Origin of the sequence: Mesobacterium hydrothermale (genome assembly GCF_035818635.1) — a bacterium.
Lineage (GTDB): Bacteria > Pseudomonadota > Alphaproteobacteria > Rhodobacterales > Rhodobacteraceae > Mesobacterium_A > Mesobacterium_A hydrothermale.
The window spans coordinates 171832-228866 of the sequence record NZ_JAYLLH010000004.1 but is presented as its reverse complement, the minus strand read 5'-3'; the positions used below and the strand labels follow the sequence as shown (position 1 = coordinate 228866).

The 57035-nt window shown below is 63.8% G+C and carries 52 protein-coding genes and 1 tRNA gene (2 of these 53 only partly in view); 25 read left to right on the top strand and 28 right to left on the bottom strand.

Annotation, left to right across the window (positions count from 1 at the left end; genetic code table 11):
* Positions 1–449, bottom strand: partial view of a DUF932 domain-containing protein gene (locus VK792_RS05055; RefSeq protein ID WP_326296261.1) — the 5' end (the start) only. Its footprint begins 745 nt before the window's first position; 449 of the gene's 1194 nt are visible here — the first part of the coding sequence; its start codon is at positions 447–449; its stop codon lies beyond the left edge, outside the window.
* A gap of 620 nt (positions 450–1069) precedes the next feature.
* Here VK792_RS05055 and VK792_RS05050 point away from each other — a divergent pair.
* Positions 1070–2719: a recombinase family protein gene (locus VK792_RS05050; protein ID WP_326296269.1), complete on the top strand. Its 1650-nt coding sequence runs from the start codon at positions 1070–1072 to the stop codon at positions 2717–2719.
* Here the strand turns inward: VK792_RS05050 and VK792_RS05045 are convergent.
* From VK792_RS05045 to VK792_RS05035, 3 genes are all read right to left on the bottom strand, one after another.
* A tRNA-Met gene (locus VK792_RS05045) sits at positions 2676–2752 on the bottom strand. The genes VK792_RS05050 and VK792_RS05045 overlap by 44 nt on opposite strands.
* A 98-nt stretch (positions 2753–2850) precedes the next feature.
* Positions 2851–3327: a DNA polymerase III subunit chi gene (locus tag VK792_RS05040; RefSeq protein ID WP_326296260.1), complete on the bottom strand. Its 477-nt coding sequence runs from the start codon at positions 3325–3327 to the stop codon at positions 2851–2853.
* A 4-nt stretch (positions 3328–3331) separates the two neighbouring features.
* Positions 3332–4798 carry a leucyl aminopeptidase gene (locus VK792_RS05035; protein ID WP_326296259.1) on the bottom strand — a complete coding sequence of 489 codons (1467 nt, stop codon included), beginning with the start codon at positions 4796–4798 and terminating at the stop codon, positions 3332–3334.
* Between the two features lie 142 nt (positions 4799–4940).
* Here VK792_RS05035 and lptF point away from each other — a divergent pair, with 142 nt between their 5' ends.
* From lptF to rsmA, 6 genes are all read left to right on the top strand, one after another.
* A complete protein-coding gene (lptF, locus tag VK792_RS05030; RefSeq protein WP_326296258.1) occupies positions 4941–6068 on the top strand; it encodes an LPS export ABC transporter permease LptF in 1128 nt (375 codons plus the stop codon).
* A complete protein-coding gene (gene lptG, locus VK792_RS05025; protein WP_326296257.1) occupies positions 6065–7159 on the top strand; it encodes an LPS export ABC transporter permease LptG in 1095 nt (364 codons plus the stop codon). Before lptF ends, lptG begins: the two co-directional genes overlap by 4 nt.
* On the top strand, positions 7159–9300 hold the full coding sequence (locus VK792_RS05020; protein WP_326296256.1) for an LPS-assembly protein LptD: 2142 nt from the start codon (positions 7159–7161) through the stop codon (positions 9298–9300). The genes lptG and VK792_RS05020 overlap by 1 nt, the downstream gene beginning before the upstream one ends.
* A gap of 11 nt (positions 9301–9311) precedes the next feature.
* Complete coding sequence (locus tag VK792_RS05015; protein ID WP_326296255.1) at positions 9312–10535, top strand: peptidylprolyl isomerase; 1224 nt, start codon at positions 9312–9314, stop codon at positions 10533–10535.
* Entirely contained in the window at positions 10532–11497 is a 966-nt protein-coding gene (gene pdxA / locus VK792_RS05010) for a 4-hydroxythreonine-4-phosphate dehydrogenase PdxA (protein WP_326296254.1), read from the top strand. The genes VK792_RS05015 and pdxA overlap by 4 nt, the downstream gene beginning before the upstream one ends.
* Positions 11498–11584: 87 nt before the next feature.
* Complete coding sequence (gene rsmA, locus VK792_RS05005; RefSeq protein ID WP_326296268.1) at positions 11585–12427, top strand: 16S rRNA (adenine(1518)-N(6)/adenine(1519)-N(6))-dimethyltransferase RsmA; 843 nt, start codon at positions 11585–11587, stop codon at positions 12425–12427.
* Positions 12428–12434: 7 nt separating this feature from the next.
* Here the strand turns inward: rsmA and VK792_RS05000 are convergent, their stop codons facing one another.
* The 3 genes from VK792_RS05000 to prfA all read right to left on the bottom strand — a co-directional run bounded on the left by VK792_RS05000 (position 12435) and on the right by prfA (position 15294).
* Entirely contained in the window at positions 12435–13040 is a 606-nt protein-coding gene (locus tag VK792_RS05000; RefSeq protein ID WP_326296253.1) for a DUF4167 domain-containing protein, read from the bottom strand.
* Between the two features lie 219 nt (positions 13041–13259).
* Complete coding sequence (gene prmC, locus VK792_RS04995; RefSeq protein WP_326296252.1) at positions 13260–14096, bottom strand: peptide chain release factor N(5)-glutamine methyltransferase; 837 nt, start codon at positions 14094–14096, stop codon at positions 13260–13262.
* A 136-nt stretch (positions 14097–14232) separates the two neighbouring features.
* Complete coding sequence (gene prfA, locus VK792_RS04990) at positions 14233–15294, bottom strand: peptide chain release factor 1 (protein WP_326296251.1); 1062 nt, start codon at positions 15292–15294, stop codon at positions 14233–14235.
* A gap of 109 nt (positions 15295–15403) precedes the next feature.
* Between prfA and VK792_RS04985 the strand changes: the two genes are divergently transcribed.
* Positions 15404–17035, top strand: a complete 1632-nt coding sequence (locus VK792_RS04985) for a hypothetical protein (protein ID WP_326296250.1) — start codon at positions 15404–15406, stop codon at positions 17033–17035.
* A 2-nt stretch (positions 17036–17037) separates the two neighbouring features.
* Here VK792_RS04985 and VK792_RS04980 read toward each other — a convergent pair whose 3' ends face one another.
* Genes VK792_RS04980 through VK792_RS04965 form a run of 4 tightly spaced genes read right to left on the bottom strand, consistent with a single transcriptional unit; the run spans position 17038 to position 20817 of the window.
* Positions 17038–17469 carry a DUF1499 domain-containing protein gene (locus VK792_RS04980; RefSeq protein WP_326296249.1) on the bottom strand — a complete coding sequence of 144 codons (432 nt, stop codon included), beginning with the start codon at positions 17467–17469 and terminating at the stop codon, positions 17038–17040.
* A 37-nt stretch (positions 17470–17506) separates the two neighbouring features.
* On the bottom strand, positions 17507–18475 hold the full coding sequence (gene speB / locus VK792_RS04975; RefSeq protein WP_326296248.1) for an agmatinase: 969 nt from the start codon (positions 18473–18475) through the stop codon (positions 17507–17509).
* Between the two features lie 9 nt (positions 18476–18484).
* On the bottom strand, positions 18485–19648 hold the full coding sequence (locus VK792_RS04970) for a M20 aminoacylase family protein (protein ID WP_326296247.1): 1164 nt from the start codon (positions 19646–19648) through the stop codon (positions 18485–18487).
* On the bottom strand, positions 19648–20817 hold the full coding sequence (locus tag VK792_RS04965; protein ID WP_326296246.1) for a M20 aminoacylase family protein: 1170 nt from the start codon (positions 20815–20817) through the stop codon (positions 19648–19650). The genes VK792_RS04970 and VK792_RS04965 overlap by 1 nt, the downstream gene beginning before the upstream one ends.
* A gap of 63 nt (positions 20818–20880) precedes the next feature.
* On the opposite strand from VK792_RS04965, the gene mazG reads away from it, so the two are divergent.
* From mazG to grxD, 3 genes are all read left to right on the top strand, one after another.
* Entirely contained in the window at positions 20881–21684 is an 804-nt protein-coding gene (gene mazG, locus VK792_RS04960; protein ID WP_326296245.1) for a nucleoside triphosphate pyrophosphohydrolase, read from the top strand.
* Between the two features lie 97 nt (positions 21685–21781).
* Complete coding sequence (locus VK792_RS04955) at positions 21782–22018, top strand: BolA/IbaG family iron-sulfur metabolism protein (protein WP_326296244.1); 237 nt, start codon at positions 21782–21784, stop codon at positions 22016–22018.
* 57 nt (positions 22019–22075) lie between these two features.
* Positions 22076–22438 carry a Grx4 family monothiol glutaredoxin gene (gene grxD / locus VK792_RS04950; protein ID WP_326296243.1) on the top strand — a complete coding sequence of 121 codons (363 nt, stop codon included), beginning with the start codon at positions 22076–22078 and terminating at the stop codon, positions 22436–22438.
* A gap of 87 nt (positions 22439–22525) precedes the next feature.
* Here grxD and VK792_RS04945 read toward each other — a convergent pair whose 3' ends face one another.
* A complete protein-coding gene (locus VK792_RS04945; protein WP_326296242.1) occupies positions 22526–22933 on the bottom strand; it encodes a cell division protein ZapA in 408 nt (135 codons plus the stop codon).
* Positions 22933–23472 carry a hypothetical protein gene (locus tag VK792_RS04940; protein WP_326296241.1) on the bottom strand — a complete coding sequence of 180 codons (540 nt, stop codon included), beginning with the start codon at positions 23470–23472 and terminating at the stop codon, positions 22933–22935. The genes VK792_RS04945 and VK792_RS04940 overlap by 1 nt, the downstream gene beginning before the upstream one ends.
* 201 nt (positions 23473–23673) lie before the next feature.
* On the opposite strand from VK792_RS04940, the gene tkt reads away from it, so the two are divergent.
* The 3 genes from tkt (at position 23674) to VK792_RS04925 (ending at position 28530) form a co-directional block, all read left to right on the top strand.
* Positions 23674–25716 (top strand): transketolase, encoded by a 2043-nt coding sequence (gene tkt, locus VK792_RS04935; protein ID WP_326296240.1) that lies wholly within the window; start codon positions 23674–23676, stop codon positions 25714–25716.
* Between the two features lie 128 nt (positions 25717–25844).
* The gene (gene aroQ, locus VK792_RS04930; RefSeq protein WP_326296239.1) at positions 25845–26282 is read left to right on the top strand and encodes a type II 3-dehydroquinate dehydratase; all 438 of its coding nucleotides are present in this window, start codon (positions 25845–25847) and stop codon (positions 26280–26282) included.
* 211 nt (positions 26283–26493) lie between these two features.
* Positions 26494–28530 carry an ASKHA domain-containing protein gene (locus VK792_RS04925; RefSeq protein ID WP_326296238.1) on the top strand — a complete coding sequence of 679 codons (2037 nt, stop codon included), beginning with the start codon at positions 26494–26496 and terminating at the stop codon, positions 28528–28530.
* A gap of 97 nt (positions 28531–28627) precedes the next feature.
* Here VK792_RS04925 and VK792_RS04920 read toward each other — a convergent pair whose 3' ends face one another.
* On the bottom strand, positions 28628–32011 hold the full coding sequence (locus tag VK792_RS04920; RefSeq protein WP_326296237.1) for a translocation/assembly module TamB domain-containing protein: 3384 nt from the start codon (positions 32009–32011) through the stop codon (positions 28628–28630).
* Positions 32011–33798, bottom strand: a complete 1788-nt coding sequence (locus VK792_RS04915; protein ID WP_326296236.1) for an autotransporter assembly complex protein TamA — start codon at positions 33796–33798, stop codon at positions 32011–32013. The genes VK792_RS04920 and VK792_RS04915 overlap by 1 nt, the downstream gene beginning before the upstream one ends.
* A 163-nt stretch (positions 33799–33961) precedes the next feature.
* Here VK792_RS04915 and VK792_RS04910 point away from each other — a divergent pair, with 163 nt between their 5' ends.
* Positions 33962–35053, top strand: coding sequence for a 2'-deoxycytidine 5'-triphosphate deaminase (locus VK792_RS04910; protein ID WP_326296235.1), 1092 nt, complete (start codon positions 33962–33964; stop codon positions 35051–35053).
* A gap of 18 nt (positions 35054–35071) precedes the next feature.
* Here VK792_RS04910 and scpB read toward each other — a convergent pair whose 3' ends face one another.
* The 7 genes from scpB to VK792_RS04875 all read right to left on the bottom strand — a co-directional run bounded on the left by scpB (position 35072) and on the right by VK792_RS04875 (position 43441).
* Complete coding sequence (gene scpB, locus VK792_RS04905; protein ID WP_326296267.1) at positions 35072–35665, bottom strand: SMC-Scp complex subunit ScpB; 594 nt, start codon at positions 35663–35665, stop codon at positions 35072–35074.
* A 43-nt stretch (positions 35666–35708) separates the two neighbouring features.
* Complete coding sequence (locus VK792_RS04900) at positions 35709–36506, bottom strand: segregation and condensation protein A (RefSeq protein WP_326296234.1); 798 nt, start codon at positions 36504–36506, stop codon at positions 35709–35711.
* The gene (locus VK792_RS04895; RefSeq protein ID WP_326296233.1) at positions 36499–37524 is read right to left on the bottom strand and encodes a glycoside hydrolase family 3 N-terminal domain-containing protein; all 1026 of its coding nucleotides are present in this window, start codon (positions 37522–37524) and stop codon (positions 36499–36501) included. The genes VK792_RS04900 and VK792_RS04895 overlap by 8 nt, the downstream gene beginning before the upstream one ends.
* Positions 37500–38426 (bottom strand): SPOR domain-containing protein, encoded by a 927-nt coding sequence (locus VK792_RS04890; protein WP_326296232.1) that lies wholly within the window; start codon positions 38424–38426, stop codon positions 37500–37502. The genes VK792_RS04895 and VK792_RS04890 overlap by 25 nt, the downstream gene beginning before the upstream one ends.
* A 77-nt stretch (positions 38427–38503) precedes the next feature.
* Entirely contained in the window at positions 38504–40231 is a 1728-nt protein-coding gene (gene argS, locus VK792_RS04885; RefSeq protein ID WP_326296231.1) for an arginine--tRNA ligase, read from the bottom strand.
* A gap of 68 nt (positions 40232–40299) precedes the next feature.
* A complete protein-coding gene (locus VK792_RS04880) occupies positions 40300–42117 on the bottom strand; it encodes a cation:proton antiporter (RefSeq protein ID WP_326296230.1) in 1818 nt (605 codons plus the stop codon).
* A gap of 124 nt (positions 42118–42241) precedes the next feature.
* Positions 42242–43441 (bottom strand): deoxyguanosinetriphosphate triphosphohydrolase, encoded by a 1200-nt coding sequence (locus VK792_RS04875; protein WP_326296229.1) that lies wholly within the window; start codon positions 43439–43441, stop codon positions 42242–42244.
* Between the two features lie 83 nt (positions 43442–43524).
* Between VK792_RS04875 and VK792_RS04870 the strand changes: the two genes are divergently transcribed.
* Positions 43525–43848, top strand: coding sequence for a HesB/IscA family protein (locus VK792_RS04870; RefSeq protein WP_326296228.1), 324 nt, complete (start codon positions 43525–43527; stop codon positions 43846–43848).
* 6 nt (positions 43849–43854) lie between these two features.
* Here the strand turns inward: VK792_RS04870 and VK792_RS04865 are convergent, their stop codons facing one another.
* Positions 43855–44946: a DUF6902 family protein gene (locus tag VK792_RS04865; protein WP_326296227.1), complete on the bottom strand. Its 1092-nt coding sequence runs from the start codon at positions 44944–44946 to the stop codon at positions 43855–43857.
* Between the two features lie 92 nt (positions 44947–45038).
* Positions 45039–45713, bottom strand: a complete 675-nt coding sequence (locus VK792_RS04860; RefSeq protein WP_326296226.1) for a hypothetical protein — start codon at positions 45711–45713, stop codon at positions 45039–45041.
* Between VK792_RS04860 and xth the strand changes: the two genes are divergently transcribed.
* Positions 45691–46473, top strand: a complete 783-nt coding sequence (gene xth, locus VK792_RS04855; protein ID WP_326296225.1) for an exodeoxyribonuclease III — start codon at positions 45691–45693, stop codon at positions 46471–46473. The genes VK792_RS04860 and xth overlap by 23 nt on opposite strands.
* Before the next feature lie 39 nt (positions 46474–46512).
* Here xth and VK792_RS04850 read toward each other — a convergent pair whose 3' ends face one another.
* Together VK792_RS04850 and dksA are read right to left on the bottom strand one after the other, a co-directional pair.
* Positions 46513–47679 (bottom strand): FAD-dependent oxidoreductase, encoded by a 1167-nt coding sequence (locus tag VK792_RS04850; RefSeq protein WP_326296224.1) that lies wholly within the window; start codon positions 47677–47679, stop codon positions 46513–46515.
* 86 nt (positions 47680–47765) lie between these two features.
* Positions 47766–48188, bottom strand: a complete 423-nt coding sequence (gene dksA, locus VK792_RS04845) for an RNA polymerase-binding protein DksA (protein WP_326296223.1) — start codon at positions 48186–48188, stop codon at positions 47766–47768.
* 286 nt (positions 48189–48474) lie between these two features.
* On the opposite strand from dksA, the gene VK792_RS04840 reads away from it, so the two are divergent.
* The 8 genes from VK792_RS04840 to VK792_RS04805 all read left to right on the top strand — a co-directional run bounded on the left by VK792_RS04840 (position 48475) and on the right by VK792_RS04805 (position 55829).
* Positions 48475–49266 carry a hypothetical protein gene (locus VK792_RS04840; RefSeq protein ID WP_326296222.1) on the top strand — a complete coding sequence of 264 codons (792 nt, stop codon included), beginning with the start codon at positions 48475–48477 and terminating at the stop codon, positions 49264–49266.
* A 146-nt stretch (positions 49267–49412) separates the two neighbouring features.
* On the top strand, positions 49413–50252 hold the full coding sequence (locus tag VK792_RS04835; protein ID WP_326296221.1) for an AAA family ATPase: 840 nt from the start codon (positions 49413–49415) through the stop codon (positions 50250–50252).
* A gap of 123 nt (positions 50253–50375) precedes the next feature.
* Positions 50376–51281: an AEC family transporter gene (locus VK792_RS04830; protein WP_326296220.1), complete on the top strand. Its 906-nt coding sequence runs from the start codon at positions 50376–50378 to the stop codon at positions 51279–51281.
* Between the two features lie 120 nt (positions 51282–51401).
* On the top strand, positions 51402–51857 hold the full coding sequence (locus VK792_RS04825) for a GNAT family N-acetyltransferase (protein ID WP_326296219.1): 456 nt from the start codon (positions 51402–51404) through the stop codon (positions 51855–51857).
* The gene (locus tag VK792_RS04820; RefSeq protein WP_326296218.1) at positions 51857–53221 is read left to right on the top strand and encodes a DUF2927 domain-containing protein; all 1365 of its coding nucleotides are present in this window, start codon (positions 51857–51859) and stop codon (positions 53219–53221) included. Before VK792_RS04825 ends, VK792_RS04820 begins: the two co-directional genes overlap by 1 nt.
* Before the next feature lie 8 nt (positions 53222–53229).
* Positions 53230–53394, top strand: a complete 165-nt coding sequence (locus tag VK792_RS04815; protein ID WP_326296217.1) for an apolipoprotein acyltransferase — start codon at positions 53230–53232, stop codon at positions 53392–53394.
* Between the two features lie 12 nt (positions 53395–53406).
* Positions 53407–54594 (top strand): vWA domain-containing protein, encoded by a 1188-nt coding sequence (locus VK792_RS04810; protein ID WP_326296216.1) that lies wholly within the window; start codon positions 53407–53409, stop codon positions 54592–54594.
* Entirely contained in the window at positions 54591–55829 is a 1239-nt protein-coding gene (locus VK792_RS04805; protein ID WP_326296215.1) for an NAD(P)/FAD-dependent oxidoreductase, read from the top strand. Before VK792_RS04810 ends, VK792_RS04805 begins: the two co-directional genes overlap by 4 nt.
* A gap of 82 nt (positions 55830–55911) precedes the next feature.
* Here VK792_RS04805 and VK792_RS04800 read toward each other — a convergent pair whose 3' ends face one another.
* Positions 55912–56697, bottom strand: coding sequence for a carnitinyl-CoA dehydratase (locus VK792_RS04800; protein ID WP_326296214.1), 786 nt, complete (start codon positions 56695–56697; stop codon positions 55912–55914).
* Positions 56694–57035, bottom strand: partial view of an acetate--CoA ligase family protein gene (locus tag VK792_RS04795; RefSeq protein WP_326296266.1) — the 3' portion only. 1713 nt of this gene lie beyond the right edge of the window; 342 of the gene's 2055 nt are visible here — the last part of the coding sequence; its start codon lies beyond the right edge, outside the window — the gene reads right to left on this strand; its stop codon occupies positions 56694–56696. Before VK792_RS04795 ends, VK792_RS04800 begins: the two co-directional genes overlap by 4 nt.

The window sequence follows — 57035 nt, the reverse complement described above, 5'->3', positions numbered from 1 at the left end:
CGCAGTTCGGTACGGCCATCTGCGACTTCCATCGTCTTGATCTGCTCGGCCCGGTGGTTCGTCAGCCCGTATTGCAGGTTGATCCCGGCCAGCGGCGCGGGAAGTTGCCGCAAGTATGCTGCGGGCGCGCCCACGAGGCTCGAGAGCTGGCCGAAAGACCAATGCGTCGGCGCGATGGGCTCATCCGTGCCCGGCAGAACAAGGCTCAGTTTCTCCGGGTCGTCGCGATGCGCTTCGACCTGGATCGCTGCGCTCTCCACCGTGCGCGTCCGGCTCCGCTCCGCCCGGCCCTTGACCGAGGCGAAAAGGTCGTCGAGCGACAGATACCGCTCGTCATCCGGCCGCGAGAACCACTCGGACGACACGCGGTCCACGTTCTCGCCGCGCGACACATCCACCCTGTAGCCGCCGCTCATATGACGCCCGGCATCGATGATTTCGGTATTCATGGGGAAACCTCCGCGACGGGCGCCGGAGGCCTCTCCTCCAGCCCTCAACCCGTCACGGCACCCCCTCCAGTCTCTTGCTCTTTCGCCGGTCCAGTGGCGGCTTCCCGCGCCTCAAGCACACCCGCGTTGCGCGATCCGGGCAGCCTATGGCAGACTTCTTTCAGGCAACGGTCTTCGGACCCCGCCACAGCTAAGGACCCCGAAATGGTGAGAAATCGCATAGAACAGCGCAGTATCTCCGGTTTCCGGGCCGCCGATTTGCGCGACGCTAAAGCAGCCATTTATACGCCATGCTACGAAAATGCGCGCTCAACCCACCTTCAACCCTCTATTCTGCATCGGCTTTTTCCTTCGTACGCGCGCCACCCTCTGGCAGGCTGGCGACTATGGAATGGGACCGCAAACATAGGCCGGGGGCTGACGCCTCAGAAGTCGCCCAAGAACCATCTCGGGATGGCGGAGCGACTGAGAACAACATCGCACGCCTCTCTTCTGCTGGCGATGATCCGCGGCTGGTCAACCTTGTTCGCCTGTTGGCACGGCAGGCGGCGAGAGATTTCGTTGAGACAGAGAACAGGCGGCATGCACAGGCTCGCCTCCGCGATTAAGGGGGCTATCGCATGAAGGCAGCGCTTTACGCTCGGTATTCATCTGACAACCAACGTGATGCGTCGATCGAGGACCAGCTACGCATCTGCCGTGCACGTGCCGAGCGGGAAGGCTGGACGATCATCGACAGCTATACGGATCGCGCGATTTCCGGGGCGTCCCTGCTTCGCCCCGGCGTTCAGGAACTGATCTCGGATGCGCTGAAGGGTCGCTTTCAGGTCATCCTCGCGGAGTCGCTGGATCGTCTCTCCCGGGACCAGGAGGACATCGCCGGGCTCTACAAGCGGATGCGCTTTGCAGGGGTGAGTATCGTGACGCTGTCCGAAGGCGAGGTCAGCGAATTGCACATCGGTCTCAAGGGAACGATGGGCGCACTCTTCCTCAAGGATCTAGCCGAAAAGACCCGCCGCGGTCTCCGCGGGCGCGTCGAGAAGGGTCGCTCCGGTGGTGGGCTTTGTTATGGGTATGACGTCATTCGCACGGCCGATCCGGACGATCGGGGCGAGCGGGAGATCAACCCAGCCGAAGCAAACGTCGTTCGGCGCATCTTCAGGGATTACTTGTCCGGACAATCATCGCGGACGATCGCAATGACCTTGAACCGGGAGGGCATTTCCGGACCGCAGGGCAAGGAATGGGGGCCTTCGACGATCCACGGGAATCCGAAACGAGGGACGGGCATTCTCAACAACGAACTCTACATTGGTAGGCTCGTCTGGAACCGTCTGCGATACATGAAGGATCCTGACACTGGTAAGCGCGTCTCCCGCCCGAACCCGGAAAGTGAATGGGTTGTCCAGGAGGTCCCGGACCTTCGGATTGTGGACCAGGATCTCTGGGACGCGGTGAAGAAAAGGCAAAAGAGCCTTTCGTTTGATACGACGGCGACAGGCAGCAATCCGATGAACGATAGACGGCGGCCGAAGCACCTTTTCGCCGGCCTCATCAAGTGCGGGTGCTGTGGTGGCGGGTACTCCCTGATTTCGAAAGACCTGCTTGGCTGCGCAGCGTCGCGGAACAAGGGCACATGCGATAACCGCCTGAACATTCGTCGGGATGCCTTGGAGGCGTCGATCTTGAATGGTCTTCGGAAGCATCTCATGTCGCCGGAGCTCTTCAATGAATTCTGCGCCGAGTTCACGCGCGAGGTAAATCGGCTTCGGATCGAGCGCGGCGCCGACCTGGCCGGCTGGAGAAGCGAACTCGAGAAGGTTGACCGAGAGCTCGACAAGATGGTCGATGCTATTCTTCAGGGCTTCCCGCCCGCAAAGCTCAAAGAGAAGGCCGAGAAGCTGGAGGCGAGGAAGGCGGAGTTGACTGAGCTTCTGGACAATGCCGATGAGCCGCCGCCATTGCTGCACCCGAACATGGCACGGATGTATCAGGATCGGATCGCGAAGCTCTGCGAGAACCTGCAATCCGAGGAAGATCGAGGCGCCGCCGTCGACGTCCTTCGGTCACTCGTTGATGAAATCACCCTCGTGCCAGAGAACGGCGAACTCTCCATCGTCCTTCGGGGCGACCTGGGAGCGATCCTGCGCTTTGCAGCCGGAAAGCAAAACCCCGAATTCCTTTCGGAGGCCGAGGCTTTGGACAACCTGCTTTCGCAGAAATCGTTGGTTGCGGGAGTAGGATTTGAACCTACGACCTTCAGGTTATGAGCCTGACGAGCTACCGGGCTGCTCCATCCCGCGTCACTTGGTAGGGGGTGATTTACGCTTCTGTTACACGGAGCGCAACCCCTTTCGGAAGATTTTTTTGTTTTAATTTCAAGGGCCCGCGCGAAACTTCCTTACGTGTCGTCGCTTGCGGGGCGTTCGGCGCGGCATTCCCAGCGTCCGCCGTCTTCGGCCCAGTATTGCGCCGCGCATCCTGCGCTGGTCAGCGCCTTCCACTGCACCCGCGCAGCCTGCACCGCGTCGCCGTTTGTGCCGTCGAACAGGATGCAGACCCGTTGCAATGACTTGACCTCTGCCGCGTCGATCGGGGCGCCGTCGATTGTCATCACGCACTGCGGTATGTTGGCCGCGTCGCGCGCCGTCGTCAGCAGGATCGGCTGATGGGCGTCATGCGCGCCCCCGGCACAGCCATGCGGCAAAAACCCCTCTTCAGGTCCAAGCCAAAGCTTTTCGTCCAGCCAGCCTATCCGCCCCGGATCCGTGCCGCGCACCGCCACCCGCCAGCCTGCGGCAAGGGCGCGGTCCAGCAGTTGCGGCAGCGCGACCTCCAGCGGGCGATGCGTCAGGTGATAGAAATAGGCCGCGCCCACGGCATCACCCCTCGTAGCTATCCCGAACAAGCCGGTTCAGCGCCATGACGCCCCACCCCGTCGCCCCACGCGGACCAAGGTCGTGTTCGCCCGCGCGATGTGCAACGCCGGCAATGTCGATATGGGCCCATGGGGTACCGTCCTGCACGAAACGCTTCAGGAACTGTGCGGCGGTGATCGACCCGGCGGGACGACCGCCGACGTTCTTCATGTCAGCGATCGGGGATTTCAGCATGTCGTCATAGGCTTGACCAAGCGGCATTCGCCACGCACCCTCGCCTTCGACCTCTGCTGCCGACAAAAGGTTTTTCGCCAGCGGATCGTCGTTGACATAAACGGCCGCGTTTTCATGCCCCAGCGCGATGATACAGGCCCCTGTCAGGGTGGCGAGATCGATCATTGCGGCAGGTTTGAAGGTTTCCTGCGCGTACCACATCACGTCACACAGCACCAACCGGCCTTCGGCATCGGTGTTGATCACCTCGATCGTATCGCCCTTCATTGAGGTCACCACGTCCCCCGGACGCGTTGCAGCGCCTGAGGGCATGTTTTCCACAAGTCCGACCAGCCCCACGACATTGGCTTGGGCCTTGCGTTTGGCCAGCGCCATCATCGTGCCGGCAACGACGCCCGCGCCACCCATGTCCATCGTCATGTCTTCCATGCCGCCAGCGGGTTTCAACGAGATCCCTCCGGTGTCGAAAACCACCCCCTTCCCGACCAGTGCCAGCGGGGCTGCTTCGCCACCACCGGTCCAGCGCATGACCACAACCTTGGACGGGCTGGCAGAGCCCTGCCCCACCGCCAGCAGTGCACCCATTTTCAGTTCGGCCAGCCTGTCTTCCTCCAAAACCTCGACCTCCAGCCCCAACGCGGCCATCGCGTCCAGCCGGTTGGCGAATTCGGTGGTGGTCAGCACGTTGGCCGGTTCGTTCACCAGATCGCGGGTAAAGAAAATGCCCTCGGCCACTGCGGCAAGCGGGGCAAAGGCGGCCTCGGCCGCGGCGGGGTCGTTGACCTGAACGGTCGCGGCTGCCGGCGCTTCGCCCTTGTCGGACTTGTGGTCGGTGAAGTCATAGCTGCGCAGCGCCAGACCCATCGCAAGATCCTCTGCCCGTTTCAGCGTACCGCAGAGCAGCGTCAGCGCGGATTTTCCGGCGGCCTTGGCCAGCATCGCCCCGGCCTTGCGCGCCTCGATCACCGTGGGGCGACGTGGCAGGCAGATAATATGCAGCGCATCTGCCGCCAACCCGGCGGGATAGCTCAGCGTTTGCACCTGACCGGGTTTCTTGCCGTCCCAACCGGCCCCTTCCACCACGCGTTTCACCGCGCCACGGGTCAGCGTATTCACCTTGCGCGCCAACGCATCCAGTTTGCCATCTGCATCCACGAAGATCGCTACGTGGCCATTGGCCTCGGCAATGGTCTCCTGATCGGGCGCAGAAAAGGAAATGGAACGGAGATCGGTCATGTGGGGTTCCTTTTTTTGTGTTGTTGGCGAGGCTTTGCCCATGGGTAGCGCGCGACCGGGGCATTGACCAGAGCGTGGTTTTCCCCCAAGCCCTGTTCCGGTAAAGTCTGCGTCAGTCAGGACGACAGGGGGATTTTGGTCTTTGGCACGATTCGACAGATACGTCCTGTCGCAGTTGATGGTTCTGTTCGGGTTCTTCGCGCTGGTCCTGGTGTCGGTCTACTGGGTCAATCGCGCGGTGATCCTGTTCGACCGGCTGATTGCCGATGGCCATTCCGCGGGCGTGTTCCTTGAATTTACGGCCTTGTCCCTGCCCAAGGTGATCGGGCTTGTGCTGCCGATGGCGGCTTTTGCCGCGGCCGTCTATGTGACCAACCGGCTGTCCAACGACAGCGAACTGACCGTGGTGCAGGCCACCGGTTTCAGCCCGTGGCGGCTTTCGCGGCCGGTCTTTGCCTTCGGGGTGATCCTGATGGTGATGATGTCGATCCTGACCCATCTGCTGATCCCGGCATCGTCATCGCAACTGGCCCGGCGAGAGGCCGAGATCTCGGGCTCGCTTTCCGCGCGACTTTTGCGAGAAGGTATGTTCCTGCATCCGACCGAAGGGGTGACCTTTTACATTCGCGACATCACTGACGACGGCGAATTGCTGGATGTCTACCTGTCGGACCGCCGGCAAGAGGACCGCTCGGTCACCTATACCGCGAACAAGGCCTATTTGCTGCGCGGTGATACCGCGCCACGGCTGGTGATGCTGGAAGGTATGGCGCAAAGCTATTTCGCGGAAACCGAACGGCTGGCGACGACGCATTTTTCGGAATTCACCTATGATGTCAGCGGCTTTCTGACAACAGATGACGTTTCCCGCACCCGTTTGGATCACTTGTCCACGGTGCTACTGCTGACCGATCCGCAAAAGGCGGCGCGGTTGACCGACGAATCCCTGCCGAGGGTGATGGAACAACTGCACAGCCGGTTCCAGCAACCGCTGCTGTGCCTTGTGGCGGCATTGATCGGTTTTTCCACGCTGCTGCTGGGCGGTTTCAGCCGATTTGGCGTCGGGCGCCAGATCGTTGGCGCAATCTTCCTGCTGGTGGTCGTCAAGCTTGCGGAAAGTGCGGTGACAGACCCGGTGCGCAGCGATGCCAACCTTTGGCCGCTCATCTACCTGCCCAGTGTTGTGGGGCTGGTGCTGGCGGCCGGCATGCTGCAATGGACGTCGAAACCGTTCCGCAGGCACCGCCCTGCGAAAGAGGTGACGGCATGACCTTGCATCTTTACGTCGCCCGCCGGTTTCTGCTCACCTTCGCGACGATCTTCGCGGTGTTTTTTGCCTTTCTGACGCTGCTTGATCTTGTCGAACAGATGCGTCGGTTCGATGCCTACGTCGGCTTTGGCGACATTTTCAAACTGACGCTGCTGAATACGCCTGAAGGCATCTATCAGATCCTGCCGCTGATCATGATCCTGTCTGCGATTGCGCTCTTTCTTGGGTTGGCACGGTCGTCGGAACTGGTGGTGATCCGCGCAGCCGGCCGGTCGGGCACCGTTGCGATTCTGTCGCCTGCGCTGACCGCGCTGCTGCTGGGGTGTCTTGCGGTGGCAATGCTCAACCCGATCGTTGCCGCCACGTCCAAGCGCTACAGCGACCTGAAGGAACTTTACCGAAACGGTGGCGTCAACACCTTTTCCATTGGGTCCGAAGGGCTGTGGCTGCGGCAGGGCGATGCCAACGGGCAGACCGTGATCCGGGCCTCGCGCGCCAACGCCGATGCCAGTGTGCTGTATGACGTGACCTTTGTCGGCTATGCCCCCGGCGTTGGCCCCGACAAGCGGGTCGAAGCCAACTCGGCCCGGTTGCAGGACGGGGCCTGGGTGCTGCGCAACGCCAAGGTCTGGCCCTTGGTCGGCAACCAGAACGCCGAGGCCAATTCCGAAACCTTCAAGGAACTGCGCCTGCCATCGACCCTGACCCAAGAAGGCATCCGCGACAGTTTCGGAACGCCCTCGGCGGTGCCGATCTGGGATCTGCCCACCTATATCCGCCAGCTTGAGGTCGCGGGTTTCTCTGCCCGCCGGCATCTTGTCTGGTTGCAAATGGAACTTGCCAAGCCGCTGTTTCTTTTGGCCATGGTGCTGGTCGGGGCCGCGTTCACCATGCGCCATGCCCGGATGGGGCGCACCGGCACATCCGTGCTGGCGGCAGTGCTGCTGGGGTTTGGCTTGTATTATGTTCGCAACTTTGCCCAGATCCTGGGAGAAAACGGACAGGTGAACCCGATCCTTGCCGCCTGGGCGCCGCCGGTGGCGTCGATCCTTCTGGCCCTGGGTCTGATCCTGCAAAGAGAGGAAGGTTGATGCGCTGGCTTCCTCTTGCCGTGTTCATGGCAACCGCGTCGCTTGCGGCGGCGCAGACTGCGGCCAACGATCCGGCGCTTTTGCTGGCCGATCAGGTCTATGTGGAAAATGACAACCGGCTGATCGCGACCGGCAATGTCGAGGCGCTGCACAACGGTCAGCGCCTGACCGCGAGCCGGATCGTCTATGACAAGGCCAGCGACAGCGTCAGCGTGGAAGGCCCGGTACGGATCACGGACGAGACCGGCAATGTTCTGATCGCCGACGCGGCAGAACTGGACACGGGGTTCGAGAACGGACTGTTGCGCGGTGCGCGCATGGTGCTGGACGAACAGTTGCAGTTCGCAGCAGTCGAGGCGCGCCGCGTCGGTGGGCGCTATACGTCAATGTCCAAGGTGGCAGTCACCTCTTGCCAGATCTGCGGGCCGAACGACGTGCCGCTGTGGCAATTGCGCGCCGCGCGAGTGATCCACGATCAGCAGGAACGCCAGATCTATTTTGACCAGGCGCAGTTGCGCGTGCTGGATGTGCCTGTGTTCTACATGCCGCGCCTGCGCCTTCCCGACCCGACGCTCAAACGCGCGCGCGGCTTCCTGATCCCTGAGTTCCGGTCCAGCACGCTTTTGGGTTTCGGCGTGCGTGCGCCCTATTTCATCCCGATCGGGGATCACACCGATCTGACGTTGACGCCCTACATCTCGCCCGTGACGCGCACCTTGGAAGCGCGCATGCGCCGCGCCTTTGCCAATGGCGACATCGAGATCAACGCCGCGCTGAGCCAGGACACGCTGGTACGCGACACCGCGCGCGGCAGGTTGTTTGCCGATGGCGCCTTCGATCTGCCCCACGACTTCAAACTGCGGTTTTCGATCGAAACCGTCAGCGATCCGTCCTACCTGTCAGATTACAACTATTCCGACCAGGACAGGTTGGAATCCAACCTGACGGTCGAAAAGGTCCGGCGCGACGGCATCCTGACTGCGCAGGCGTATCACTTCGAATCCCTGCGCACCAACGAAGACAACGCCACCCAGCCCACGATCGTCGGCGATGTGCGGATGGAAAAACGGTTTTTCCCCAAAATTCTTGGCGGCGAATTCCGCACTGCGCTGACGGCCCACGGCCACTACCGCTATTCCGACCTGGACATCGACAGCGCCGATGCCGACACCATTATCGACGGGCGCGACGTGGCGCGGCTGAACGCGTCCTTCACGTATCTCAATCGCTGGACCTTGCCTGCGGGGATCCGTGCCGGGATCACAGCGACGGTCTGGGCCGATCGGTTTCGCATCCGCCAGGACAGCACAATGGCGTCGGACGTGTCGCAACTGACCTCGGCTACGTCGCTGGAATTGCGCTGGCCTTGGGTCAAAACCACCGCTGGCGGTGCGCGGGTGATAGTCGAACCGATCATGCAGACGGGCTGGGTCAGTGGCATGCGCCATGCCCTGCCCAATGACGAAAGCACCCGCGTCGAATTCGACGAAGGCAACCTTTTGTCGCTGTCGCGCTTTCCGTCCGCCGACCGGCGCGAGCGCGGTGCTGTTTCAGCCATGGGTCTGCGCTGGCGCCGCGACGACCCCGGCGGCTGGAGCGCGGGGCTGACAATCGGGCGGATCTGGCGCGATGCCGCCGATGCGAGCTTTACCGCGTCGTCGGGGCTGACCGGCACGATGTCGGACTGGCTGATCGCCGGACAGTTTTCCAACCAGTGGGGGCTGTCACTGACGGCGCGGGGGCTGATGAACGACAGCTTGAACGTCGGCAAGGCCGAGGCCCGCGCCGGGCTGAGCCGTGGGCGTTATGACCTTGGGGCGACCTATGTGCTGCTGCCCGCCGACGCGGCAGAAGGCCGTACCCGCAGCTTGTCGGAATGGAATTTCGACGGCAGTTATGACCTTAACCGCTATTGGACAGCCACCGCCAACTGGCGCTATGACCTGTCATCAGACGACCTTGCAAAAACCAGCCTGCGGCTGGATTACCGTAACGAATGCGTAGAGGTGGGCTTTTCGGTCTCGCGCCGCTATGCCAGTTCCACTAACGTCGAGCCATCGACGGACTTCGGCCTGACCGTGTCGCTGAAAGGGTTCAGCACCGGCGGCAGCGCCAAGGATTTCCGTCGGACCTGTAGCTGAGAGGACAAAGAATGACACCCGCTCTGCCCCGTCTTGCCACGCTGGTCTGCGCCGCGATGCTGGCCCTTGCCGCGCCCCTGGCGCAGGCACAGGGGCTGTTTTCGCCGGTGATCCGCGTCAATGACATGGTGATCACAGGCTACGAGATCGAACAGCGTGCCCAGATGCTGCGCGTCCTGCGTGCGCCCGGCGATCCGATCGAGGTCGCCCGCGATCAGTTGATCGACGACCGCCTGCGCGTCGAAGCGGCCCGGACCGCCGGTGTTGAACCGACCCCGGAAGAAGTCCAGCAGGGGATGGAAGAATTCGCGCAACGCGCAAATCTCAGCCGCGAGGAATTCGTCAAGGCGCTGGCCCAGCAGGGGGTCGCTGAACAGACGTTTCGCGATTTCGTCAAGGCTGGGGTCAGCTGGCGGCAACTTGTGCAGGCAAAATACGCCGGGCGCGTCACCGTGAGCGACGCAGAGCTTGACCGCGCCTTGTCCGGTGCCGGCCGCGGCAGCAATATCCGCGTGTTGATGTCGGAAATCATCATGCCGGCCCCGCCAGCCCAGAACGCCGCGGTGATGGAACGCGCCAACCGGATTTCACAGTCGAAGTCAGAGGCCGAGTTTTCGTCTTTTGCGCGCCAGTATTCCGCAACGCCCACGCGGGGCGCCGGGGGCCGCCTGCCCTGGCAGAACCTGACCGATTTGCCGCCGGTGCTGCAACCAATTATCCTTGGCCTTGCGCCGGGGGATGTCACCGATCCGCTGCCGATCCCCAACGCCGTCGCGCTGTTCCAACTGCGCGCGATCGAGGAAACCGGGTATGCCGCTCCGGAAATCGGGGCGGTGGAATACGCGACCTACATGATACCCGGTGGACGCGATCCCAAGGCATTGGCGCAGGCCCGCGTGATCGCCAGCAAGCTGGACCGTTGCGATGACCTTTATGGCATTGCCAAGGGCCAACCCGAAGAGGTGCTGCAGCGCGTGACATTGCCACCGTCCGACATCTCGAACGATATCGCCATCGAACTGAGCAAGATGGACCCGGGTGAAGTATCGACGACGCTGACGCGCAACGGCGGCCAGACCCTGATGTTGCTGATGCTCTGTGGTCGGACGCTGAAACTGACCGAAGATGCCGACCGCGAACAGCTGTCGCTGGGTCTGCGCAATCAGCGCCTGACCTCGATGTCCGACAGTTTCCTGGCCGAACTGCGTGCGCAGGCCCGCATCGTTCAGAAATGACCCCCGCCCCCGTCGCCCTCACCTGTGGCGAACCGGCTGGGATCGGCCCTGAACTGGCCGTGGCCGCTTGGCAGGCTTTGCGCGGGTCGGTGCCGTTCTTCCTGATCGGAGATCCTGCGCACCTGCCCGACGACACGCCCGTTTGTATGATCGACAGGCCGGACGAGGTGCAGGGGTGTGATGGCCTGCCGGTCCTTCCCCTGGCTTTTGACGGCCCGCGCACCCCGGGCGTTCCGCAACCGGCCCAGGCCGCGGGCGTGGTTGCCGCCATCGCCCGTGCGGTCGAACTGGCGCAGGCCGGCGCGGCCTCTGGCCTGTGCACCCTGCCGATCCACAAGCAAGCGCTGGCCGAAGGCGCAGGGTTCGCCTTTCCCGGCCATACCGAATACCTGGCCCACCTGGCTGGACAGTCGGATGTGGTGATGATGCTGGCCTCTGACAGGTTGCGTGTCGTGCCGATCACGATCCATATCGCGCTGGCCGACGTGCCGCGCGCGCTGACGACCGAACTGCTGGAACGCCGCATCCGCATCACCCATGCCGCGCTGATCCGGCAATTCGGGATCGCACACCCGCGCCTGGCCGTGGCGGGTCTGAACCCGCATGCCGGCGAAGGCGGCCGCATGGGCCACGAGGAGATCACGTTGATCACTCCGTTGCTGGAGAGGCTGCGGACCGAGGGCATGGACATCCGCGGCCCCTTGCCGGCCGATACCATGTTCCATGCCGCCGCGCGCGCAACCTATGACGTGGCGATCTGCATGTATCACGATCAGGCGCTGATCCCGATCAAGACCCTGGACTTCGACCGAGGGGTGAACGTGACGCTTGGCCTGCCCTTCATTCGCACCTCGCCCGACCACGGCACTGCCTTTGAAATTGCCGGCCAAGGTATTGCCAATCCCTCGTCAACGATCGAAGCCCTGCGGCTGGCCTGGCGGCTGGCGGGGGGCGCGGTTTGAGGCGGCGCGAAGACTGAGAGTGCGGGAACGAGGGGGCCGTCTGCCCCCTCGCGCTCCCCCGAGGATATTTGAAGCAAGATGATGGATATGGAACTCAAGGATCTGCCTCCGCTGCGCGATGTGATCGCCGATCACGGGTTGTCGGCGAAGAAATCGCTGGGTCAGAATTTCCTGCTGGACCTGAACCTGACGGCAAAGATCGCGCGGCAGGTGGGGGATTTGGCGGGTCATGATGTTCTGGAAATCGGTCCCGGTCCCGGCGGTTTGACACGTGGATTGCTGATCGAAGGCGCACGCAAGGTTCTGGCGATAGAAAAGGACGCCCGTTGTCTGCCTGCGCTTGACCAGATTGCCGCGGCAGCGCCAGGACGGTTGCAGGTGATCGAGGGCGATGCGCTTTTGGTTGATCCGTTGGCGCATCTGACGCCGCCGATCGCGGTGGCGGCAAACCTGCCTTACAACGTCGGTACAGAATTGCTGGTGCGCTGGCTGACGCCGGCGATCTGGCCGCCGTTCTGGGACAGCCTGACCCTGATGTTTCAGAAGGAGGTGGCCGAGCGCATTGTCGCCGCCCCGGGGTCAAAGGCCTATGGCCGGCTGGCGGTACTGGCACAATGGCGCTGCGAGGCACGGATCGTGCTGCACCTGCCCCCCACAGCCTTTACGCCGCCGCCCAAGGTCAGCTCAGCCGTGGTGCATCTGCGCGCCCTTGCGGCGCCGCGCTTTGCCGCAGAACCAAAGGTTCTGGAGGCGGTGGTTGCGCGCGCCTTCAACCAGCGCCGCAAGATGTTGCGCGCCGCGTTGAAGGGATTGGTGCCGGATCTTGAGGATGCCTTGCTGGTGGCGGGAATCGCCCCGACGGAACGCGCAGAACAGGTGTCGCTGGAACAATTCTGCGCCCTGGCGCGCGAGGTGGCCGCGCGCCGGTAGTGCCGGCTTATTCGGCGGCGTCGTTCGGTGCTTCCGGCGCGTCGGCCTTGGCTTCTGCCGGTTTCTTGCGCGGCTTGCGCGGGGCGCGGGGCTTTTTCGGCTTTTCTTCACCGGCGGGGTTTTCCGGGGTTTCAACCAGGCCGCTGGCATTGTCGTCGCCGTCCGACAGGTCGATCACCTCGGCCGAGGTACCGGGCTGATGATCGGGCGCCTCATTGGGGGGTGACTGATCGGTGTTGAAATCACCCTCGTCTTCGCCACTGTCGCCGTTGCTTTCGCGTTCTTGGCGTTGGGCACGATCGCGGTCGCGTTGAGCCTGGCGCTCGCGGTTTTCACGCTCCTGCTGCTCACGACGGGCGTCAGCGTCTTTTTGCGCTTCGCTCAGCATCCTCAGATAGTGTTCGGCATGCTGTTGGAAGTTTTCCGCCGCAACCCGGTCGTTTGCCAGTTGCGCATCGCGCGCCAGTTGGTTGTACTTGTCGATGATCTGCTGCGGGGTGCCGCGCACCTTGCCCTCGGGGCCGGAACTGTCGAAAACGCGGTTTACGACGTTGCCCAGAGTGGAACGGTTGCGGTTCGCCTTGGAGCGCGAGCGAGATTTTGAGGAACGCATACTTGCCTGTCAGCCTTGACTTGTGAGCTTTGCCGGTCACTAGCGTCACCCGAAGGTGCGTCATAGCCGGACCATAGAGATTTCTGGCTTACAGTCGCGCGCGAAACCCTCAAGAGCGTCTCAGCCGCCGCGACTGAACCTGAGTAATCATGTCAGGCCCGCGATGACAAGCAAAAAACGCTGAAAACCGGCGGAAACCGATGATCTGCGACGCTTTGTTCATCCCGCAAGACGCCCGCTGACAACCCGATCCCGCCCGTCCAGATCTCGAATCACCGAAATCTGCTTCAATCCGCCTGCTGCCATCATTGCCGCCACGGCCTGGCCTTGCGTCGGGCCGATCTCGACCATCAGCCGTCCTGCCGGGGACAGATGCGCGACAGCGCCCGCGCAGATCTGGCGATAGGCGTCCAGCCCGTCTGCTTCGTCGGTCAGCGCCATACGGGGTTCGTGGTCGCGCACCTCGGGCGCCAGATTCGGCATCTCGTCCAGCGCGATGTACGGCGGGTTCGATACGATCAGATCGAAGGTCACCGCAGGTACATTGGCAAACCAGCTGCCCTGCTCCAGCGCCGCCCGCGGTTCCAGCTTCAGAGCGTTGCGGTTCCAGAACGCAACGTTCAGCGCTGCGGCGCTCAGGTCGGTTCCCAGCCCGCGCGTCCCGGTGGTTTCGGCCAGAAGCGTCAACAGGATACACCCGGACCCGGTCCCCAGATCCAGGACGGTATCGAATGGCTCGGACAGGGCCGCTTCGATCAGGGTTTCGGTCTCGGGCCGCGGATCCAGCACCTCAGGGGTGACCAGGAACTCGCGTCCATAGAACTGCCGTCGGCCGGTCAGGTGGCTGACGGGCACCCGGTCACAGCGCCTTGCGATCATCGCGTTGAAAATCACGGTCAGTTCCGGCGCCACCGGTTCGGGCAGGAACAGTGTCAGCCGCCCCGGCGGAACTTTCAGCACATGAGCCAGCAACCGACGGGCATCGCGCCCGGCATCGGGAACGCCGGCAGCGGTCATCTCACGCGTCGCGCGGGCCAACAGTTCTGAACCGGTCATCTCTCAACGCCCTTGAAAGCGGCGCACGCGCCCTTCCCATCATCTTGCCTGAAATATCCTCGAGGGAGCGCGAAGGGGCAGACAGCCCCCTCGCTTGCGCCCTCGCATCCAGGCGCGCGGACCGGAGCGTAAGGCCTCACCTCTCCGCGCCCCCTTCCATCTCTGCCAGAAGCCGCGCCTGTGCATCGGTGGTCAGCGCGTCGATGATATCGTCAAGCTCGCCCTGCATGACCTGGTCCAGCTTGTAGAGCGTCAGGTTGATGCGGTGGTCGGTCATGCGCCCTTGCGGAAAGTTGTAGGTCCGGATGCGTTCAGACCTGTCGCCGGTACCCACTTGCGCCCGACGATCGGCGGATCGTTCGCTGTCAGCCTTCTGACGTTCAAGGTCGAACAGGCGGGTCCGTAACACCTGCATGGCGATCTCGCGGTTGCGGTGCTGGGACTTTTCCGAACTGGTGACGATGATCCCGGTGGGCAGGTGGGTGATCCGCACCGCGGAATCGGTGGTGTTCACATGCTGCCCGCCGGCGCCCGAGGCGCGCATCGTGTCGATGCGGATGTCGTTGGGCGAAATCTCGATATCCACATCCTCGGCCTCGGGCAACACGGCAACGGTGGCCGCAGAGGTGTGGATACGCCCGCCGGATTCCGTCGCCGGGACCCGCTGCACCCGGTGCACGCCGGATTCGAACTTCAGCCGGGCAAAGACGTTGTCGCCCGCGATCCGGGCAACGACTTCCTTGATGCCCCCAAGTTCGGTGGTCTGTTCCTCGATGATCTCGAAGCGCCAGCCATGTGCTTCGGCATAGCGCTGGTACATCCGCAGCAGGTCGCCAGCAAACAGCGCCGCCTCTTCGCCCCCTGTTCCGGGGCGGATTTCCAGGATCGCGGGCCGCGCATCGGCGGCATCCTTTGGCAACAAAGACAGTTGCAACGCCGCCTCCGCCTCTGGCAGCGCGGCCTTCAGACGCGGCAGTTCTTCCTCGGCCAGTTCGCGCATGTCGGGATCGGCCAGCAGCGCGCGGGCCTCGTCCAGGTCGGCCAGCAGGGCGCGATAGGCGCGGACCTGCTCGACCACCGGACGCATCTCGGCATATTCCCGGCTGATCGCGGCAATATCGCCCGTGCCTTGCGACAGGACGGCTTCGAGGTATTCGAACCTTTGCAGGATCTGGGCAAGGCGGTCTTCGGCGATCATGCGGGGTTAGTTCACCCATTGCCCCGCCCAGGTCAAGCGGGGTTGTGGCACCGGCGGACGGCATGTTTAGCTGGGACCATTCCCACGACGGACATTCAACGAAAGCCCGATGATCGCAAGAAACCTGTTCCCGACGATGATCCTGTGCCTCTTGACGGCACTTCCCCGCACCGGCCACGGCGCAACATTGGAGGTCGCGGCATCGAACCCGATCGCCGAAAGCTGTGCCACCGAACCGCTGGTGCGCAATTTCGCCGAATTCATCTTGCCGTCGCACTGCCGCTACGGCGACCGCGACATGGGGCTTGCGGAGTTCTCTGAAATCCTGCGGCCGCACGCGGACATCCCGTCCTGGGATGGCAGCGACCTGCCCACGGTCTATGGCCAATACAGCGCGCTGTTTTCCAACGACGGTTCTTTCGGGCCGATGGAACGGCACCTGTTCGCCGCGGTGCAGACGCTGAATTTCGGGCGCCTGATCCGGTTGACGGGCAAGATCGAACGCGGCGACGCCGAAGCGTTGCGCGCGCTGCTGACACGCGGGGACATTCTGAATTGCGTCAGCGACGGCTTTTGTCCGCACAGCGCCACGCTCAGCCTCGACAGCCCGGGCGGCAGCCTTGCCGAGGCGCTGAAACTGGCCGAAGTCGTGCGGGAGTTCCAGCTGGTAACCCTGCTCGAAGACCGCGCCACCTGCGCTTCGGCCTGCATCTTTCCCTTCGTCGCGGGCTATACCGACTACGCCGGGGACTTCCACCCGCGCCGCTTTGCCTTTGCCAGCGCGAAGATCGGCGTGCATCAACCCTCTGTCGATGTGCCGGACGGCAGCTATGATGCCGAACAGTTGCGCACCGCGCTTGGCCTGATGGATATCGCCAAGTCAGAGGCCGTCCGGCAGTTCCTGTCCGCCCGGATCGACATGAGCGTGCTGCGCCAGATGTACGACACCCCTGCCAGCCGGCTGAGCTTTCTGTCCCAGGGCCGCAAGGCGCGGATCGCCAGCCTGCTGGGACGTGGTCCGCTGGTCGCCTCCTCGGTGTCGCGCAGGCTTGCGCTCGATGTCTGCGCCTCGGCCTTCGAGGCCATGGGCGCACCGCCGGTGCCCGACCTTCTGCGCAACCTGCGCAGCGGCGAAGACAGTTTCGTCACCTTCACCGATACGCTGGATTTCGCCTGTTACGCCGCGCGCCTGCCGGACAATCGCTGGCACGTCGATATCTGCGAGACCCAGGACTCGTGCCACCTGGTCTATTGCACCGGTTTCGCGCCGGAGTATGGCTCTTGCCCGCTGTTCGGCAACAATCTTTCCCCCGAAGACATGGGGGAATACGACAGGTCCGGCCTGGTGCGGGCGGTCTTCGCGCTCAGCCGGTCGCGGCTGCTGCGGCAGGCGCGGGTGCAGGCGCTGGACCACTTTGCCCGGATCCCGGAATGGGCCCGGGACAGCGACGATCCGTTCCTGTCCGGCCCGGCAGAGGTCCTGGCCCTGCCCAGCGAATTTTGCGGCATGGTCGATTTCAACGATCCGGCCATCGCGGCAGAGCTTCAGACCCGGTTGAACGCGGCCGGTTTCGACGCGGGACCCGCCGATGGCCTGCCGGGGCGCAAGACGCTTGCCGCGGTCGCCGAGGCCAATTCCGCGCTTCTGGGGCGGGTCGGCACGACCCCCTCTTCAGAGTTGTTGATCGCGCTGGGGGCGGCGCCGGACGAGGTGACCCGCAAGGCGCTTTGCGCCGACTAGGGTCAGGGGGTCTTGTCCAGGCTGGCCAGCCAGCCATCGACCCGCGCCTTGTTCACCCCCATGTCCGACAGGCCAAAGCGTAGCCGGCCCCAGATGCCGATCTGGCCATTCTCTTGCCGGACGGTGGTGTAATCGGGAAAGCCGAACCACTTGCTGCGGGTGACGTAAGTGACAAAACCATCCCGGGCGCTGCCCGCCAGGACACGGGTGCGCGGTGTGGCGCGGATGATTGCGTCCAGCGCCTCCATCCGTCCCGGTTCCGCCGGCAGCCTGCGACGGACACCATCGGCCAGGTCCTGGTTGGCGGTGACATGCGGATCGACATGCCACTGCGCCACCGCGCTCGGGGCGAACCGGATCCAGGCCAGCGCCGAGAGGGTCGCCAGAATGATCAGCCACAGCACCAAGCGCCCGCGTCCCTTCCTGCGTTTCATGTTCATCCGCCGTTGTGCCCGTCCCTTTCGGGGCGCGTCAGTGACCCGCGCGCTTCGCCGCCCCCAGAAGGCAGAGAATCTCTGTCGCCACATGTGCCCCGGCGATTGCCGTTGCCCCAGTGGTATCAAACGGCGGGCTGACCTCAACCACATCGCCGCCGACGAGGTTGATCCCGGCGATTTCCCGCAAGGCAACGGCCGCCTGATGGCTGGACAGCCCGCCCCAGACCGGCGTTCCGGTGCCGGGGGCAAAGGCCGGGTCCAGCCCGTCGATGTCAAAGGTCAGATAGGTCGGATGGTCGCCCACAACGCCCTTGATCCGTTCCGCCACACGATGCGGGCCGATCTCGTGCACCTCGCGGGCGTCGATGATCGTCACGCCCAGCGTATCGGGATTGTCGGTGCGGATGCCGACCTGTACCGACCGCGACGGATCGACATAACCCAGCTTGATCGCCTTGTACATGAAGGTGCCATGGTCGATGCGGTGGAATTCGTCATCCTGCCAGGTGTCGGTATGGGCATCGAACTGGATCACGGACATCGGCCCGAACTTTTCGGAATAGGCCTTGAGGATCGGCTGGGTGATGAAATGGTCGCCGCCCAGCGTCACCGTCCCCACACCCTGCGCCAGCAGGCCCGCGATATGGGCATGCAGCGCGGCCGGAAAGGCCGCGACATCGGCGTAATCGAACGCCAGATCGCCGTAATCGGCAATCGCGAATTCCTCGAGCAGGTTGAAATCCCAGCCATAGGGCTTGTCCACGGTCTGCAGCGCGCTGGCCTCGCGGATCGCGCGCGGGCCAAAGCGGGTACCGGTGCGGTTGGTCACCGCCTGGTCGAACGGCACGCCGGTCACCGCGAAATCCGCGCCTTTCAGGTCCTTGGTGTATTTCCGACGCAGGAACGACGGGGCGCCGCCGAACACGTTTTCAAAGCTCAGCCCTTTCAGATCGTCGCGCGTGAAAGCGTGGTCGATCTGGGTCTTGGCGTCTTCCAGTGACATCTGTGGTCCTTACTTGAGGGGAAGCGCGGTTTCGATCAGCCGCGCGAAGAAAGAGGCGCCCACCGGCGCGATCTCGTCGTTGAAATCATAGGCGGGGTGATGACAAACGGCGGTGTCGCCCTGCCCCAGGAACAGGTAGGCCCCTGGCCGCGCCTCCAGCATGTAGGAAAAATCCTCGGCCGCCATGATTGGTTCGGACTTTGCGTTCACCCGGTCTTCGCCGACCACTTGTTTCGCCACCTCGGCGGCAAAGGCGGCCTTTTCGGGGTCGTTGACCGTGGCCGGATAGCCGCGTTCGTAAACCAGCGTGGCCTCCATGTCGAAAACCTTGGCCTGATGGTCGACGATCTGAGTCATCCGGGCCTCGGCCAGGTCGCGGATCTCGGGCTTGAAGCTGCGCACGGTGCCGACGATCCGGGCCGTGTCCGGGATGATATTTGTGCCGGATCCAGCGTGAATTTGTGTAACCGTGACAACCAGTTGGTCCAGCGCATTCACGTTGCGGCTGACGATGGTCTGCAACGCCTGGACCATGGCCACGGCGGGCATGATCGGGTCCTTGGTCTGGTACGGCATCGCGCCGTGGCCGCCGACGCCCTGAATGTCGATCCAGAAGGTATCAACCGCCGCCATCAGCGGTCCGGGCGCGGTGCCGATGTGGCCGGCTGGCTCGCCCGGAGCATTATGAATGCCGTAGACTTCCTTGATATCAAAGCGATCCATCATGCCATCTTCGACCATGATGCGGCCACCGCCTTCGCCTTCTTCGGCGGGTTGAAAGATCAGCGCGACCTTGCCCGCGAAATTCCGCGTCTCTGCCAGGTAGCGCGCAGCGGCGAGTAGCATGGTGGTGTGCCCGTCATGGCCGCAGGCGTGCATCTTGCCCGGCGTGTTCGAGGCATAGGGCAGCCCGGTGATTTCGTCCATCGGCAGGGCGTCCATATCCGCGCGCAACCCGATGGTCGGCCCGTCGCCATGGCCTTCGATGATCGCCACCAGCCCGGATTCCGCAATCCCCTCGTGAATATCGGTGATCCCGAATTCCTTCAGTTTTTCAACGACGAAGGCAGCGGTCTTGTGACAGTCCAGCCCCAGTTCCGGGTTCTGGTGGATATGGCGGCGCCAGCCTGCCATTTCCTCGGCCCAGCCGGCGATACGATTGATGACAGCCATTAGGCGACCTCCGTTCCATTGCGTTTTTCGACCAGCCGCGCCAGGAAGGATGCCCCGATCGGCGCGGCCTCGTCGTTGAAGTCGAATTCCGGGTGATGGACCGACGGCCCGACACCCTGCCCGAGGAACAGGAAGGCGCCCGGGCGGGCATTCAGCATGAAGCTGAAATCCTCTGACCCCATCTCGGGCGACAGGTCATCGACGACGCGCGTCGCCCCCGTCACCTCGCGCGCGACCTCGGCGGCAAAGGCGGCCTGCTCGGCGTGGTTGATCGTCGCCGGGTAGTCACGCTGGTAATGCAGCTCTGCCTTGACACCATAGGTCGTGCCGATGCCTTCCACGATCTCGTGGAACCTTTGTTCGACCCGATCCTGCAAGGCGGCATCGAAACTGCGCACCGTGCCCGTCAGCGTCGCCTTTTCCGGGATCACGTTGAAGGCGCTGCCGGAATGCACCTGCGTCAGCGACACCACCAGCGATTTCAGCGCATCGGCATTGCGCGCCGGGATCGACATCAGCGCATGCCCCAGCGCCAGTGCCGCCGGGATCGGATCGACACAGTCCTGCGGATAGGCGGCATGGCCGCCCTTGCCCGTCAGCGTGATGGAAAAATCGTCCACCGCCGCCATGATCGGCCCCGGCGTGGTGCGCAGCATGCCCAGATCGGCAAAGGGATCGGTGTGGATGGCGAACACCTCGTCCACCCCGAAGGTGTCCATGATGCCCTCTTCGACCATCAGCCGCCCACCGCCGATGATTTCCTCTGCTGGTTGAAAGATCAGCACGGCCTTGCCTCTGAATCGGCGGGTCTCTGCCAGGTAACGCGCGGCGCCCAGAAGCATCGTCGTGTGTCCGTCATGCCCGCAGGCGTGCATCCGCCCCGGCACGGTCGAGGCCCAGTCCGCGCCCGTCGCTTCGTCCATCGGCAGCGCGTCCATGTCGGCCCGCAGGGCGGTGACCGGCCCGTCGCCCTGCCCGTTGATCACCGCGACAACCCCTGATTCCGCGATTCCGGTGTGGATTTCATCCACCCCGATCTCGCGCAGGCGTTCGACCACGAAGGCGGCGGTGCCATGACAGTCCAGCCCCAGTTCGGGATGCATATGAATATGGCGGCGCCAGGTTTTCATATCCTCGGCAAAGCCGGCGATGCGGTTGAGAACGGGCATTGGGTGGACTCGCGTGAAAAGATCGGACATCCCCATGGGAACACGAAACGAAAGGCAAGGGCAATGAGTGACACGCTGATCCACGATCCCAAAGGTGGAATGCCACGGCTGCTGGAAATCATGCGCCGCCTGCGTGACCCCGAAACCGGCTGCCCCTGGGATATCGAGCAGGATTTCGCCACCATCGCCCCCTACACGATCGAAGAGGCCTATGAGGTCGCCGATGCGATCGAGCGCGAGGCCTGGGACGAGCTGAAAGGAGAGCTGGGCGACCTGTTGTTCCAATCCGTGTTCCACGCCCAGATGGCCAGCGAAAGGGGGTTGTTCACCTTTGACGAAGTGGCCGACACCATGTCGGACAAGATGGTCGCGCGGCATCCGCATGTCTTTGGCGACGAAAGCCGCGACAAGTCAGCCGAACAGCAAACCCGCGACTGGGAAACCATCAAGGCCGCTGAACGCGCATCCAAGGCCCGACAAGGCGTGCTGGACGACGTGGCGCTTGGCCTGCCGGCGCTCTTGCGCGCGGTAAAGCTGCAAAAACGCGCGGCGCGGGTCGGGTTCGACTGGCCGTCGACCGACGAGGTGATCGACAAGATCGTCGAAGAAGCGCAGGAGCTGCGTGAAACCTCCAGCCCCGAGCACCGGTTCGAGGAATTCGGCGACCTGCTGTTCGTCATGGCAAATCTGGCCCGTCACCTGGATATCGACCCAGAGGCCGCCTTGCGCGCCGCCAATACCAAGTTCACCCGCCGGTTTGCCTATATCGAGGCGGCGCTGGCCCGCGACGGCCGCCGCCCCGAAGACAGCGACCTTGCGGAAATGGATGCGCTTTGGGATGCGGCCAAGCTGACCGAGAAGGGCTGATCATTAGGTCCGCACTCTCCCTTGCACACATCCGAAACGAGGCATACATTTTCCCCGTAAAGGCTAACCTCAGATACAGGATAAAGGGATCGCCGGAATGCCAATGCAGGCCCATGAAATCGAAGCGCTGCTGCGTGAAACCTTTCCCGATGCCAAGATCGTCGTCGAAGGCGACGACGGCGTGCACATGTCCGCAATGGTGGTCGACGAAAGCTTTCGCGGCCAGAACCGCGTCCAGCAGCAACGCGCGGTCTATGCCGCGCTCAAGGGAAAGATGGACGGAGCCAATGGTGAACTGCACGCGCTGGCGCTGACCACCAAGGCCCCTGAATAACCCCCTGACCAAACAAGACACAGGCCGCGACTGCGGCCCCGCAGAGAAAGACGACACATGACCGACGCAAAGACCCGGATCGCAGAGACCGTCAGCACCAACGATGTTGTTCTGTTCATGAAAGGCACGAAAGAGATGCCGCAATGTGGCTTTTCCAGCCGCGTGGCCGGGGTGCTGACCTACATGGGCGTGGATTATGCCGATGTGAACGTGCTGGCAGACGACGCCATCCGTCAGGGGATCAAGGATTTCTCGGACTGGCCGACCATTCCTCAGCTTTACGTGAAGGGCGAATTTGTCGGTGGCTGCGATATCGTCACCGAGATGACCTTGTCGGGCGAGCTGGATCAATTGTTCGAAGACAAGGGCGTGACCTATGACAAGGCCGCCGCCGACAAGATCCGCGAAGCCAACGCCTGATTCCGTTGAATTGATCTGACACATCACGGGGCGCCGCCTGACCGGCGGCGCTCCTGTGATCCGTTCCATGGCCATAGCGAAAGAATGTCAGTCCAGGCCGGAAGGTGTGGATTTGTCTTCGATCTCTTGTGCCAGCGCTTCGGCTCGGGCCGCGATCTCTGCCAGCGAATCCGTCACGCTGGCGGGCACGACCGGCACCTCGATCCGTTCGGGCGGCGGCGGCGGCAAGTCACGGAGGTCGCGCAATTCGTCCAGATACTGCGCCGCGCGATCTTCTGTCTCGCGCAGGCGGTCTTCCAGGCCCGCAGTCTTGTCGGCCAGCATCAGGCCCGCCATCAACAACATCCGCGCCTCGGGCACGCGCCCGATCTGGTTGACCAGCACCTGGGCCTCGTTGTCGAGCATCTTGGCTGCGGCAAGCAGGTAATGTTCCTCGCCTTCCTGGCAGGCAACTTCGAAGGTGCGGCCACCGATATGGATCTCGATCTCGGGCATCAGGCCTCCTCCCCCGTGTCTGCGGTTGCATCGGCTTGGCCGGCGTTGGTCAAGAGCGGTTTCAGCGCCCCCATGACCCCGGCCAGCTCTGCGTTTTCCGCCGCGCGCTCGGCGCGCAGGCTTTCCAGTTCTGCCAGCAGCGACCGGTTGATCAGGTGCGGATCGGTGTTGTTGGCCTCTGCCGCGCCACGCAGGGCGACATTGTTTTCCCGCAGCAGATCGCAGGCCTGACGCAACCGCTGAAGTTCCATGTCCAGCCGGGCGATGGTGCTGTGCTGTTCACTGACCTGAGTCTCAAGAGCAGCGACCTGGCTTTCCTGCTTTTCGCGGATCGCGCGCACGCGCTCTTCCAACTGGGCATTGGCGGTGCGTTCGTCTGCCAAAGCCTGGCGCAGCGCCTCAAGCTCTGCGGGATCGGCCTGGGGCGGCGGCGGGTCTGCCCGGGCTGCGGCCAGTTCTGCCTCCAGCCCTTCGACCCCCTTGCCGATCCGGTCGAATGCCGCGGCGATCCTGCGCTCCAGTTCGTCGATCTGAGTCATGCCTGTCCCTTGCCTGCTCGCGCCTGCTGTTGCCCCGGTATCCTGCGCGAATCGCACCCGGAGGCTTTCACGATCCATTTTAGCAACCGCAAGCGCAAATTGCGCCCCTTTTGGCATCAAGGCCTTAGGCGGCAAGCTTGATCTTGTGCCCGACCCTGCTATTGAGCGCTAACACCCACGCAACCGCAAAGGAGCTGCCCCGTGGATATCGCAGCACTTCGTTCCAACCACCCCGATCACTGGATGCGCGCCACCGCCATACGCGCGCTGGCGCTTGACGCCGTGGCGCATGCCAATTCCGGCCATTCGGGGATGCCGATCGGCATGGCCGATGTGGCCACCGTCCTGTTTTCGGAACACATGAAGTTCGACGCCAAGCGCCCGGACTGGCATGACCGCGACCGGTTCATCCTGTCGGCGGGCCATGGCTCGATGCTGATCTACGCGCTGTTGTATCTGATGGGGGATGCGCAGGTTACTCTGGACGAGGTCAAGAACTTCCGCCAGTGGGGCGCCAAGACCGCAGGCCACCCGGAAAACTTCCTGCTGAACGCGGTGGAAACCACCACCGGTCCGCTGGGCCAGGGGATTTCCATGTCCGTGGGCTTTGCCATGGCCGAGGAAATGCTGCGCGCCCGCTTCGGCAAGAAGCTGGTCGATCACCACACCTACGTGATCGCGGGTGACGGCTGCCTTATGGAAGGTGTGAGCCAGGAAGCCATCGGCATCGCCGGGCGGCACCAGCTGTCAAAGCTGATCGTCTTCTGGGACAACAACAACATCACCATCGACGGTCGCGTCGACCTGTCGGACCGCACCGACCAGGTGGCGCGTTTCAAGGCCAGCGGCTGGCATGTGCAGGAAATCGACGGCCACGACCCCAAGGCCATCAGCGCCGCGATTGCCGCCGCCAAGGCCAACCATGCGCCCTCGATGATCGCCTGCAAGACCCATATCGCCCTTGGCCACGCCGCGCAGGACACCTCCAAGGGGCACGGCGCGCTGACCAATGCCGACCAGAACGCCGCCGCCAAGGCGGCGTGGGGCTGGACCAGCCCGGCCTTTGAAATCCCCGCCGAGATCAAGACCTGGTGGGAAGCCATCGGCACCCGGGGCAGCGCCGACCGCGACGACTGGGAAGCGCGGCTTGCCAGCACCTCGTCCATGCGGCAGGCGGAATTTGCCCGCACCATGGCCGGAGAGGCGCCCAAGCGCCTGCCCGCCACCATCCGCGCGCTGAAAAAGCAGATCAGCGAGGCCGCCCCGAGCGTCGCCACCCGCAAATCGAGCGAAATGGTTCTGGAGGTCGTCAACCCGATTGCCCCGGAAACCTGTGGCGGCTCGGCTGACCTGACCGGATCGAACAACACCAAGACCGGCGACATGGGCGTCTTTGACGTGGACAACCGCAAGGGCCGTTATGTCTATTGGGGTATTCGCGAACACGGCATGGGCGCGGCGATGAACGGCATGGCGCTGCACGGCGGCATCCGCCCCTACGGCGGCACCTTCATGGCCTTTACCGATTACGTCCGCCCGGCGATGCGGCTGGCAGCGCTGCAGCACATCCCGACGGTGTTCGTGATGACCCATGACTCGATCGGCCTGGGCGAAGACGGCCCGACCCACCAGCCGGTCGAACACCTGGCGATCAGCCGCGCGACGCCGAACACCATGGTGTTCCGCCCCGCCGATACGGTGGAAACCGCGGAAGCCTGGGAAATCGCGCTGATGTCGCAGGAGACGCCGTCGGTCATGGCACTGACCCGACAGAACCTTCCGACCGTCCGGACCGAGCACAAGACCAGGAACATGGTCGCGCAGGGCGCTTATGTCCTGGCCGAGGCCGAGGGCAAGCGCCAGGCGATCCTGATGGCGACCGGCTCTGAAGTGGAAATCGCGCTGAAAGCGCGCGACATCCTGCAGGCAGAGGGCATCGGCACCCGTGTGGTCTCCATGCCGTGCTGGGAACTGTTCGCCCAGCAGGATGAAGCCACCCGCCGCAAGGTCCTGCCCGCGGGCCCGGTCCGCGTCGGGATCGAGGCCGCGGTAGAATTCGGCTGGGATCGCTGGCTGGTCGGCGAACGCGGCCGCCGCGAAAAATCAGCCTTCGTCGGGATGAAGAGCTTCGGTGCGTCGGCCCCGGCCGAGGTGCTTTATGAAAAGTTCGGCATCACCGCAGAGGCCGCCGCCGAGAAGGTGCGCCAGCTTCTGGCCGGCGACTGGCAGGCGGCACAGGCTTGATCCACGTCACACGGACCTGACCGAAAGGGCCCCGCTTCGGGGCCCTTTTTGCATCGCGCGCGGACAAGCCGTTGCATTCCCCTGCCCCCGGTGGCACCCAAGAACAAACCAGCCGAAGGAGCGCCGCCATGGCAGAGACGATCTATATCCTCAACGGTCCCAACCTGAACCTGCTGGGCAAGCGCCAGCCCGAGATTTATGGCTATGACACGCTGGCCGATGTCGAGGCCGCCTGTGCCGAGGTGGCCGAAGCCGCGGGGTATGCCATCCGCTTGCTGCAATCGAACTGGGAAGGTCAGATCATCGACTGGATCCACGAGGCGCGCAACGACGCGGTGGGAATCGTCATCAACCCGGCCGCCTTCACCCATACTTCTGTCGCCGTTCTGGATGCGCTGAACACGTTCGAAGGGCCAGTGCTCGAGGTGCATATCTCGAATGTGCACAAGCGCGAAGCGTTCCGCCATCATTCCTATGTATCGCTGCGCGCCGACGGGGTCATCGCCGGGTTCGGGACGGAAGGCTATGCCTTGGCGGTGCGACGGATGGTGTCTCTGCTGGGCTAGGTTCGACGGCGATTTTTCTTCGAAAAACCGATGGGGGCTCTGCCCCCTCGGCCTGCGGCCTCTCCCCCGAGGTATTTGGAAAACCAAAGACATTATCGGGTGGAACACAGCGGGACGTGCCGCAAATTTCCAATTTGATGCCGCCTGTCGGCTTTCGCTTTTCACCGACCGGCTTATGGTACGCCGCAAAGAGCGGTTTTCAGGAGCGATCATGAGCAACGATCCCTTGGTGGTCTTCACCCCGTCTGGCAAACGCGGACGGTTCCCGGTGGGCACGCCGATCCTGACCGCGGCGCAGCAACTGGGCGTCGACCTGGATTCGGTCTGCGGCGGACGCGGCATTTGTTCCAAGTGCCAGATCACCCCGTCCTTCGGTGAATTTTCCAAACATGGGGTCACCGTGCATGCGGATGCATTGTCCGAATGGAACGTGGTCGAAGAGCGCTACAAGTCGAAGCGTGGGCTGAAAGCCGGGCGGCGGCTGGGCTGCCAGGCGAAGGTGATGGGCGATGTGGTGATCGACGTGCCGCCTGAAAGCCAGGTGCACCGACAGGTCGTACGCAAGGCCGCCAGCGCCCGCGCGATCCAAATGGACCCCGCGGTGCGGCTCTATTATCTTGAAGTCGATGAACCTGACATGCACGAGCCCACCGGTGATCTGGAGCGGCTCAAGCGTGCGCTGAAGGCCCAATGGGATATCCCAGAGATATCCACAGAGTTCTCCTCAATTTCACTTTTGCAACAAAAACTGCGGGCGGGGCACTGGAAAATCACCGTCGCCTTGCACAAAGACCATTCCAGCGCCCTGCCAAAGCTGATCGCAGCGTGGCCGGGCCTGCACGAGGCCGGGCTGTATGGGTTGGCCATCGACCTTGGGTCGACCACCATTGCCGCGCATTTGACCGACCTCGAAACCGGGCTTGTCGTGGCATCGTCGGGCATCATGAACCCGCAGATCCGCTTTGGCGAAGATCTGATGAGCCGGGTGTCCTATGCGATGATGAACCCCGGCGGCGATGCCGAAATGACCCGCGCCGTGCGCGACGCAATCGACACGCTGGCGCAGGAGATCGCCGCAGAGGCCGGGGTGGAGATGACCTCGATCCTGGAACTGGTGTTTGTCTGCAACCCGGTGATGCATCACCTTTTGCTGGGCATCGACCCGGTGGAGCTGGGGCAAGCCCCCTTTGCGCTTGCAACCTCTGGCTCGGTCCGACTGACGGCACGGGAACTGGATCTGCGGTCGCTGCCCGCCGCCGCGCAGATTTATGTTCTTCCCTGCATCGCCGGGCATGTTGGCGCCGACGCCGCGGCCGTTGCGTTGTCGGAGGAACCCGGCAAATCTGACGATCTTGCGCTGATCGTTGACGTTGGCACCAACGCCGAGATCCTGTTGGGCGACAAGACCCGCGTGTTGGCCTGTTCTTCGCCCACTGGCCCGGCCTTCGAAGGCGCGCAGATCAGTTCCGGCCAACGCGCCGCGCCCGGCGCGATCGAGGCGGTGCGCATCGATCCGGCGACCAAGGAACCGCGTTTTCGGGTGATCGGGTCCGAGCGGTGGTCGGATGATCCCGGCTTTGCCGATGCCGTGGCCGCGACCGGCATCACCGGTATCTGCGGTTCGGGCATTATCGAGGCTGTCGCGGAAATGCGTATCGCGGGCATCCTGGATCAATCCGGGCTGATCGGCTCGGCAGAACAGGTTGGCAGCCCCCGCTGTCTTCCCGAAGGTCGCACCCACGCCTACATGCTGCATGATGCCAGCGCCGAGGGCGGTCCAATCATCACGGTGACCCAGGGCGATATCCGTGCGATCCAGTTGGCAAAATCCGCGCTTTATGCCGGGGCGCGGTTGCTGATGGACGAACGCGGGATCGAAAAGGTCGACCGCGTTGTTCTGGCGGGCGCCTTTGGTGCGCATATTTCACCGCTGCATGCAATGGTGCTAGGGATGATTCCCGACGTGCCGTTGGACAAGGTCACCAGCGCGGGCAATGCCGCCGGAACCGGCGCGCGCATCGCGCTCTGCAACGTTGCTGCGCGGGCCGAGGTGGAACGCATGGTGGGCGAGATCACAAAGGTCGAAACCGCCATCGAGCCGCGTTTCCAAGAGCATTTCGTGAATGCGAGCGCGATCCCCAACGCGGTCGAGCCTTTCCCGGAACTGGCGCAGATCGTGACCTTGCCGCAGGTGTCGTTCAACACCGGGGGCGATGGCGAAGGGCGTCGACGTAGACGCCGAGGTTGAGGCTGAGGTTGAAACGCTGTGCGCCCCTGGAGGGATCAGCAGTCGCACCTTAACTAAGGCAACGCATTAGGCTTTCGAATTAAGTCATTTATATGTATCAATAATCCTTCTCGAAAAAGATTCCCAGAGAGGTTTCGCCATCGCCGCCCAAAGTGCCCTTTGCGGTAACGTTTGGGCTCAGGTCGATGTTGAGTGTCACATCGGGTCGGCCCTCTTGCCGGACCGTGACACCGGTATAAACCTTCTCGCTGATATACTTGCCTGCGGTCACCTCGGTCTGGCCATCGGTGCCGGTGCTGATGTCCAGATCATCCAGCCCGAACCCTTCGCGCAGGCGCCCGATCACGCCCTGTCCGCCGCGACCCGCGAGCGTCGCTACGGCGCTGGCAAGTTGCAGCGCCTGGAACGGCGTGATCTGCGAAAGGCTGCGCCCGAACAGTAGCTGCGACAGGACTTCGTCCTGGGGCGCTGCAGGATCGGACAGGAACTGCACATCCGGTGACGATGCCCGCCCCGAGACCACGACACTGGCATTGCCGGCGTCTGTGGCGGTGCTGGCGACGAACCGGATCGACGGATTGAAATCGCCCTGCAACTGTACGCGGCCCTCATCAAGCACGAACCGACGGCCGAGGATATCCAGCCGTCCGCGGATCAGTTCCATCCCGCCGGTCGAAATCAGCGCGTCGCTGGTGCCCGATATCACCAGACGCCCGCCCAGCTCCGCATCCAGCCCGCGGCCGCGCACGAACACTCGAGACGGCGCATTGATGACAATATCCATCGGGTATGGCGGTCCCATCGGCCTGGTGTCGTCAGTCGCAGCCCGACCGACCCCGGCACGGTCCAGCGTGCGCGCCACCGGCCGCGTGGCGTTCAGGTGCGTGACTTCCGGCAGCGGTGAAAGCGCCGAAAGGTAGGTGTTGGGCAAGGTGATCCGTGTTTCGCCCAGCGTCAGCCGTCCGGTGATCCTTGCACCGCCGCTCAGCGCGCCACGGATTGCTGCGGCGCCATCAATCGTGGTGCGGTAAAGCTGCGGATCGACAGCCCCGACAGAGTTGAACTCCAGCGACAGGTTCGCAGGGAAACCCGGTGACGTGCTGACCGTGCCGGACAGCGACAGGCTCCCGCCCTCTTGCGGTGCAGCCCGAAGCGCAACCGTCGCCGTGCCTTCTGCAAGACCGATCGTGCCTGCCACGTCACGCAATGCGATCCGTTCGCCGGGCGATACAAGGCTGCCCCCCCGCAGCGTCACCTGCCCGCGCAACGCCCGCAGCGTCGTGTCAGTCAGCGTCAGCTCGAAATCGGCATCGCCCTGCGCGCTGCGGGGCGCGATGGATGGGTTCAGCAAGCCCAGTGGGGCCTGGCCGGTGGCCGACAGGGAAAGATCAGGGGCCACGGCACCTTGCAGCCGGGCCGACAGTCCGGCGGGACCTGCCAGCGTGGTGTCGGTGCGCAGTGTGCCGTTTGTGTCCTGAACCGTCCCTTGCAACGACACCGGACCGGAAAACGGCATGCCCAGCGATGCAACATCGGGCACATTGGCACGATAGCTTGCCGACAGGCTGCCGTGCAGGTCGGCCTCGGCGCGCCCCGTCAGGCCATAAGGGCCGGTCAGATCGGTTGCCACCTGCCAGCCACCACCGTCCATCGTGGCACGGCCGTCGGCGGTGACCGCACCGCGGTACCCCGGCACAAGCAGGCCGACATCGCTGAGGCTCAGGCCAAAGACGACCGCCCCTTGGGTCGAAGACAGCCGGCCCTCGGCGCTCACTCGGGCCTGATCGGTTTGGACCAGAAGATCGCGCAGCAAAACCCCGGTTTCATCGCGGCGAACATCGGCGCGCAGCGTGCCCGGCCCGCGAAGGATCTTGTCGGCTTGCGCCTGGTTGATCGACAGGTCGGTGGTTTGGCCCGACAATTGTAGATCGGCGATGCCGTCAAGATTGGCCATACCAGCCAGGCGCAGCGTGGCGCCACCTTTCACAGGGCGTGAAACAAGGCCGGAAAAGCGTTCAATGTCGGTTGTTTGAACACCAATATCAAAGTCCACCTGCGGTGTGCCGGTCAGACCCGAAAACGTCGCGTTGCCATCAAGCGCAAGGCCATCCCCGTTCAGCCGAAGTTGCGAGATGCGCAGCGGGCCGGCTTCGGTATAGGCAAGGTCCATGTGGCCGGAAATGTCGCGACCAAGTGCAGACATTACATCAGGATTTCCCCGGAACCCATTGGCAGAGAAAAGAAACGACCCGGAAACAGACCGCAGAGCCCCAAGCGTGGCTTGCAATGCCCCCTGACCGGTCATCAAAAGCCGGTCCATCCCGGAACCATCGCGGGATACATCGCTGAGTGCGATTTCAGCGCGCCAGTTCTCGCCCTTGGCGCGCGCATAATCCAGCACCATGTCGGCGGACTTCACCTGCGTGGCAGGCCCTGAAACCGGCAGGCGCACGTAGCCGCCCGCCGGATCGGCCATGCGCAGGGTCAGGTCCAGACGTTCGGGCCAGAACGCGGCGTCGAAAACCGCGCCGCCCCGTGCCTGAAGCGCGGCAGAACTGAGCACGAAATCCTCGAGTGCAAGACCACCAAGGGCAGGTTTGGTGCCGGTGGCGCGCAGGCGGATGTCCTTGCCGAAAAACGGCTGGAACGGCAGCGCGAATAACGCCGTAACATCGCCCGACAGGTTGGTGGCAAAGTTCAGGTCGCCGTTCTGGGCGCTTTGCAGCGTGAAAGTCCCGGTCAGGCGCGATGTGCCTTCGGTTGCCAGTTGCAGGCTGGCGTCGAAGTCCCGCAGCGTGCCATCGCCCTTGACCGTCAACTCAATGTCGGGCGCATCGGGGATTTGCAACAGCGTCACCGCCAGGCCGCCTGCGCCCTCTGTCAGGATGATATCGAAATTCAATGCCTCGGTGGCATTGTCAAAAGCTCCGGCGATCGAAAAATCGCCGGGGGCATCGCGCCGTGTGGCGGACAGTTTGACCGTGCCCTTACCAGCCTCCAGAGCCAGTTTCGCAGTCAGCGACAGCCGTGCGGCCTGCCCCGTCACCGGTGCGCCGATGGTGATGGTGGTGGCGCTCAGCTGTCCGATGTGCACAGATACCGGCAGGTCCGGCAGGCGGAACCCTTGGGCTTCGGGCGCGGGCAGCCCCCCCGTTGCGGGGGCAGATTCGGGCAGGCGCGACAGGTCGATCGATTTGGCCGACAGCTTGTCGATTTCGATCTCGCCACGCAGCAGGGCGCTGCGGGTCCACTGCATCTCGATCCCTTGCAGGGTCAGCCAGATACCCTTGGGGTCGGCGATGGTGATCTTGTCGATGGTTGCGGTGGAACTGAGCGCACCGGCAAACCCTTCAATCCGCACGGTCCGCCCGTCGCCACCAAGCGCGTCTTCCAGCAGCCCGGCGATATAGCCGCGATCCTCGCGATCCTGCGCGACAGACGCGAAAGGCCAAAGCAGAAGAACCAGAACCAGCCAGCGCATCAGAACGCCTGCCCGATGCCGATGTAGATTTGCACGCCTTTGCCACCGCCAGTGAGAGGGGTTGCCACGTCCAGCCGGATCGGCCCGATACCGGTGTCATAGCGCAGGCCAAGCCCGGCGCCCGACTGCCAGTTGCCGGTGCGCCCATCCGGGACAGTTTCCGGCCCGATATAGCCCTGATCATAGAACCCGACGACCGACAGCTTGTCGGTGGCGTTGACCCTCAACTCCGCAGAAATGCCTGCGAAGGACCGGCCGCCGCTGATCTTGCCCGAAGGCAAGGTGACGCCCAGCGACTGATAGCCATGGCCGCGCACCGTGCCTGTCCCGCCGGAATAGAACAGCATTTCTGAAGGGCTGCGCGCCGTGCTGGCACCACTGACGCTGCCCAATTGGCCCCGCACGGCAACGGTCATACGGTCCCCGATGCCGCGATAGCCGCGCAGGTCCAGTTTGGTCTGAAACCCGCTGTCAACGCCGGTAAGTCCGGCAAACGGCGTCAGGTCGACGCGCCCGAACCAGCCGGTTCTCGGGTTCAGACGGTTGTCACGCCCGTCGTATTCCGCAGCCAGAGGAAGGCTGAGCAAACGATAGTCCCGGCGGCCGAAGGCATCATTGACGCGCGCGCTTTCATAGCCGATCCCGCCGGTAAAGGTGCGCTTTCGGTCAGCCCGGAACACCAGCCCGGATTCCAGCGTTACCCGATCCAGCTTATAGGCGACCTCGTCCAGGCTCTCGATCCCGGCAGAGGCATAGAAATCAGTGCGCGCATTGAACGTTGCCGGCCGGTCGAACAGAACCCCCAGCGTATAATCAACACCACCGGTATCGCCGCCGATGCCGCGGATCTCGCCGTCGATGCGCAGTCGTTCGGCCCCGCCCAAAAGATTGCGGTGCAGCCAGAAAGCGCTGAGTGTCAGGCCCTGCCGCGACGACAGCTCCGCGCCAAATCCGATGCGGCGCGGTTTGCTGTCGACGACCTCGATTTCGATCGGCAGGTTGCCGTCAGATTGCAGGGTATCGCCCTCACGCAGATTTGCGGCGCGGAATGTTCCGGTACGGCGCAGCCGTTCGGCCGCATCTTCCAGCGCCTCGGGCGAAAAGACCCGCCCCTCCGGCAGGCCCGCAATGGCTTGAACCCGTTCGGGGCGCACAGTGGTCTGACCTGTGACCGTCATCTTGCCAAACCGCAGCGCGGGGCCCGCGTCGATGCGGATGGTGGCATCCAGCCGCGCCGCACTGTGGCGCGCGGTGATCTGCTGATCAACGACCTGTGCCTTTGCATGGCTGGCGTTGCGCCAGTCCATGATCGCCTGATCTGCAGCCTCGCGCAGGACCGTTGCGGCAGCGGTCTGGCCGCCGACAAAGCCTTCGGGTGGGCGGCTGCCCGGTGCCAGCGGGCCAATCCGGGCGGTGCCGAAAGTGAAGCGTGGGCCGGGATCAACCGTCACCACCGCGCGGACGACACTGTTCGGGGGGCTGAGCGGGGCGATTTCCGCCGCCTCTCGCCCATCCAGCCGGATGCTGATCGTCGGCCCGTAGTACCCCCTGTCATAGAGCGCGCCCAGGACCCGGACGTAATCAGCCTGTGCGGCAGCCAGCACTTCCTGACCATCTGGACGGTCCTTGCGGCTTTCAAGTTCCGTCAGCAAGAGCACCGCCGAAACCGCATCGCGCGCCGCGCCGGACAGCGAGGGGGCCGACAGTTGAAGGTCAACCGCCGAAGCATTTGTCGCGGACAGGCTCAGGGTCAGGACCACGCTGGCCGTAAGGGGGAGGCGGCGCAAGATATCGGGTTCCGTTCGCTCGTTTTCCTCAAGATCTACCCTTCGTTGCACGTTCTGTCGAGCATTGCCGCAGGCACGCGCGGGGCTTTGCCGAACACGTTCGGTTGAACTGACGGGAGATGTGGCTTACGCACAGGCAATTGCGCAAGTTGCGAGGCCCGACATGACCCCTGCCCCCCCCCCCGGTGTGCTGCCCGACAGCGCGATTGAGGCGCTGGCCGCACAAGGCGCGATCCTGAGTGATGCCCCCTTTGTGGCGGGACAGGTGCAACCGGCCAGCCTTGATCTTCGGCTGGGCACGGTGGCCTATCGCGTGCGGGCATCCTTTCTTGCCGGCGCGGGGCGGACGGTGGCCGAACGACTGGCCAATTTCGAAATGCACCGTGTCGATCTGACCCCCGGGGCGGTTCTGGAAAAGGGCTGCGTTTACGTCGTGCCGCTGATGGAGTCGCTGGCGCTGCCCACGGGGGTAACCGCCGTGGCCAATGCCAAAAGTTCGACCGGGCGGCTGGATCTTCTGACCCGCACGATCACCGACAGCGGCACCGAATTCGACCGGATCGCCGCCGGCTATCACGGCCCGCTCTATGCCGAGATCTGTCCGCGCAGCTTTTCGGTTCTCGTTCGCCCCGGAATGCGGCTCAACCAGATCCGGTTCCGGTCCGGCCAGTCGGTTCTGGATGACGACACGCTGCGCGCCTTGCATGACAGCGATATTCTGGTCAGCGGCGGGCCGGCGGTGATTGACGACGGGTTGGGCTTTTCGGTCGATTTGCGCCCGGAAGGCAGTGACCTTGTGGGATACCGCGCCAAGCCGCATACCGGCGTCGTCGATCTTGACCTGATCGGCCACTATGATCCGGCAGAGTTCTGGGAAGAACTGCACACGAAAGACGGGCAACTGATCCTTGATCCCGGTGCGTTCTATATCCTTGTCAGCCGAGAGGCGGTGCACATTCCCCCGGCCTATGCCGCCGAAATGGCACCGTTTCTTGCGATGGTCGGGGAATTCCGGGTGCACTATGCCGGGTTCTTCGATCCCGGGTTTGGCCATTCCCATGCCGGTGGCACCGGGTCGCGCGGCGTTTTGGAGGTCCGATGCCACGAGGCGCCGTTCGTGCTGGAACACGGGCAAATCGTCGGACGGCTGGTCTATGAACGCATGAGCAGCCTGCCACGACAATTGTACGGCGCTGGCATCGCGTCGAACTACCAAGGTCAGGGGCTGAAACTCTCCAAGCATTTCAAGGGCTAAGACGCGGAGCTCTTCGCGCTATTCCTCGAACATCTCGCTTTGTTCGCCGTCCTCGTCGATGTCATCCTCTGTCACCGCAGTGGCGAAACCCGGTCTGTTGTCCAGCAGACCCGCCGCGCGCAACTCTTTCAGGCCCGGCAGGTCACGGGCGTTTTCCAGCCCGAAGTGATCGAGGAAATTCTGCGTCACGACGAACGTCACCGGCCGCCCGGGGGTCATCCGGCGCCGTCCAAAGCGGATCCATTCCAGTTCCAGAAGCTGATCCACCGTACCCCGGCTGACCGCGACGCCGCGGATCTCTTCGATCTCGGCCCGGGTGACGGGCTGGTGATAGGCGATAATCGCCAGCGTTTCGGTCGCGGCGCGGCTGAGTTTCCGGGTCTCGACGGTTTCGCGCTGCATCAGGAAGCCCAGGTCCGGCGCGGTGCGGATCGCCCAGGCGTCGCCCACACGGACGACATTCACCCCCCGGCCTTCAAAACGTTTGCGCAGGTGCACCACCGCCTCTGCGGCGTCGCAGCCATGCGGCATCCGCGCGTTGAGGTCGGCCACACTGACCGGTTCGGCGCTGGCAAACAGGATTGCTTCGACCATGCGTTCCTGTTCGGCCATGGGCGGCGCCTCGAACAGCGTATCGCGCGGGCGCTTGTCCGTGTCAGTCACCACGAGGCTCCTTTCTGCGCAGCTGGATCGGGGCAAAGGTTTCCGATTGCCGTAGCTCGACCTTGCCTTCCTTGGCAAGCTCCAGCGAGGCGGCGAAGGTGGCCGCCGTGGCGGACCGCAGTCGTTGCGGATCGGCGGCCCAACCTGTTGGCAGGTAACTGGATATATCCGTCCATTCCCCGGCGAAACCGATCAACCCGCGCATCCGCTCCAGCGCCTGTTCCATGGTGAACACCGCGTCGCGGTCCATCACGAACGGTCGGAAGTCTTCACGGGTGCGCAGCCGCGCGTAGGCCTGCATCAGATCCATCAGCGTGGCGGAATAGGTCACGCGGCGCACGCGTTCCATCTTTTCTGGTAAACCGCGGGCAAAGAAATCCCGCCCCAGTCGGTCGCGCGCCATCAGTTTCGCCGCCGCATCGCGCATCGCTTGCAAGCGTTCCAGCTGAAATGCCAGATGGGCGGCCAGTTCTTCGCCCGAGGGGCCGTCTTCCTCGGGGTCGGGCGGCAGCAACAGGCGCGATTTGAGAAAGGCCAGCCACGCCGCCATTACCAGGTAGTCGGCGGCCAGTTCGATCCGCAGTGCCTTGGCCTGTTCGACGAAGGCCAGGTATTGCTGCGCCAGCCGCAGGATCGAGATCTTGCGCAAATCCACCTTTTGCGTCCGCGACAATGTCAGCAGCAGATCCAACGGCCCCTCAAAGCCGTCCACGTCGATGATCAGCGCCTCGGCGGCCAGCCGGTCGGCGACGGATTGGGGTTCTGGGTGGATGTCGAATTCGTCAGTCATCGCCTGTCACCGGAAGCGCCTCAAGCTCGGCTTCCAGCGCGGCAATGTCAACGGCTTCCGGCGCAACGCGCCAGGCCAGCGCCGCCTCTGCCCGGGTTTGCGCGGCGTCCGACATGTCGCCCACACGGCGCATCAACGCAAGCATCTCGGACATATCGCCGTTGCAGTGCAACACCGCATCACACCCCGCGGCAATCGACGCGGCAGCGCGTTCGGGAACGGTGCCTGAGAGGGCCTCCATCGAAACGTCGTCGGTCATGATGAAGCCTTCGAACCCAAGGTCTTCGCGGATATAGCGCATCATCAGCGGGGAAATCGTGGCAGGTTGACGATCGAACGCGTCATAGACCAGGTGTGCCGTCATACCCAAAGGCAGGTCGCCAAACGGACGGAACGCTGCGAAATCAAGGGCTTCCAACGCATCGCGCGGCTCGTGAATGCGCGGCAGTTCCAGATGGCTGTCCAGTTGCGCCAGGCCGTGTCCGGGCATGTGCTTGACCACCGGCAAAACGCCGCCGTCAAGGCAGCCCTGCGCCACCGCCCGGCCGACGCCCACGACGGTTTCAAGGTCGTCACCGTAACACCGGTTGCGCAGGAAACGATGAGTGTCAGCACGTGCCACGTCCAGCATCGGGGCGCAGTTGCCGTCGATGCCGAAGGACCACAGCTCGGCCGAGATCAGGCGATAGCGCAGGTACATGGCCCGGCCCGCCTGCGCGCCGAAACGGGCGACGAAATCAAGCGGCGGCAGCCAGTCCCGCGCCAGTGGCGGGCGCAGCCGTTGCACCCGGCCCCCTTCCTGGTCGATGAAGATCGGCGCATCCCAGCCCGCGGCATCGCGCAGGTCTCCGGTCAGGGCGCGCAGCTGATCGCCGGTTTCGATGTTGCGGGCAAACAGGATAAAACCAAACGGGTTCGCATCACGAAAAAACCGCCGTTCGGCACCAGACAGGCGCAGCGCTTTGCAGCCAAGGATCGCCGCGCCGAAACGGCTCACCGGGTGGTCACCGGGATACATTCGGCATTGCCCGCGACGAGCGCGGAACAGAACCGACGGGCATCGCCAATTTCGTCAAAGCCCATCGCACGCAGGCGATAGAAGGTGCGACCGCCAGAGCTGGCTTTTTGAATAACACGCTGTTTTCCATCAAGGAAATCGCTAAACCGCGCATTGAAGCGATCCCATTCCTTCTGCGCGGTCTCGACACTGTCATACGCGCCAAGCTGTGCCAGCGCTGTGCCAGCTGGGATGCTGGCCGGGTCCACGTCAATCGACTTGGGTTCGGGCAGCGCGGGCGCAAGGCTGGCCACCTGGGTGTTCAGCGTCTTGGGACGAACCATCGGACGCAATGATCGCGCGACGCCACCGGCAAAGGCGGGCGCGGCAGTGTCTTCGATTTCACCCACGCTCAACTTGACGTCGGGGGCGTCTTCATCGGCATCGGGCAATGCTGCCAGCGGGCTGGCTCCGGCGGCCAGACTGTTGGCAAGCGCCTGCACCGGATCATCCGACGGATCGGCCGCGGCAAGCGTCAGGTCCTGTTGCACCGCATCACGCGGTTTCAGAGGCGCAGGAGCGCTGATCGTCGCCAACGGCTGATCTTCGTCGGTCAGATCCAGCGGCTTTGGCGCCAGCAATAGCGTATCGGCTGGCGGGGCCGCTGTCCCGTGACCGGCAACGGCATTTACCGCCAGCCCCTGATGTTCCGCAGGCCGGCCACCGGGGTTCTTGGGCGTGTCGCGCATCGGCCCCTCGGCAGCGCGTACCACCGGGATGCCGCTGACGTCGCGCGCAAGAAGCCGGTATCCCCAGACCCCTACACCGATAATCAGAGCAAGGGACACAACCGCCCCGGCCCAGTTCGCCATGGTAGCCACGTTCGGCGCGCCTTTCGGCGCAGCCTCTTGATAATTTGCCATGTCCGCCTCGCTGCCCGCGGGGATCACGCATCCCCGCCGTTTCTTGTGCTGCCTCAACCGGCCATGGCGCTGTTATCTCAGCGCATCTCGTCTGCCGGAGTTACGCCCAAGATACCCAAGCCGGACGAAATGACAACCTGCGAGGCCCGGATCAGAGCGATTTTCCGGGTGCTTGTGTCCTTGTCACCCTCTTGCAGGAAGCGGATCTTCTCGATCTCGTTGCCACGATTGTAAAGCGCGTGCAGATCCGAGGCCAGATCGTAGAGAAAGAAGGCCACCCGATGCGGTTCATGCGTCCGCGCGGCGATCTCTACCAGACGCGGCCATTCGGCGATCCGGCGGGCCAGTGCGAATTCGGCCTCGTCCTCGATCTGGAACGTGCTGCCATCGGTGGCAATCCCCAGTTCAACGGCCTTGCGCAGCACGGAATTCACCCGCGCATGCGCATATTGTACGTACCAAACCGGGTTTTCCTTACCGCTTTCGACCACCTTGTCGAAATCGAAATCGAGCGGAGCGTCGTTCTTGCGGGTCAGCATGACGAACCGTGTCACGTCGGGACCGACCTGCTCGACAACGTCGCGCAGGGTCACGAAGGTGCCCGCGCGCTTCGACATCTTGAACGGCTCGCCGTTCTTGTAGAGCTTGACCAGCTGGGTCAGCTTGATGTCCAGCGGGGTCTTGCCATCGGACAAGGCGCTGACAGCCGCTTTCATCCGCTTGACATAGCCGCCGTGGTCAGCACCGAACACGTCGATCAACTGGTCGAACCCGCGCTGCACCTTGTCATAATGATACGCGATATCGGGGGCGAAATAGGTCCAGGACCCGTCCGATTTCATGATCGGGCGATCAACGTCGTCGCCATGTTCGGTCGATTTGAACAAGGTCTGTTCGCGTGGCTCCCAATCCTCGGGCGTCTTGCCCTTGGGCGGTTCCAGCACGCCGCGATAGATCAGACCCTTGTCGCGCAGGCTGTCGATCGCGGCCTCGATCTTGCCGGTACCGTAAAGAGATTTTTCGCTGAAGAAATGGTCCATTTCGACACCCAGCAAACCCAGGTCCGCACGGATCATTTCCATCATCGCCTCGATCGCATGAGCGCGCACGGGTTCCAGCCAGACATCTTCGGGCTGGTCCACGAACTGGTCACCAAAGATGGACTTCAGCGCCTCGCCCACCTCGATCAAATAATCACCGGGATAGGTGCCGTCGATGAACTCGACATCGTGCCCATGCGCTTCGAGGTAGCGCAGGTAGGCCGACCGCGCCAGCACGTCGACCTGCGCGCCGCCGTCGTTGATGTAATACTCTCGTGTCACCTCGTACCCGGCAAACGCCAGCAGGCTGGCCAGTGCATCGCCGAACACCGCGCCCCGGGTGTGACCCACATGCAGCGGGCCTGTGGGGTTGGCGCTGACATATTCGACGTTGACACGCTGCCCCTGCCCCATGGCGGATTTGCCGAATTCGGTGCCCAGCTCCAGCGCGGCGGCGGCGACCGTCCCCCAGATCGACGGGGCAAGCCGCAGGTTCAGAAAGCCGGGACCGGCGACTTCGGCCGAGGTGATGCGATCATCGGCGGCCAGCACGGCGGCCAGCGCCTCTGCGATATCGCGAGGCTTCATTCCGGCGGGCTTGGCCAGCACCATCGCGGCATTGGTCGCCATATCGCCATGCAGCGGGTCGCGCGGTGGCTCGACCGTCACATTGGCAAAGTCCAACCCTTCGGGCAGCGCATCTTGCCGCTGCAGCGTGGCAAGCGCGTCGATCACCAGCGCGCGGATATCGGAAAAGAGGTTCATGTCACATCGTCCTGTCTGTTGCCGCCTCCTCTATCACGCTGGCGGTCGGGGTCAAATGACAGAACGCATCACCCTGCCTGCCCTCCCCGGTCGCGTGGCGGGCCAAGCGAAATCAGCGTCACGCCTGGCGCGTTCTTCGGCGCCCGGTCCGGCGCGACAAACCGCAACCTTCCGTTGTGCAAGTCTGCAACGACGTGCGCTTCAGGATTGGCGTTGCGCCAGTCGTCCAGGCTGAATTCGTCGCTCAGTGTGGTGCTGCGGAATTCCCAGCCCTGCCAAAGCCGCCGCTGCGCATTGGCATAGGTGTCGCCGACCCCGATCGCCCGGCCGCCCAGCTTGGCCGGCAGGGTATACCGCGCGCTGTCCGACGTGTCGCGGTTCAGTTGAAACACGTTGTCACGGCCAAATTCCGGTGCGAGATCCGTCGCAACCAGCGTGTTGTAGGCGTCATTGTCGCTGGCCGCGATGACCTTTTCGTAGGGCACCAGATCCAGCCGGTGTTCGGCCCCTTCCGACAGGATATCGCCGGTATAGACACGAATGCCCGCCTCGCGTGCCTGTCTCAGGTGGCCACGGTTTGGATCGGCAATCATCACTGGCAGGTCGTGGCGCAACAGCGCCTGCGCCAGCCCCACCGACCATGGCGATCCGCCCACAAGGACAACACCAGGCGCCTCGCCCGCGCTCAGCCCCAGAAAGCGCGCCAGGGGTGCCAGGGTAAATCCATGCAGGACGACCGTTGCCGCCACCAGCGCAAACGCCAACGGCGCGATCCGCGCGCCATCCTCCAGCCCCATCGCCACCAGCCGTTCGCCGAACAGGCCGGCCACTGCCACCAGCACCACGCCACGCGGCCCGGTAAAGGCCACCAAAAGGCGTTCCTTCCAAGGCACATCGGAAAACGCCAGCGCCAGCAGTACCGGTATCGGCCGCGCGACCAGGATCACCGACAGAACGAATATGGCCGCCCGCCAGTCCAGCGCCGCCAGCGTCTCTCGGTCCATGTTGGCGGCCAGCAGGATAAAGACGCCCGACACCAGCAGCACGGTGGCGTGTTCCTTGAACCGCCGGATCTCGGCATAGCTGGGCAGATGCGCGTTTGCGATCCAGACCCCCATGACTGTCACCGCCAGAAGTCCGCTTTCATGCAGCACCGCGTCAGACACGGCAAATACCGCCAGCACTGCCACAAACAGCACCGCGACCTTCATGTATTCCGGCACCCAGGCGTTGGCAAAGGCCCGGGCCAGCCCCCAGCCCGCCGCGGCGCCCAGTGCCGTGGCCAGCGCGATACCGCCGGCCAGTGCTGCCACCGCATGTCCGGGCCCGGTTGCCGTCATCACAACACCGACAACCTCGAACGCCAACACCGCGGCCAGCGCGCCGACGGGGTCATTGACGATCGCCTCCCATTGCAACAGCGCGGCCGGGCGGCGGCGTAAGCGTGCCTGCCGCAAAAGCGGTGCAATCACGGTGGGACCGGTCACGATCAGAATGCCGCCAAAGACGGCCGAGGTCGCCCAATCCAATCCCGCCGCAAGATGCAACGCCAGGGTCGAGGCCATCCACCCCAGGGGCGCCCCCAGCACCACCAGCCGCCGCACCCCGCGCGCGGCATCCGCCAGGCTGCTGAAATTCAGCGTCAGCCCGCCCTCGAACAGAATGATCGCCACAGCTACGGCAATCATCGGCTGCAACAACGCACCGATGTCGCGCGCGGGATCCAGCACCCCCAACCCCGGGCCGACGATCAGGCCGGCCGCCAGCATCAGCACGATGGCCGGAAGCCGCAGCCGCCACGCCAGCCACTGCGCGCCAACGCCCAGCCCGCCCACCAGCGCCAGCCCCAGAACCGCCGGCAGTCCCGCCGTTTCAGCCAAAGCCATCCATCACCTCCCGTTCCGCCTTCTGCGTCTTTTGTTTTGAAAATACCTCAGGGGGTCTGGGGGACAGCGTCCCCCAGCGGGTCGGACCGGGCACCAGCCCGGTCCGAAACTGGGTTACTCGGCGTCAGACCGGGTCATGCACCGGTGGCGGCATATCGCGCCCCCCCAGCAGCCGGTCGTGCAGTTGCAATGCGAAACGGTCGGTCATCCCGGCAATGTAGTCGCTGACGATCCGCGCCAACTCGGTTTCGCCCGACAGCTCCGCCACGTCCTTGCGCCACTGTTTCGGCAGCAGGTCCGGGCGCTCCATGAACAGCGGGAACAGTTCGCGCACCACCTCGGTCACCTCCTTGCGCATCGCGACAACCGCCGGCGCACGGTACATGCGATGGAACAGGAAGCTGCGGATCACCTTCAGATCGGTCCACAGCGCGGGCGTGAAATAGATCATCATTCGCTCGGCGTCCCGGATCTCGCTTACGTCGCGGGCATCCAGTTGTGTCAGCACTGCGCGAGCATTGTCGATCACGTCCTCAACCAGCACGCCGAAAAAACGCCGCAGCGCCTCGTGCCGGCGACGATAGTAATTCAGCCCGGGGTACTTGCGGTCGACCTCGGCAAAGCATTCGGCCAGGATTGGCAGGTCAGCCAGTTCGTCGGTGGAAAACAGCTCGGCCCGCAACCCGTCGTGCAGGTCGTGATTGTTATAGGCGATGTCATCTGACAGCGCGGCCACCTGCGCTTCGGCGCTGGCATGGGTCCACAGCTCAAGGTCATGCGTCGCGTTGTATTCGGCCAGTGCCCAGGGCACCGCGTCGCCCTTGATCGGGCGACCGTCGCGATGGGTGACCGGGCCATTGTGCTTGGCGATGCCTTCCAGCGTTTCCCAGGTCAGGTTCAAGCCGTCAAACTCGGCATAATGCCGTTCCAGAGAGGTTACGATGCGGATCGCCTGCGCGTTGTGATCGAACCCGCCATAAGGCGCCATCAGTTCCGACAAAGCATCTTCACCGGTATGCCCAAAGGGTGTGTGGCCAAGGTCGTGCGCCAGCGCCACGGCCTCGGTCAGTTCGGAATTCAGACCAAGCGCACCGGCGATGGTCCGCGCCACCTGTGCCACTTCGATCGAATGGGTCAAACGCGTGCGATAGAAATCGCCTTCATGTTCGATGAAAACCTGGGTCTTGTGTTTCAGCCGCCGGAATGCGGAAGCGTGGATGATCCTGTCTCGGTCGCGCTGGAAACACGACCGGAAGGCGCTTTCCTCCTCGGCCACCAATCGTCCGCGCGACCGCAGGGGGTCGCTTGCAAAGGGCGCCTGCATCTGCCTGTCTGTCCTTGTCGCCTGTCCCTGCGCCCCATATATTCCAAGCTGTTCCAAAGGGAAACCGTGATGGAGACCGACTGATGCAGCTGCCCCCGAAAGTTACCGACAGGGCCTTCGCCCGTTTGGCCGAGATCGAAGCCGGCGCAGGCGGCAAGGCGTTGCGCGTCGCCGTCGAAGGCGGCGGCTGTTCCGGGTTCCAGTACGACATCCGGCTGGACGAACCGCACCCCGACGATCTGCGGCTTGAAGGTGGCGGTGAATGCGTGGTGGTGGATTCGGTGTCTCTGCCGTTCCTGGCTGGCGCAACGATCGATTTCAGCGATGAACTGATCGGCGCGCGTTTCGTGATCGAGAACCCCAACGCCGCGTCCTCTTGCGGTTGCGGCATCAGTTTCTCGATGTAGGACACGTCATATCCGACGCAGCAACCGCGCCGGCATATGTTCGGCCCGCACGAACGTTTCGAAAAATGCACCAAACGCGGGGGTTGCGGCTTCGGCGGCGCACAGCCATTCCCAACTTGCCGGCGCAAGCTTCTCGCGCAGGGACCGGCGCATGCCCTCCGACACGCCGCGATCACGCCCATCCATCTGGTAAAGCACTTGCGACAGTTCCCGCAGGATGGATCCTGTTTGTGGCGCGCTGTGAAACGTCAACCGACCGGCGTCCGGAACACCTGGGAAACTGGGGCGACCGGACAGCGCCGCGTGCCACGACAGCATCATCCAGGCATGGTAGTCATCGCGAGGGGCGGCGTGCCCGTCGTCGGCGCGAACATGCGCTCCATGGCGTTGCTGCTCTAGCCAGGTTTCCCAAATCGCAGGTACGCCTGCGTTGGCGAAACGCAAGGCGACGGAGACCTCTGCCAGCAGATCGGCGTTGCCGTCGATCCAGGCCAGAAGTCCGGCATAGTGCAGGCTGGTCAGCGCTTCTTGCGGCAAGCGCGGATCGCGGCGGCCATATTCGCTCAGATAAAAGACAATGTGTGTCAGCTCGTACGCGGCCTTCTTGTTCGGCAGAGCAAAGGTTGGCGTCCGGGCCGCGAAGGCGCGCAGCCGGTCATCCAGACCGGGATCGACCTGTACAAGCGTCACGTCGCGCCGTTCGAACAGTCGCCGCGCTTCGGCGCGTTGCAGGTCGGACAGTTCGGCCCCTGGCAGGTCATCGGCGGCGGCACGCGCGGCAAGCCGCGCCCCGACACCGCCGTCAAGCCCAAGGTCTTCGAGGTCAAGACAGATCGACAGAAGGAACCGATAGTATTGCGGAAAGAAAGTGAAGCGGTCGATCAGCGACGCATAGAACGGCTCATATGCGCTGATCGCTGCTCCGCGCTCTGGCAAGCGCGTGGTTTCCAACACATTCAGCAACTCGGCGTTTTCCTTCAGCCAGAACACGTCTTCCTGACGGCGCCGCCCGGTGGCGAAACAGGTGGCCAGGGCTGCGATCCGGTCGCTGGGGTCCATGGTCCGGCGACGGATCGGAAGGACGACGACGTTTGACATGAAAACGCTCCTGCTCTGTCAGAGGCGGGGCGCCTTGGCGCCTCCGCCGGGTTTCAGGCCGTATTCTTGGGCCTTACTCTTTGGCCGAGTTCTCAGGCCGGGTTCGAGCCTGAGATGAACAGGCCGGTCGCCGCGCCGTCGCTCATTTCGCCCTTTGCCGGCGCGGACCCCGAGATGAACAGGTCCGTCGCATCACCTGCGTGGCTGGCGGACGCCGCGGGTGCGGAACCGGAGATGAACAAGCCGGTCGCGTCGCCTGCGTGGTGGCTGCCTGACAGCGGCGCCGAACCAGAGATGAACGCGCCCGTGGCGTCACCGGTCACGCTCAGCGCTTCCTCCGCCGGGGCCGACCCCGAGATGAACAGGTCGCAGCCATCGCCGCAGAACATGTCCGGTTCAACCGAAGCGTTTTGAATTTCAGGGTTAATCAGATGTGAACGAACTGCCGACATGATGTCCTCCAGGTTGCGGGTTTGCATCCCAAGAATTTCAACGTAAGCGAGTTTTTCAACACCTAATTTCAATTTAAACGGTATCCTCACACCTATCCACATCACCTTCAGGTTGCAGACCACTGACGTTTTGACGCTTGTTGCGTTTATCCACAGAAGAAAGTTTTTTTCCCGAAAGTGCGGCCTGTGCATGAAATCCGCGACGAATCCCCTGCCGCAACCGCGAATCACGGGCGACGGGTTGCCAGCCACGGCGCGCTGGGCGATAGATCGGCGAAAGAGGAGCGCGCCGATGAAGATCGCAACATTCAACATCAACGGCATCAAGGCGCGGATCGAGGCGTTGCCGCGCTGGCTGGACGCGGCGCACCCGGATGTCGTGCTGTTGCAGGAAATCAAATCGGTCGACGACGCCTTCCCGCGCGAAATCTTCGAGGAATTGGGCTATCAGGTCGAAACCCACGGGCAGAAAAGCTTCAACGGCGTGGCGATCCTGTCAAAACACCCGCTGGAGGACGTGACCCGCGGCTTGCCCGGTGACGACAGCGATGAACAGGCCCGCTGGATCGAAGCGACGGTGATGGGGGAAACGCAGGCCATCCGTCTGTGCGGCCTTTACCTGCCCAATGGCAATCCGGCGCCAGGGCCGAAATACGATTACAAGCTGGCCTGGATGGCCCGATTGGAAGCGCGAGCGCGCGACCTGCTGGCGCTGGAAATGCCGGTGATGATGGCGGGGGACTACAACGTGATCCCACAACCCGAAGATGCCGCAAAGCCCGAAAGCTGGACCGAAGATGCGCTGTTTCGCGCGGAAACCCGCGCCGCCTTCTGCCGCATTGTGAACCTTGGATTCACGGACGCGTTTCGTGCGGTAACGCAAGGCCCTGGGCACTACAGTTTCTGGGACTATCAAGCCGGCGCGTGGCAGCGCAATAACGGCATCCGCATCGACCATCTGCTGCTGTCACCGCAAGCCGCGGACCTGATGACAGACTGTCAGATCGACCGCGACGTGCGCGCGGGCGACAAGCCTTCGGATCACGTACCGGTCTGGGCGGACCTGGCGCTCTGACACAAGAACTGGGGGATTCGACGCTGCGTCAGGGGCCGCTCAGCCTGTGACGTCAAAGCCGTAAAGCCAGTCGAACTGGTGCAGCATCCGCCCGGGCGCCACCGCGCCTGCCAGCCGCAAGCCGGCATGGGCCAGAACCCGTGCCGGACCGCGCAAATGGTATTTCCACGCATTGCCGCTGGCGGCATCGACCACGCGCACCACCCGTTCGCGGCGCTTTTTCTGGTACCGGCGCAGCGCTTCGGCCCGCGCCGGAAAGTCCTCCAGACAGCGGGCCAGAACCCAAGCATCCTCCAGCGCCATGTTGGCCCCCTGCGCCAGGAACGGCAGCGTCGGATGCGCGGCATCGCCCAGCAGAACACAGTTTTCTCCGTACCAATGCTGCGCCACCGGGTGGCGAAACAGGCCCCAGATTCGGACCTCTGTCACTTCGTCCAGCAAGCGGTGCACTTCGGCATCGAACATGGCAAAGGCGGCCTTGAGGTTGTTCGGATCGTCGCTGACGTGCCAGCCTTCCTCAACCCAGCCCTTGCGTTCTTCCACAGCGACGATATTGACTTGGGACCCGTCGCGCAGCGGATAGCTGACAAGGTGACGGCCTGGCCCCATATGCACCCGCGCATGGGCCGGATGGGCCGTAACGTTGGGCACCACAGCGCGCCAGGCAACCTGTCCGGTGAAAAACGGCGTTCCGGCCCCGTTCAACGCTGGGCGCAGAACAGAATGCAGGCCGTCCGCACCGATCACCAGATCGGTTTCGACCCGTTCTCCGGTGGCCAGTTCGATCCGCGGGTGCGCGCCTGGGCGGATCGTATCGACATGCTGCAACAGACGCACCCGTGCACCAGCCTTGCGCACAGCATCCGCGAGGATGTCGATAAGGTCGGCGCGGTGCACGAAATAGTAACCCTGATCCTCTGGCAGGGCTTTCAGATCGAGCCGCAGAACTTCGTCCCCGCGGCGATAGTCGCGCAGGGACACTGCCCGTGCCCGGACCGATCTGGCGGTCAGCCCCTCTGCCAGTCCCAAGGCTTCGATCACGCGCATGCCGTTGGGCGAAACCTGGATGCCCGCGCCCACTTCGGTGATCGCCTCGGCCTGTTCCAGAACGGTCACATCGAACCCGCGCTGGCACAGCGCCAGCGCACAGGCCAGTCCGCCGATGCCGGCCCCCACCACGGTGATCCGAGTTGCCTTGTCCGTCATGTTCCCTGATCCGACATAAGCTGAGGTGAAAAAAACGCCGGCAGCCAAGGCCCCGGCGTTTTCAGATTCCGTCACGCATGTCGCGTTCAGTCGTCGCGGTGGACCTTTTCGCGGCGCTCGTGGCGTTCCTGTGCCTCAAGGCTCATCGTCGCGATCGGACGCGCATCCAGCCGTTTCAGGCTGATCGGCTCTCCGGTCACTTCGCAATACCCGTATTCGCCTTCGTCGATCCGGCGCAGGGCCGAGTCGATCTTGGCCACCAGCTTGCGCTGACGGTCGCGGGTGCGCAATTCGAGAGCCCTGTCGGTTTCCTCGGAGGCGCGGTCGGCGATATCGGGGATGTTGCGCGTGCTGTCCTGAAGACCTTCGATGGTCTCCCGGCTGTCTTCCAGAATATCGTTTTTCCAGTTGATCAGCTTGCGGCGGAAATATTCGAGCTGTCGCTCGTTCATGAATGGTTCGTCTTCAGCCGGACGATAATCGTCGGGTAGGAAAGTTTCCGACTTCATTTTCGCTCCCTCATGCTGGCCAGTATCCATCATGTTGTATTCTCCGGAACTCTGGCACCCCTGCGCGAGGCCTTAGCCCATGGCCGCGGGGATGTCACTACACAATCACAGGGCTTTTTCGGTCGACGGGCCGGATTTCTGCCCCGTCTGCGGCCAAATTTCGCGCACCGTGCGCATCAATGCATCACAGCCAGACCATCAATTCGCCCAATTCGCCGTAAATACTGGCCATCCCCGTGTGTTGAGGCCGGGGCACGCTGATTGGTGACAGACTGGAGCAGACCCGATGACGATTTTCGCGCGCATGTCCCGCGTAACCTTTCCCGCTGTCGTTCTGGCGCTTGGGGCCGGGCTGACATCCCCCGCCGCCGCGCTTGATAGCGAAACCTACGGCGCCTTCGCGGATTGGAAAGTCATGGCGCAGCATGAGAACGGCCGCCCCGTCGCCTGTGGAATCGAGCGCGGCACAGAGATGGATTTCAGCCTTGCAAAAACGCTGGGCGACGGATCGTGGACCATGGGCATCCCGCGTGAACGCCCCGACGGGGCGCTGGTCAGCATCGTGGCAGAGGCCGGTCGCGAACGCATCAAGGGCGACTACACGGTCTGGGACGGCATGGTGCACGTCCCCGTGACCGAGGCCTGGATCGGCGCGATCGTCCGCGGCTCGGACCTGATTCTGAACGTTGACGGCACAGAAATGACGCTGCCGCTGACCGGCACCACGGGTGCCATTGGCATGCTGGAAGACTGCGCGGCGCGGCGCGGTTCCGACGCCATTCCCGCACGCGATCCGGGCAAGGCCGGCCTTGCCTGCCCGACGCAGGGGGTCGACAAATCGCCTGCAACGCACAGCGGCGCCGAGATCACCTTTGTCAACCGCAGCGGCGCGCCGGTTACGGTCTATTGGCAGGACTTCGACGGCAACCCGGTCAAGATCGTTGATCTTGCCGAGGGTGAGGAGGCGCCGATCATGTCGAACAAGGGTCACGTCTTCTTTGCCAGTGACGGCGACGGCACCTGTTATGGCGGCAAGATCGAGATGCCGGAATACGACAAGGTCTTCGACATCCGCTGACAACACGCTTGGACCCGGGATCGCTCCGCCCTGCCAAACCGGACGGCAGGGCGTTTCCCGTTCCGCCCCCCCCGTCCAGGTGCTTGCAAAGCGCGCGGCCCCGCCTTACCCCTGTGCACCGACTGACAGCTTCCCCGGGGGACAAGATGCGCTTTGACGGCACCGCCGAATATGTCGCCACCGACGACCTGACCATGGCGGTGAATGCCGCGATCACGCTGGAACGCCCGTTGCTGGTCAAGGGCGAACCCGGCACCGGCAAGACGGAACTGGCCCGCCAGGTTGCAGAGGCGCTGGGGCTTCCGATGATCGAGTGGAACATCAAATCCACCACCAAGGCGCAACAGGGCCTTTATGAATACGACGCCGTCAGCCGCCTCCGTGACAGCCAGCTGGGGGACGAACGCGTCAACGACGTGCGCAACTACATCCGCAAGGGCAAGCTCTGGCAGGCGTTCGAGGCACCCGGCAAGGTTGTGCTGCTGATCGACGAGGTCGACAAGGCCGATATCGAGTTCCCGAACGACCTCTTGCAGGAACTCGACAAGATGGCCTTCCACGTCTACGAGACCGGCGAAACCGTGCAGGCGAAACACCGCCCGATCGTGATCATCACCTCGAACAACGAAAAGGAACTGCCCGACGCCTTCCTGCGCCGCTGTTTCTTTCACTACATCCGCTTCCCAGATGCCGACACGATGCGCAAGATCGTCGAGGTGCACCACCCCGGCATCAAGCCGACCCTGCTGACAGAGGCGCTGACCCAGTTCTACAACCTTCGCGACCAGCAGGGGCTGAAAAAGAAACCGTCCACCTCCGAAGTGCTTGACTGGTTGAAACTCCTGCTCGCCGAGGATCTCAGCGCCGAAGACCTCAAACGCAACGGCGCCGATGCGCTGCCGAAACTGCACGGCGCGCTGCTGAAGAACGAACAGGACGTGCACCTTTTCGAACGCCTCGCTTTCATGGCCCGCCGTGGTCGGTAGGTCACGCCCTCCCCTTCTTCTGGCGGAAAATATCCCGGGGGTCCGGGGGCAGCGCCCCCGGGCGCGGCGCAGCCGCGCCGGTCGGATCGGTGGCACCGATCCGATCCCGTCATAGGCCCGCCCATGCAGATGCTGCACGTCCTGACCCACAACATCCTGCCGGTGTTCTCGATGCTGGCGCTGGGCTTCGTTCTCGGCCGCACCAGAAAGGTCAGCCGGACCGAGGCCGCAGCGCTCAACCGCGTTGCCTTCCTGGTGCTGCAACCGGCGCTGATCTTTCCGCTGATCGCGCGGGTCGATTTTCATGCCTTCGACCTGTCTGCGCTGGCCGCCTATGCCACCTGCCAGGTGATCGCCTTCAGCCTCAGCTACGGGATCGCGCGCCACGTCTTCGGGCGCGAACACCTTGAGGCCTGGCTGCTGGCGATGTGCGTGATCTTCGTGAACTCGCTGCTCTACATCTGGCCGATTTCTCTGCTGATCTATGGCGCGGGGGGCAACTTGCCGATCACGGCCATCGTGGCCTGGGATGCCAGCGTGTCTTTCGCCTTCTTCATCATCACCACCGATGTCATGGCCGGTGACAGCAATGCCCGCGCCGCCGTCAAGCGCGTACTCACCAACCCTGTGCTAATCGCCATCGCACTGGGCACGGTGATGAATCTTGCCGCCCTGCCAGTGCCAGAGCCGGTGCTGACCGCTGCCCGTTTCGCCGGGGCTGGGGCGGCGCCGCTCACGCTTTTTGCATTGGGTGTGATCCTGTCGGGCCATGCGCTGAAACCATCGCCCACGATCCTCGGGATCTCGGGGCTGAAACTTCTGCTGTTCCCGGCTCTGGTCTGGGCCGCGCTGCATGTCGCGCCACCGCCCGCCGACTGGAACGCGCTGTTCGTGCTGAACGCCGCCGGTCCGTCCGGGGCCATGGCTTTCGCGCTTGCGATGCTGCACGGCATTCGCACCGATGCCATCGCGCCGGTCATCATCTGGACCTCGACCCTGTCGCTGATTTCGCTTGCATGGCTGGCGTAGGCGAGGATCGACCGCCGGCGCACCGGGCAGAGTTAAGACTGTGCAAACGCATGGAAATGCTCTAACCTTGGGTCAATGAATGGCCCGCACAGAACGGGCAGACCAAAAGAGGCAAAGCAGATGACCCAGGCAGACGAACTGGTGATCCGTCCGTTGACGGCAGGCGACCGGGATCAATGGCGGGAACTTTGGGCCGGGTACCTGGCATTCTACCACACCTCGTTGGGTGCGTCGGTCTATGACCACACCTTTGCACGGCTGACCGATCCCGACGACACCGCGCTGAACGGCCTGGTGGCAGAAATCGACGGCGAGCTTGTGGGGCTCGTCCACTATATCCTGCATGATCATTGCTGGAAGCCCGAGGGCGTCGTCTACCTGCAAGACCTGTTCACCCGGCGCGACCAGCGCCAGCGTGGCATTGGAAAGTACCTGATCGAAGCCGTCTACAAGGCAGCGGACGACCTTGGGCGCCCGACGGTTTATTGGCTGACGCAGGATTTCAACGTCAACGCCCGCGCACTTTACGACCAGATCGCGGAACACACCCCGTTCGTCAAATATCAGCGCGGCTGATGCGCGCGCTGGTTCTGACTGCGATCCTTTTGCTGGCTTCCTGCGCCCCGGCGCCAGACGGGGCCGGCCTGCCGCTGAAGGTCAACTCGGTCACCCCTAAAACCACACCCCTGCCGCCGATGAAACGGTTTAGCGCGGCCCCGCCGCCGTCCGGCCCATTGTCGAATGCGGATTTGGCGCGCGATTTCCTTGACCTGACGTTCGAACTGGAATCCGGTCGCAAGATCGAACGCCTGACCCGTGTCGACGGCCCGATCCGCTTGCGGGTTGCCGGTCCGGCACCCGCGCTTCTGGTGACCGAATTGCGCGACCTGATCGGACGGTTGCGAAGCGAAGCCGGGCTGGACATCGCGCTGACCGATGGCCCGGCGCAGATCACCGTCAATGCGATCAGCCGCGCCCAGGTGCGCCGGTCGCTGCCGCAGGCGGCCTGCTTCGTCATCCCCGGTGTCAGCGATTGGACCGAATTCCAGACTGCCCGCCGCAGCGGTGCGCTGGACTGGACCAGGCTGACCAAGCGCGACAAGCTGGCGATCTTCGTGCCGCATGACGTGGCGCCGCAGGAACTACGTGACTGCCTGCACGAGGAACTGGCCCAGGCGCTTGGCCCGGTGAATGACCTTTACCGCCTGCCCGACAGCGTCTTCAATGACGACAACGTCCACACTGTTCTGACCGCGCATGACATGATGATCCTGCGCCTGACCTACGCGCCGGAACTGTCAAACGGCATGTCCCGGGCCGAGGTCGCGGCGCGTCTTCCGCGCATCCTTGCCCGGATCAACCCGGGCGGCGCGCGCATCCCGGCGCACGGACAGCAAGACACACCCCGCGCCTGGATTGACGCGATCCAGACCGCGCTTGGCCCCGGCACGTCGGACGCCGGGCGCAAGTCCGCCGCCGAACGCGCGCTGCGCATCGCGCGCGATGCCGGGATCACCGATCACCGGCTAGGGTTCAGCCATTACATCCTTGGCCGCCTGAACCAGGGCAATCGCGATTTCGCCCGGGCAGAGTTCCGGGCCGCCGACGCGATCTTCGCGCGCAGCCCGTCGACCCGACTGCACCGCGCCTTCACCGCCGCGCAGCTGGCCGCCGATGACATCCGGCGCAATGCGCCTCAGGCCGCGCTCGACCGGCTTGCGCCCTATCCCGAAGTGGCGATGGCCGCGCAGAACGCGGCGCTGCTGGCCACGCTCATGCTGTTGCAGGCCGAGGCGCTGGACCACCTGGGCCAGACAGACGCGGCGGCACGCCTGCGGCTGGACAGTCTGGGCTGGGCGCGTTACGGATTTGGCGCAGAAAGTGCGGTGCGCGGCAAGGCTGACGAGGTTGCGGCGCTGCACGTCGAAACAGCAAGCTGAGGCCAAGAATGATCGTGATCCTGTCCGCCCTTCTGGGGGCCGCAATCGGCGCCCTGACCGCGAAACGCCGCAAGGGAAACCTTGCCGATATCGCGCAGTTCGCGGCGGGATACGGCATGGCCTTTGCGATCCTCGGGCTGATCGCCACCATCTTTCTTGAAAAGACCCTGTAAGGCGGGCGGGCGGTGTTCGTCCCCTTCTTTGAAAACCTGCGCAAGACCGGTGTCCCGGTCAGCCTGCGCGAATACCTGACCTTTCTCGAGGCGATGAAGGCGGGGCTGGCGACTTATGACGCCGAGGGGTTCTATTACCTCGCGCGCAGCGCGATGGTGAAGGACGAACGCAACATCGACAAGTTCGACCGCGCCTTCGCCGCGACTTTCTCGGGGCTGGATGAAATTTCCGCCGATGCGGTGCTGGAGGCGATCGACCTGCCGCGCGACTGGCTGGAAAAGCTGGCCGAAAAGCATCTGACCCCCGAGGAAAAGGCCGAAATCGAGGCTCTGGGCGGCTTTGACAAGCTGATGGAGACGCTGAAAAAGCGGCTTGAGGAACAGAAGGGCCGGCACCAGGGCGGCAGCAAATGGGTCGGCACCGCCGGCACCTCGCCCTTTGGTGCCTATGGCTACAACCCCGAAGGCGTGCGCATCGGCCAGAAGGAAAGCCGCCACCAGCGCGCGGTCAAGGTCTGGGACAAGCGCGAGTTCAGGAACCTGGATGGCGACGTCGAACTGGGCACCCGCAACATCAAGGTGGCGCTGAAACGCCTGCGCCGCTGGGCCCGCGACGGCGCCCATGACGAGCTGGACCTGGACGGCACGATCCGGGCCACCGCCGAACACGGCTATCTGGATGTGCAGACCCGGCCCGAACGGCGCAACGCGGTCAAGGTGCTGCTGTTCCTCGACGTCGGCGGGTCGATGGACCCCCATATCAAGGTGGTGGAAGAACTGTTTTCCGCCGCGCGGGCCGAGTTCAAGCACCTTGAATATTACTACTTCCACAATTGTTTGTACGAAGGCGTCTGGCGCGACAACCGCCGCCGCTGGGATGCCCAAACCCTGACGCAAGAGGTGCTGCGCACCTACGGGGCGGACTACAAGTGCATCTTCGTCGGCGATGCGTCGATGTCCCCCTACGAGATCGCCTATCCCGGCGGGGCCAACGAACACCGGAACCCGGAAGCGGGCCAGGTCTGGTTGCAGCGCGCCCGCGAACAGTGGCCCGCGAACCTGTGGATCAACCCGGTGCCCGAGAAATACTGGGGCTATACCCAGTCGATCGGGATGATCCAGGAGATTTTTGAAAACCGCATGGTGCCGATGACGCTGCAGGGTATCGAAACCGGCATGAAGGAGCTGACGCGGGGATGACCGTTTCGCATTGGGCCGACGTGTCGGCGGAACCCGCGGTACCGTCTGATCCCTTGCCCGAAACCGTCGACGTGGCGGTGATCGGCGCGGGCTATACGGGCCTGTCGACAGCGCTGCATGCAGCCGATGCCGGGCTGGATGTGGCCGTGATCGAAGCACGGGAGCCGGGGTTTGGCGGGTCGGGGCGCAATGTCGGCCTGTTGAACGCCGGGCTGTGGCTGCCGCCCGACGAAGCCGTGCGCCGGCTGGGGCCGGACCGGTCCCGCCTGATCGGAGAGCTGTCCGAGGCGCCCGCCTATGTCATGGACCTGATCGAACGCCACCAGATCCGTTGCGACCTGACGCGCACCGGCACGATCCACGCCGCCCATTCCCCCGCCGGGATGAAGGACCTGGCAGATCGGCACCGCCAGTGGCAGGCCCGTGGCGCGCCGGTGACGTTGCTGGACCGCGACGCAGCCGCAGAGATGATCGGGTCGACGCGGTTTTACGGCGGGCTGGTGGATGCCCGTGCGGGGACGATCAACCCCATGGGCTATGCCCGGGGACTGGCGCGGGCGGCGCGGGCGGCGGGGGCGCGGCTGGTCACCGGCTGCGCGGTGACGCGGCTGGAAGAACGGAATGGATGGGCGTTGACTACCGCGCAGGGCACCGTGCGGGCCCGGCGGGTGGTGCTGGCGGCCAATGCCTATAACCTCGACCTCTGGCCGGGGCTGCGCAACACGTTTTCCGCCATCGACCTGTTCCAGATCGGAACCGAACCCCTGGGCGACAGGATCGCGCGGATCCTGCCCGGCGGGCAGGGTCTGTGGGACACCGCGCCGATCATGACCTATGTCCGCAGGGACGGGCGCGGCGGGCTGGTCGTGGGCAGCATGGGGCGCGATGGCGCCCTGGCGCGCCGCTGGGCCGCGAAACGGCTGCAGAAACTGTTCCCGGACCTTGGTCCGGTCGGGTTCCGCCATGGCTGGCACGGGCGCGTGGCCTTTACCCCCGATCACCTGCCGATGATCTATCGCCTGGCGGACCGTGTCTTTGCGCCGATGGCCTATAACGGGCGCGGCATCGCGCCGGGGACCTGGTTTGGCAAGGCGATGTCGGCGTATCTGGTCAGCGGCGACGCGCGTGCCCTGCCCCTGCCCCTGAGCGCGCCGGTCCCGGTGTCCGCGCGGCGTTTGCGCGAGGCGGGGTATGCGCTGGCCTTCACCGCGTACCAAGCGATGGGCGCGGTCTGACTGGCGCCAGACGAGAGGCGCTGCCTCTCGTGCTCTCCGGGATATTTTCCGCCAGAAGAAGGAGGCGGCCGTTTGCAGGGGCTTAGCGGCCTTTCCAGACCGGATCGCGTTTCTCGGCGAAGGCGCGCGCGCCTTCGAGCTGGTCTTCGCTGGAATAGAGCCTTTCGACCGTGGCAAACTGGCGTTTGGTGATGCGGTTCATGGTGTTCTGGAACGAACTGTCTTCGGCGGCGCGCACGATTTCCTTGATCGCGGCATAGACCAGCGGCGGGCCCGAGGCGAGCAGATCTGCCATCTCCCGCGCCTTGGCCATCAGGTGTTCGGCCGGGTAGACGTGGTTCACGACCCCCCAGCGCGCGGCTTCTGCGACATCGAGCCAGCGGCCGGTGAGCAGCATTTCCATCGCGATGTGATAGGGGATGCGTTTCGGCAGCTTGACGCTTGCCGCATCGGCCACGGTGCCCGAGCGGATTTCCGGCAGGGCGAAGGTGGCGTGATCCGCGGCCAGGATGATATCGCCGGACAGCGCCAGTTCCAGCCCGCCGCCACAGCAGATGCCGTTCACCGCCATGATCACCGGCTTGTTCAGGTCGCGCAGTTCCTGCAAGCCCCCGAACCCGCCCACGCCGTAATCGCCATCGACGGCATCGCCTTCGGCGGCGGCCTTGAGATCCCAGCCCGGACAAAAGAATTTCTGTCCTGCGCCGGTCACCAGCGCCACGCGCAGGTCGGGGTCGTCGCGAAAATCGGCGAAGACCTGTCCCATCAGGCGGCTGGTCGCGAGGTCGATCGCGTTGGCCTTGGGACGGTCGAGCGTGACCTCGAGCACATGGCCGCGACGCTCTGTTCTGATCGGGCTGTCGGTCATGAATGGAATTCCTTTTGCCAGTCGGGGACAATCCGGGGCGCGGTGCGGACCAAGGCATCGACCGCAACCGCGCGGGTTGGTGTGACGATCAGCGGGTTGATTTCCAGTTCCTGAACCGCGCCGCCCATGTCCTGCACATAGGACTGGATCGCCATAATTGCGTCGATGATCTTTTCCGGGTCAGCGCCCGGGCGCCCGCGATAGCCCATCAGCACCGGCCAGATCCGCAATGTGCTCAGCGCTCCGCGCAACGCGCTTCGGTCCACCGGCAACAACAGCTTGGCGGAATCGGCGGCGAGTTCGGCAAGTATGCCGCCTTGCGCCAGCGTCAGAACATA

Bases quoted from the DNA above. Each gene is read 5' to 3' on its own strand.
- VK792_RS05050 (WP_326296269.1), top strand. From the start codon at position 1,070: ATGAAGGCAGCGCTTTACGCTCGGTATTCATCTGACAACCAACGTGAT.
- VK792_RS05035 (WP_326296259.1), bottom strand. From the start codon at position 4,798: ATGACCGATCTCCGTTCCATTTCCTTTTCTGCGCCCGATCAGGAGACC.
- lptG (WP_326296257.1), top strand. From the start codon at position 6,065: ATGACCTTGCATCTTTACGTCGCCCGCCGGTTTCTGCTCACCTTCGCG.
- VK792_RS05020 (WP_326296256.1), top strand. From the start codon at position 7,159: ATGCGCTGGCTTCCTCTTGCCGTGTTCATGGCAACCGCGTCGCTTGCG.
- VK792_RS05015 (WP_326296255.1), top strand. From the start codon at position 9,312: ATGACACCCGCTCTGCCCCGTCTTGCCACGCTGGTCTGCGCCGCGATG.
- pdxA (WP_326296254.1), top strand. From the start codon at position 10,532: ATGACCCCCGCCCCCGTCGCCCTCACCTGTGGCGAACCGGCTGGGATC.
- rsmA (WP_326296268.1), top strand. From the start codon at position 11,585: ATGGAACTCAAGGATCTGCCTCCGCTGCGCGATGTGATCGCCGATCAC.
- VK792_RS05000 (WP_326296253.1), bottom strand. From the start codon at position 13,040: ATGCGTTCCTCAAAATCTCGCTCGCGCTCCAAGGCGAACCGCAACCGT.
- prmC (WP_326296252.1), bottom strand. From the start codon at position 14,096: ATGACCGGTTCAGAACTGTTGGCCCGCGCGACGCGTGAGATGACCGCT.
- prfA (WP_326296251.1), bottom strand. From the start codon at position 15,294: ATGATCGCCGAAGACCGCCTTGCCCAGATCCTGCAAAGGTTCGAATAC.
- VK792_RS04985 (WP_326296250.1), top strand. From the start codon at position 15,404: ATGATCGCAAGAAACCTGTTCCCGACGATGATCCTGTGCCTCTTGACG.
- VK792_RS04980 (WP_326296249.1), bottom strand. From the start codon at position 17,469: ATGAAACGCAGGAAGGGACGCGGGCGCTTGGTGCTGTGGCTGATCATT.
- speB (WP_326296248.1), bottom strand. From the start codon at position 18,475: ATGTCACTGGAAGACGCCAAGACCCAGATCGACCACGCTTTCACGCGC.
- VK792_RS04970 (WP_326296247.1), bottom strand. From the start codon at position 19,648: ATGGCTGTCATCAATCGTATCGCCGGCTGGGCCGAGGAAATGGCAGGC.
- VK792_RS04965 (WP_326296246.1), bottom strand. From the start codon at position 20,817: ATGCCCGTTCTCAACCGCATCGCCGGCTTTGCCGAGGATATGAAAACC.
- mazG (WP_326296245.1), top strand. From the start codon at position 20,881: ATGAGTGACACGCTGATCCACGATCCCAAAGGTGGAATGCCACGGCTG.
- VK792_RS04955 (WP_326296244.1), top strand. From the start codon at position 21,782: ATGCCAATGCAGGCCCATGAAATCGAAGCGCTGCTGCGTGAAACCTTT.
- grxD (WP_326296243.1), top strand. From the start codon at position 22,076: ATGACCGACGCAAAGACCCGGATCGCAGAGACCGTCAGCACCAACGAT.
- VK792_RS04945 (WP_326296242.1), bottom strand. From the start codon at position 22,933: ATGCCCGAGATCGAGATCCATATCGGTGGCCGCACCTTCGAAGTTGCC.
- VK792_RS04940 (WP_326296241.1), bottom strand. From the start codon at position 23,472: ATGACTCAGATCGACGAACTGGAGCGCAGGATCGCCGCGGCATTCGAC.
- aroQ (WP_326296239.1), top strand. From the start codon at position 25,845: ATGGCAGAGACGATCTATATCCTCAACGGTCCCAACCTGAACCTGCTG.
- VK792_RS04925 (WP_326296238.1), top strand. From the start codon at position 26,494: ATGAGCAACGATCCCTTGGTGGTCTTCACCCCGTCTGGCAAACGCGGA.
- VK792_RS04920 (WP_326296237.1), bottom strand. From the start codon at position 32,011: ATGCGCTGGCTGGTTCTGGTTCTTCTGCTTTGGCCTTTCGCGTCTGTC.
- VK792_RS04910 (WP_326296235.1), top strand. From the start codon at position 33,962: ATGACCCCTGCCCCCCCCCCCGGTGTGCTGCCCGACAGCGCGATTGAG.
- scpB (WP_326296267.1), bottom strand. From the start codon at position 35,665: ATGGCCGAACAGGAACGCATGGTCGAAGCAATCCTGTTTGCCAGCGCC.
- VK792_RS04900 (WP_326296234.1), bottom strand. From the start codon at position 36,506: ATGACTGACGAATTCGACATCCACCCAGAACCCCAATCCGTCGCCGAC.
- VK792_RS04895 (WP_326296233.1), bottom strand. From the start codon at position 37,524: ATGTATCCCGGTGACCACCCGGTGAGCCGTTTCGGCGCGGCGATCCTT.
- VK792_RS04890 (WP_326296232.1), bottom strand. From the start codon at position 38,426: ATGGCAAATTATCAAGAGGCTGCGCCGAAAGGCGCGCCGAACGTGGCT.
- argS (WP_326296231.1), bottom strand. From the start codon at position 40,231: ATGAACCTCTTTTCCGATATCCGCGCGCTGGTGATCGACGCGCTTGCC.
- VK792_RS04880 (WP_326296230.1), bottom strand. From the start codon at position 42,117: ATGGCTTTGGCTGAAACGGCGGGACTGCCGGCGGTTCTGGGGCTGGCG.
- VK792_RS04875 (WP_326296229.1), bottom strand. From the start codon at position 43,441: ATGCAGGCGCCCTTTGCAAGCGACCCCCTGCGGTCGCGCGGACGATTG.
- VK792_RS04870 (WP_326296228.1), top strand. From the start codon at position 43,525: ATGCAGCTGCCCCCGAAAGTTACCGACAGGGCCTTCGCCCGTTTGGCC.
- VK792_RS04865 (WP_326296227.1), bottom strand. From the start codon at position 44,946: ATGTCAAACGTCGTCGTCCTTCCGATCCGTCGCCGGACCATGGACCCC.
- xth (WP_326296225.1), top strand. From the start codon at position 45,691: ATGAAGATCGCAACATTCAACATCAACGGCATCAAGGCGCGGATCGAG.
- VK792_RS04860 (WP_326296226.1), bottom strand. From the start codon at position 45,713: ATGTTGAATGTTGCGATCTTCATCGGCGCGCTCCTCTTTCGCCGATCT.
- VK792_RS04850 (WP_326296224.1), bottom strand. From the start codon at position 47,679: ATGACGGACAAGGCAACTCGGATCACCGTGGTGGGGGCCGGCATCGGC.
- dksA (WP_326296223.1), bottom strand. From the start codon at position 48,188: ATGAAGTCGGAAACTTTCCTACCCGACGATTATCGTCCGGCTGAAGAC.
- VK792_RS04840 (WP_326296222.1), top strand. From the start codon at position 48,475: ATGACGATTTTCGCGCGCATGTCCCGCGTAACCTTTCCCGCTGTCGTT.
- VK792_RS04835 (WP_326296221.1), top strand. From the start codon at position 49,413: ATGCGCTTTGACGGCACCGCCGAATATGTCGCCACCGACGACCTGACC.
- VK792_RS04830 (WP_326296220.1), top strand. From the start codon at position 50,376: ATGCAGATGCTGCACGTCCTGACCCACAACATCCTGCCGGTGTTCTCG.
- VK792_RS04825 (WP_326296219.1), top strand. From the start codon at position 51,402: ATGACCCAGGCAGACGAACTGGTGATCCGTCCGTTGACGGCAGGCGAC.
- VK792_RS04820 (WP_326296218.1), top strand. From the start codon at position 51,857: ATGCGCGCGCTGGTTCTGACTGCGATCCTTTTGCTGGCTTCCTGCGCC.
- VK792_RS04815 (WP_326296217.1), top strand. From the start codon at position 53,230: ATGATCGTGATCCTGTCCGCCCTTCTGGGGGCCGCAATCGGCGCCCTG.
- VK792_RS04805 (WP_326296215.1), top strand. From the start codon at position 54,591: ATGACCGTTTCGCATTGGGCCGACGTGTCGGCGGAACCCGCGGTACCG.
- VK792_RS04800 (WP_326296214.1), bottom strand. From the start codon at position 56,697: ATGACCGACAGCCCGATCAGAACAGAGCGTCGCGGCCATGTGCTCGAG.